Source organism: Undibacterium sp. MH2W, from assembly GCF_049340215.1.
Taxonomy (GTDB): Bacteria; Pseudomonadota; Gammaproteobacteria; order Burkholderiales; family Burkholderiaceae_D; genus Undibacterium.
Window position 1 is genome coordinate 57,672 of sequence record NZ_JBMPPA010000001.1, and the last position, 57,671, is coordinate 115,342.

54 protein-coding genes (2 of these 54 cut by a window edge) are annotated in these 57,671 nt (G+C 49.1%); 36 read left to right on the forward strand and 18 right to left on the reverse strand.

Going from position 1 to position 57,671, the window contains the following annotated elements; genetic code table 11:
• The 11 genes from secA to ACO0K2_RS00320 form a co-directional block, all read left to right on the forward strand.
• Positions 1 to 1,749, forward strand: partial view of a preprotein translocase subunit SecA gene (gene secA, locus ACO0K2_RS00270; RefSeq protein WP_423014560.1) — the 3' portion only. Its footprint begins 1,011 nt before the window's first position; 1,749 of the gene's 2,760 nt are visible here — the last part of the coding sequence; its start codon lies off the left edge, out of view; its stop codon occupies positions 1,747 to 1,749.
• 287 nt (positions 1,750 to 2,036) lie between these two features.
• Positions 2,037 to 2,306, forward strand: a complete 270-nt coding sequence (locus ACO0K2_RS00275; RefSeq protein ID WP_423014562.1) for a hypothetical protein — start codon at positions 2,037 to 2,039, stop codon at positions 2,304 to 2,306.
• A gap of 51 nt (positions 2,307 to 2,357) precedes the next feature.
• The gene (locus ACO0K2_RS00280) at positions 2,358 to 3,233 is read left to right on the forward strand and encodes a DUF692 domain-containing protein (protein ID WP_423014564.1); all 876 of its coding nucleotides are present in this window, start codon (positions 2,358 to 2,360) and stop codon (positions 3,231 to 3,233) included.
• Positions 3,230 to 4,015: a DNA-binding domain-containing protein gene (locus tag ACO0K2_RS00285; protein WP_423014566.1), complete on the forward strand. Its 786-nt coding sequence runs from the start codon at positions 3,230 to 3,232 to the stop codon at positions 4,013 to 4,015. The genes ACO0K2_RS00280 and ACO0K2_RS00285 overlap by 4 nt, the downstream gene beginning before the upstream one ends.
• Positions 4,016 to 4,169: 154 nt before the next feature.
• Positions 4,170 to 5,408, forward strand: coding sequence for a bifunctional glutamate N-acetyltransferase/amino-acid acetyltransferase ArgJ (gene argJ, locus ACO0K2_RS00290; protein ID WP_423014568.1), 1,239 nt, complete (start codon positions 4,170 to 4,172; stop codon positions 5,406 to 5,408).
• A 142-nt stretch (positions 5,409 to 5,550) separates the two neighbouring features.
• Positions 5,551 to 6,429, forward strand: coding sequence for an ATP-binding protein (locus ACO0K2_RS00295; protein ID WP_423016103.1), 879 nt, complete (start codon positions 5,551 to 5,553; stop codon positions 6,427 to 6,429).
• Between the two features lie 7 nt (positions 6,430 to 6,436).
• Positions 6,437 to 6,856, forward strand: coding sequence for an NUDIX domain-containing protein (locus ACO0K2_RS00300; RefSeq protein ID WP_423014570.1), 420 nt, complete (start codon positions 6,437 to 6,439; stop codon positions 6,854 to 6,856).
• Positions 6,857 to 7,337: 481 nt separating this feature from the next.
• Entirely contained in the window at positions 7,338 to 8,456 is a 1,119-nt protein-coding gene (gene alr, locus ACO0K2_RS00305; protein ID WP_423014572.1) for an alanine racemase, read from the forward strand.
• Entirely contained in the window at positions 8,431 to 9,816 is a 1,386-nt protein-coding gene (locus tag ACO0K2_RS00310) for a D-amino acid dehydrogenase (protein WP_423016105.1), read from the forward strand. The genes alr and ACO0K2_RS00310 overlap by 26 nt, the downstream gene beginning before the upstream one ends.
• Positions 9,813 to 10,388, forward strand: coding sequence for a hypothetical protein (locus tag ACO0K2_RS00315; protein ID WP_423014573.1), 576 nt, complete (start codon positions 9,813 to 9,815; stop codon positions 10,386 to 10,388). The genes ACO0K2_RS00310 and ACO0K2_RS00315 overlap by 4 nt, the downstream gene beginning before the upstream one ends.
• 52 nt (positions 10,389 to 10,440) lie before the next feature.
• A complete protein-coding gene (locus ACO0K2_RS00320) occupies positions 10,441 to 12,000 on the forward strand; it encodes a sigma-54-dependent transcriptional regulator (RefSeq protein ID WP_423014575.1) in 1,560 nt (519 codons plus the stop codon).
• 22 nt (positions 12,001 to 12,022) lie between these two features.
• On the opposite strand, the gene yacG is transcribed toward ACO0K2_RS00320, so the two are convergent.
• From yacG to ispB, 7 genes are all read right to left on the reverse strand, one after another.
• Positions 12,023 to 12,205: a DNA gyrase inhibitor YacG gene (gene yacG / locus ACO0K2_RS00325; RefSeq protein WP_423014577.1), complete on the reverse strand. Its 183-nt coding sequence runs from the start codon at positions 12,203 to 12,205 to the stop codon at positions 12,023 to 12,025.
• Positions 12,206 to 12,222: 17 nt separating this feature from the next.
• Positions 12,223 to 12,978 (reverse strand): cell division protein ZapD, encoded by a 756-nt coding sequence (gene zapD, locus ACO0K2_RS00330; RefSeq protein ID WP_423014579.1) that lies wholly within the window; start codon positions 12,976 to 12,978, stop codon positions 12,223 to 12,225.
• A gap of 145 nt (positions 12,979 to 13,123) precedes the next feature.
• The gene (gene coaE / locus ACO0K2_RS00335; protein ID WP_423014581.1) at positions 13,124 to 13,765 is read right to left on the reverse strand and encodes a dephospho-CoA kinase; all 642 of its coding nucleotides are present in this window, start codon (positions 13,763 to 13,765) and stop codon (positions 13,124 to 13,126) included.
• Positions 13,765 to 14,628 (reverse strand): prepilin peptidase, encoded by an 864-nt coding sequence (locus tag ACO0K2_RS00340; RefSeq protein ID WP_423014583.1) that lies wholly within the window; start codon positions 14,626 to 14,628, stop codon positions 13,765 to 13,767. The genes coaE and ACO0K2_RS00340 overlap by 1 nt, the downstream gene beginning before the upstream one ends.
• Entirely contained in the window at positions 14,628 to 15,854 is a 1,227-nt protein-coding gene (locus tag ACO0K2_RS00345; RefSeq protein WP_423014585.1) for a type II secretion system F family protein, read from the reverse strand. The genes ACO0K2_RS00340 and ACO0K2_RS00345 overlap by 1 nt, the downstream gene beginning before the upstream one ends.
• Before the next feature lie 15 nt (positions 15,855 to 15,869).
• Positions 15,870 to 17,597 carry a type IV-A pilus assembly ATPase PilB gene (pilB, locus tag ACO0K2_RS00350; protein WP_423014587.1) on the reverse strand — a complete coding sequence of 576 codons (1,728 nt, stop codon included), beginning with the start codon at positions 17,595 to 17,597 and terminating at the stop codon, positions 15,870 to 15,872.
• 312 nt (positions 17,598 to 17,909) lie between these two features.
• On the reverse strand, positions 17,910 to 18,890 hold the full coding sequence (gene ispB / locus ACO0K2_RS00355) for an octaprenyl diphosphate synthase (RefSeq protein ID WP_423014589.1): 981 nt from the start codon (positions 18,888 to 18,890) through the stop codon (positions 17,910 to 17,912).
• 287 nt (positions 18,891 to 19,177) lie between these two features.
• On the opposite strand from ispB, the gene rplU reads away from it, so the two are divergent.
• The 4 genes from rplU (at position 19,178) to proB (ending at position 22,560) form a co-directional block, all read left to right on the forward strand.
• Positions 19,178 to 19,489, forward strand: coding sequence for a 50S ribosomal protein L21 (gene rplU / locus ACO0K2_RS00360; protein ID WP_423016107.1), 312 nt, complete (start codon positions 19,178 to 19,180; stop codon positions 19,487 to 19,489).
• A 44-nt stretch (positions 19,490 to 19,533) separates the two neighbouring features.
• Positions 19,534 to 19,791: a 50S ribosomal protein L27 gene (rpmA, locus tag ACO0K2_RS00365; protein ID WP_423014591.1), complete on the forward strand. Its 258-nt coding sequence runs from the start codon at positions 19,534 to 19,536 to the stop codon at positions 19,789 to 19,791.
• 267 nt (positions 19,792 to 20,058) lie between these two features.
• Positions 20,059 to 21,171, forward strand: coding sequence for a GTPase ObgE (gene obgE, locus ACO0K2_RS00370; protein ID WP_423014593.1), 1,113 nt, complete (start codon positions 20,059 to 20,061; stop codon positions 21,169 to 21,171).
• A 270-nt stretch (positions 21,172 to 21,441) separates the two neighbouring features.
• The gene (proB, locus tag ACO0K2_RS00375) at positions 21,442 to 22,560 is read left to right on the forward strand and encodes a glutamate 5-kinase (RefSeq protein WP_423014595.1); all 1,119 of its coding nucleotides are present in this window, start codon (positions 21,442 to 21,444) and stop codon (positions 22,558 to 22,560) included.
• Between the two features lie 109 nt (positions 22,561 to 22,669).
• On the opposite strand, the gene ACO0K2_RS00380 is transcribed toward proB, so the two are convergent.
• Entirely contained in the window at positions 22,670 to 23,239 is a 570-nt protein-coding gene (locus ACO0K2_RS00380; protein ID WP_423014597.1) for a CNP1-like family protein, read from the reverse strand.
• Between the two features lie 3 nt (positions 23,240 to 23,242).
• Positions 23,243 to 23,818: an RNA pyrophosphohydrolase gene (locus tag ACO0K2_RS00385; RefSeq protein ID WP_423014599.1), complete on the reverse strand. Its 576-nt coding sequence runs from the start codon at positions 23,816 to 23,818 to the stop codon at positions 23,243 to 23,245.
• Positions 23,819 to 24,043: 225 nt separating this feature from the next.
• Here ACO0K2_RS00385 and ACO0K2_RS00390 point away from each other — a divergent pair, with 225 nt between their 5' ends.
• Together ACO0K2_RS00390 and ACO0K2_RS00395 are read left to right on the forward strand one after the other, a co-directional pair.
• The gene (locus ACO0K2_RS00390; RefSeq protein WP_423014601.1) at positions 24,044 to 25,783 is read left to right on the forward strand and encodes a proline--tRNA ligase; all 1,740 of its coding nucleotides are present in this window, start codon (positions 24,044 to 24,046) and stop codon (positions 25,781 to 25,783) included.
• A gap of 136 nt (positions 25,784 to 25,919) precedes the next feature.
• A complete protein-coding gene (locus ACO0K2_RS00395) occupies positions 25,920 to 26,519 on the forward strand; it encodes a lytic transglycosylase domain-containing protein (protein WP_423016109.1) in 600 nt (199 codons plus the stop codon).
• A gap of 123 nt (positions 26,520 to 26,642) precedes the next feature.
• Here the strand turns inward: ACO0K2_RS00395 and ACO0K2_RS00400 are convergent, their stop codons facing one another.
• Together ACO0K2_RS00400 and ffh are read right to left on the reverse strand one after the other, a co-directional pair.
• Positions 26,643 to 27,047: an SWIB/MDM2 domain-containing protein gene (locus ACO0K2_RS00400; RefSeq protein ID WP_423014603.1), complete on the reverse strand. Its 405-nt coding sequence runs from the start codon at positions 27,045 to 27,047 to the stop codon at positions 26,643 to 26,645.
• 248 nt (positions 27,048 to 27,295) lie between these two features.
• A complete protein-coding gene (ffh, locus tag ACO0K2_RS00405) occupies positions 27,296 to 28,663 on the reverse strand; it encodes a signal recognition particle protein (protein WP_423014605.1) in 1,368 nt (455 codons plus the stop codon).
• Between the two features lie 347 nt (positions 28,664 to 29,010).
• Between ffh and ACO0K2_RS00410 the strand changes: the two genes are divergently transcribed.
• From ACO0K2_RS00410 to ACO0K2_RS00425, 4 genes are all read left to right on the forward strand, one after another.
• Positions 29,011 to 29,982, forward strand: coding sequence for an ABC transporter substrate-binding protein (locus tag ACO0K2_RS00410; protein WP_423014607.1), 972 nt, complete (start codon positions 29,011 to 29,013; stop codon positions 29,980 to 29,982).
• Between the two features lie 67 nt (positions 29,983 to 30,049).
• Positions 30,050 to 30,868, forward strand: coding sequence for an ABC transporter permease (locus ACO0K2_RS00415; RefSeq protein WP_423014609.1), 819 nt, complete (start codon positions 30,050 to 30,052; stop codon positions 30,866 to 30,868).
• Positions 30,869 to 30,881: 13 nt separating this feature from the next.
• The gene (locus tag ACO0K2_RS00420; RefSeq protein WP_423016111.1) at positions 30,882 to 31,676 is read left to right on the forward strand and encodes an ABC transporter ATP-binding protein; all 795 of its coding nucleotides are present in this window, start codon (positions 30,882 to 30,884) and stop codon (positions 31,674 to 31,676) included.
• A gap of 489 nt (positions 31,677 to 32,165) precedes the next feature.
• Positions 32,166 to 32,609: a flagellar protein FlaG gene (locus ACO0K2_RS00425; RefSeq protein WP_423014611.1), complete on the forward strand. Its 444-nt coding sequence runs from the start codon at positions 32,166 to 32,168 to the stop codon at positions 32,607 to 32,609.
• Positions 32,610 to 32,656: 47 nt separating this feature from the next.
• On the opposite strand, the gene ACO0K2_RS00430 is transcribed toward ACO0K2_RS00425, so the two are convergent.
• From ACO0K2_RS00430 to ACO0K2_RS00440, 3 genes are read right to left on the reverse strand one after another with little or no spacing between them, the layout of a single operon-like run.
• The gene (locus ACO0K2_RS00430; RefSeq protein ID WP_423014613.1) at positions 32,657 to 34,147 is read right to left on the reverse strand and encodes a hypothetical protein; all 1,491 of its coding nucleotides are present in this window, start codon (positions 34,145 to 34,147) and stop codon (positions 32,657 to 32,659) included.
• On the reverse strand, positions 34,144 to 35,394 hold the full coding sequence (locus tag ACO0K2_RS00435) for an ATP-grasp domain-containing protein (protein ID WP_423014615.1): 1,251 nt from the start codon (positions 35,392 to 35,394) through the stop codon (positions 34,144 to 34,146). Before ACO0K2_RS00435 ends, ACO0K2_RS00430 begins: the two co-directional genes overlap by 4 nt.
• Before the next feature lie 31 nt (positions 35,395 to 35,425).
• Complete coding sequence (locus ACO0K2_RS00440; RefSeq protein ID WP_423014617.1) at positions 35,426 to 36,943, reverse strand: pyridoxal phosphate-dependent decarboxylase family protein; 1,518 nt, start codon at positions 36,941 to 36,943, stop codon at positions 35,426 to 35,428.
• A 261-nt stretch (positions 36,944 to 37,204) separates the two neighbouring features.
• Here ACO0K2_RS00440 and ACO0K2_RS00445 point away from each other — a divergent pair, with 261 nt between their 5' ends.
• The gene (locus ACO0K2_RS00445; RefSeq protein ID WP_423014619.1) at positions 37,205 to 37,552 is read left to right on the forward strand and encodes a GlpM family protein; all 348 of its coding nucleotides are present in this window, start codon (positions 37,205 to 37,207) and stop codon (positions 37,550 to 37,552) included.
• An 87-nt stretch (positions 37,553 to 37,639) separates the two neighbouring features.
• Here the strand turns inward: ACO0K2_RS00445 and ACO0K2_RS00450 are convergent, their stop codons facing one another.
• Positions 37,640 to 39,802: a S46 family peptidase gene (locus tag ACO0K2_RS00450; RefSeq protein WP_423014621.1), complete on the reverse strand. Its 2,163-nt coding sequence runs from the start codon at positions 39,800 to 39,802 to the stop codon at positions 37,640 to 37,642.
• Between the two features lie 318 nt (positions 39,803 to 40,120).
• Between ACO0K2_RS00450 and ACO0K2_RS00455 the strand changes: the two genes are divergently transcribed.
• The 9 genes from ACO0K2_RS00455 (at position 40,121) to ACO0K2_RS00495 (ending at position 51,336) form a co-directional block, all read left to right on the forward strand.
• Positions 40,121 to 40,930, forward strand: a complete 810-nt coding sequence (locus ACO0K2_RS00455; RefSeq protein WP_423016113.1) for a cytochrome C assembly family protein — start codon at positions 40,121 to 40,123, stop codon at positions 40,928 to 40,930.
• Positions 40,927 to 41,175 (forward strand): PP0621 family protein, encoded by a 249-nt coding sequence (locus ACO0K2_RS00460; protein ID WP_423014623.1) that lies wholly within the window; start codon positions 40,927 to 40,929, stop codon positions 41,173 to 41,175. Before ACO0K2_RS00455 ends, ACO0K2_RS00460 begins: the two co-directional genes overlap by 4 nt.
• A 21-nt stretch (positions 41,176 to 41,196) precedes the next feature.
• Positions 41,197 to 42,948 (forward strand): sensor histidine kinase, encoded by a 1,752-nt coding sequence (locus ACO0K2_RS00465; RefSeq protein WP_423014625.1) that lies wholly within the window; start codon positions 41,197 to 41,199, stop codon positions 42,946 to 42,948.
• Positions 42,945 to 44,453 carry a sigma-54-dependent transcriptional regulator gene (locus ACO0K2_RS00470; protein WP_423014627.1) on the forward strand — a complete coding sequence of 503 codons (1,509 nt, stop codon included), beginning with the start codon at positions 42,945 to 42,947 and terminating at the stop codon, positions 44,451 to 44,453. Before ACO0K2_RS00465 ends, ACO0K2_RS00470 begins: the two co-directional genes overlap by 4 nt.
• A 620-nt stretch (positions 44,454 to 45,073) precedes the next feature.
• Positions 45,074 to 47,992, forward strand: coding sequence for a ribonucleoside-diphosphate reductase subunit alpha (locus ACO0K2_RS00475; protein WP_423014629.1), 2,919 nt, complete (start codon positions 45,074 to 45,076; stop codon positions 47,990 to 47,992).
• Between the two features lie 124 nt (positions 47,993 to 48,116).
• The gene (locus ACO0K2_RS00480) at positions 48,117 to 49,280 is read left to right on the forward strand and encodes a ribonucleotide-diphosphate reductase subunit beta (protein WP_423014631.1); all 1,164 of its coding nucleotides are present in this window, start codon (positions 48,117 to 48,119) and stop codon (positions 49,278 to 49,280) included.
• A gap of 87 nt (positions 49,281 to 49,367) precedes the next feature.
• On the forward strand, positions 49,368 to 49,490 hold the full coding sequence (locus ACO0K2_RS00485; protein ID WP_423014633.1) for a hypothetical protein: 123 nt from the start codon (positions 49,368 to 49,370) through the stop codon (positions 49,488 to 49,490).
• Positions 49,491 to 49,712: 222 nt separating this feature from the next.
• The gene (locus ACO0K2_RS00490; protein WP_423014635.1) at positions 49,713 to 50,684 is read left to right on the forward strand and encodes a hypothetical protein; all 972 of its coding nucleotides are present in this window, start codon (positions 49,713 to 49,715) and stop codon (positions 50,682 to 50,684) included.
• Positions 50,685 to 50,775: 91 nt separating this feature from the next.
• Positions 50,776 to 51,336 carry a YggT family protein gene (locus tag ACO0K2_RS00495; protein ID WP_423014637.1) on the forward strand — a complete coding sequence of 187 codons (561 nt, stop codon included), beginning with the start codon at positions 50,776 to 50,778 and terminating at the stop codon, positions 51,334 to 51,336.
• On the opposite strand, the gene ACO0K2_RS00500 is transcribed toward ACO0K2_RS00495, so the two are convergent.
• A complete protein-coding gene (locus ACO0K2_RS00500; RefSeq protein ID WP_423014639.1) occupies positions 51,333 to 52,349 on the reverse strand; it encodes a LacI family DNA-binding transcriptional regulator in 1,017 nt (338 codons plus the stop codon). The genes ACO0K2_RS00495 and ACO0K2_RS00500 overlap by 4 nt on opposite strands.
• Positions 52,350 to 52,540: 191 nt before the next feature.
• Between ACO0K2_RS00500 and ACO0K2_RS00505 the strand changes: the two genes are divergently transcribed.
• Positions 52,541 to 53,812, forward strand: coding sequence for an amidohydrolase family protein (locus tag ACO0K2_RS00505; protein WP_423014641.1), 1,272 nt, complete (start codon positions 52,541 to 52,543; stop codon positions 53,810 to 53,812).
• Between the two features lie 85 nt (positions 53,813 to 53,897).
• On the opposite strand, the gene hemL is transcribed toward ACO0K2_RS00505, so the two are convergent.
• Both hemL and thiD read right to left on the reverse strand, forming a co-directional pair.
• Positions 53,898 to 55,178 (reverse strand): glutamate-1-semialdehyde 2,1-aminomutase, encoded by a 1,281-nt coding sequence (gene hemL / locus ACO0K2_RS00510; RefSeq protein ID WP_423014643.1) that lies wholly within the window; start codon positions 55,176 to 55,178, stop codon positions 53,898 to 53,900.
• A 102-nt stretch (positions 55,179 to 55,280) separates the two neighbouring features.
• Positions 55,281 to 56,096, reverse strand: a complete 816-nt coding sequence (gene thiD, locus ACO0K2_RS00515; protein WP_423014645.1) for a bifunctional hydroxymethylpyrimidine kinase/phosphomethylpyrimidine kinase — start codon at positions 56,094 to 56,096, stop codon at positions 55,281 to 55,283.
• Positions 56,097 to 56,260: 164 nt separating this feature from the next.
• On the opposite strand from thiD, the gene ACO0K2_RS00520 reads away from it, so the two are divergent.
• The 4 genes from ACO0K2_RS00520 to ACO0K2_RS00535 all read left to right on the forward strand — a co-directional run.
• Entirely contained in the window at positions 56,261 to 56,413 is a 153-nt protein-coding gene (locus ACO0K2_RS00520; RefSeq protein WP_423016115.1) for a rubredoxin, read from the forward strand.
• Positions 56,414 to 56,532: 119 nt separating this feature from the next.
• Entirely contained in the window at positions 56,533 to 56,934 is a 402-nt protein-coding gene (locus tag ACO0K2_RS00525) for a response regulator (protein WP_423014647.1), read from the forward strand.
• A 27-nt stretch (positions 56,935 to 56,961) separates the two neighbouring features.
• Entirely contained in the window at positions 56,962 to 57,327 is a 366-nt protein-coding gene (locus tag ACO0K2_RS00530) for a response regulator transcription factor (protein WP_423014649.1), read from the forward strand.
• Between the two features lie 79 nt (positions 57,328 to 57,406).
• Positions 57,407 to 57,671: the 5' portion of a chemotaxis protein CheW gene (locus ACO0K2_RS00535; protein WP_423014651.1), read on the forward strand. 320 nt of this gene lie beyond the right edge of the window; the window shows 265 of its 585 coding nt (coding positions 1-265); it begins with the start codon at positions 57,407 to 57,409; its stop codon lies off the right edge, out of view.

The following is a 57,671-nucleotide window of genomic DNA, read 5'->3' on the forward strand; positions in this document are numbered from 1 at the left end:
GTTGATGAATTTACTGGTCGTATGATGACAGGACGTCGTTGGTCCGATGGCTTGCATCAGGCGGTCGAGGCAAAAGAAGGTGTTCGTATTCAGAATGAAAACCAGACACTTGCATCGATTACTTTCCAGAACTACTTCCGTATGTACACCCGCTTGTCGGGGATGACAGGTACCGCCGATACAGAAGCGTACGAATTCCAAGAAATCTACGGTCTCGAAACCGTCGTGATCCCACCGAATCGTCCTTCTCAGCGTAAAGACCGTCAAGATCAGGTTTATAAATCGGCAGAAGAAAAATATGGCGCGATGTTGAAAGACATCCAAGATTGCTACGAGCGCGGACAGCCCGTGCTGGTTGGTACTACGTCCATTGAAAATTCTGAATTGCTGTCAGGCATCCTGACAAAAGCAAAATTACCGCACAATGTGCTTAATGCGAAACAGCATGCACGTGAAGCTGAAATTATTGCCCAAGCTGGCCGTCCACAAGCGATCACGATTGCGACGAACATGGCGGGTCGTGGTACCGACATCGTATTGGGTGGTAACGTTGCTAAGCAAGTCCAGTTGATTGAAGCGAACGATGCGTTAACGGAGATTGATAAAGCAACCCAAGCGCAGAAATTGCGTGACGAATGGGCTTCCTTGCATGAGCACGTTGTCAAAGCGGGTGGTTTGCACATCATCGGTACGGAACGTCATGAATCTCGTCGTGTTGATAACCAGTTGCGTGGTCGTTCTGGTCGTCAGGGTGATCCAGGATCAAGCCGTTTCTATCTGTCACTGGACGACCAATTACTGCGTATTTTTGCTGGTGATCGTGTTCGCGCCATCATGGACAGACTGAAAATGCCAGAGGGTGAGCCGATCGAAGCAGGTATCGTTTCTCGCTCCATTGAATCGGCGCAGCGCAAAGTTGAAGCGCGTAACTTCGATATCCGTAAGCAATTATTGGAATACGATGATGTGGCCAATGATCAGCGTAAGGTCATCTACCAACAACGTAACGAGTTGCTCGAAGCACATGACATGACAGAGTTAATGTCATCTCTTCGCCACGGTATGTTTGCTGATATCGTTCATGCACACGTACCACAAGAATCCGTTGAAGAGCAGTGGGACCTCCCTGGCTTAGAAAAAGTACTGGCAGCAGAGTGGAACATCGACTTGCCGTTGGTCAAAATGGCGGCTTCTGAGCCAACCTTGACGGGCGAAGATATTCTGGACCGTGTTCTGCAAGCTGTGAATCAGGCTTACGAAGCAAAAGTCGCGATCGTCGGTAAAGAGTCATTTGCGGGATTTGAACGTAGTGTCATGTTGCAAAGCATTGATACGCACTGGCGCGAACATTTGGCAGCATTGGATCATTTGCGTCAGGGCATCCATTTGCGCGGCTATGCACAGAAAAATCCGAAGCAAGAATACAAACGTGAAGCATTTGAGTTGTTTGCACAAATGCTTGATATGATCAAAAACGATGTGGTTCGTACTGTCGTTACCGTTCGTATTCAGTCACGCGAAGAAATTGAAGCTGTTGAAGAGCAAATGGCGCAGCCACAGGTGGAAAATGTGCATTTCCAGCACGCTGACTTTGACGCCGCCGCATCGCCAGAAGAAATCATGGCACCAGCAGCCTATACCGCTGCCGAACAGCCTGAACTGAGTTACGCATTGAAAGTGGGTCGTAACGATCCTTGTCCATGCGGAAGTGGAAAAAAATACAAGCAGTGTCACGGTAAGCTCGCTTAGTTTTATTGATCGCATTGACGCTCATGTAATCAACAAAGGGGATGAAGAAATTCATCCCCTTTTTCTTTGTCGACTGCAAAAAATGGACGACGTCCGATGCCATCAGGCAATCGTGGGTAGCAATAGGCAAAATTTTTTTTGAGTTAGATGTAAGTAAATGCGAAGTTGCGTCGACTGATGCTCAAGTTCTGTTGCGAAGCTGAGGGGTTGCCGGTAGCGCCTGAGTGAATCAGCACAGATCTTTCTTTGATTTACTGTTTACTTTCAATTTTTTTTGGAGACTCAAAATGAAAAAATCGATTCAATATGGCGCAATGATCGCAGCAGCAGCGGCAGCAATGGCAGTGTCTGGTATGACAATCGCAGCAACAAGCACAGTGAGTGCTGGTGATGTTGTGCATTGCTCTGGTATCAACAGCTGCAAAGGTACAAGTGATTGCAAAACAGCAGAAAACGCCTGCAAAGGTCAAAACGTCTGCAAAGGTCATGGATTCGTTGCAACGGGCGCAGCACAGTGCCTCGCTAAAGGCGGCAAGATCATTGATCTCGACAAATAATTGAGCCTACCTCCCTGTATGCGTCGCCATAGAGGGAGGGCTTTTCCTACCATGAGCACGCCACTTATGACCTCGATTTCATCGCATCGCATCGCCAGTCCCGGATTCGGTTTGGGATTACGTACAGATCATTATCACGCCATTCTGTCAGAAAAACCTGACCTCGATTGGTTTGAAATTTTATCTGAAAATTATATGGTCGCAGGTGGTAAGCCGCTAGCGATGCTTGATGCTATCCGCGCCGATTATCCCATGGTGATGCACGGTGTATCGATGTCGATTGGCAGCGCCAATGGGCCTGATCTCGCTTATTTGCAGGCATTAAAAAAGCTCATTGCCAGAGTTGAACCGCTGTGGATTTCTGATCATATTTGCTGGACAGGTGTGCATGGTAAAAATATGCACGATCTGTTTCCACTCCCTTACAACGAAGAGACGATTGCCATTGTGGTTAACAATATTCGTCGCGTCCAAGATGTGCTTGAACGACCACTGGTGTTAGAAAATGTGTCGAGCTACTTGTCGTATAGCAGCGATAGTATGACGGAATGGGAATTCGTCAAGACCATTGCCGAGGAGTCAGATAGTTTGATTTTGCTTGATGTGAATAATGTTTACGTCAGTAGCGTCAACCATGGATTTGATCCAATGGATTACATTCGTGGCATCCCCATCGACCGCGTACAACAGATTCATTTGGCGGGACATCATGATCATGGTGACTATATTATTGATACGCATGACAGAGAAGTCGCCGACCCTGTTTGGGATTTATATGCCAAGACGATCGCTCGATTTGGTTCTGTTGCGACCATGATTGAACGTGACGATCACATCCCTCCTTTAAACGACTTGCTCAGTGAGTTGCAGATTGCGCGAGATATTGCCGCACGCACCATGAAGGCTTCACAAAAGAGTGCGGCATGACATCGGCGTTAGCAGTCACTCAGATGTGTTTTCAGGACTATATTTTAGGCCATCGTGACGCCACCTCTGTGCTACCGATGGTGTCAGCAAACCCAGGTATCAGTTCAACCACGCGTCTTGAAATTTACCATCATGCCTACCGAGTGCGTTTGCGTGACGCATTAGCAGAAAGTTTTTCAAAAACCCACGCATATCTCGGGGATGATTTATTTTATGCGGCATGTCTTTCTTACATTGATGAACATCCATCGACCTTTCGTAATTTGCGATGGTTCGGTGATAGGTTCCCAGAATTTTTGAAGCACTATTTCGCGTCACACCAGCAAGTTGCCGAGTTAGCCCAATTTGAGTGGGTACTAGGGCTGGCATTTGATGCTATTGATCATCCTGTCCTGCGTTTAGAAGACATCGGTCGCGTCAGCGATTGGGAAACTGTTGGCTTCGAGGTAACAAGCTCTTTGCAACGTGTATCGCTTGAATGGAACAGCGTTGAGGTCTGGCTCGCACTGGATTCAGAACAAGCACCACCAGCGCCGGTCTCCACAGAGACACCCGTGCATTGGATTGTTTGGAGAAAAGAGCTACAGCCGCATTTTCGTTCACTATCGGTCGCGGAATCGCAAGCCTTGGAAGCGCTGAGCCAAGGTGAATCTTTTGCTAACGTCTGTGAGCGTGCTGCACAGGTGAATCCTGATGCTGCAGAGCAGATCGCGGGTTGGCTGCAAACGTGGGTCAATGAGTCCATGCTGTCTGCGATCGTGGAGACGCAGGTCAACACGTAACTCAAGGTCGTTGCAATGAAAGCACAGTGTGTGTTCGGAAGGAACACACTGCCGCCTCCTGCTCATTTCTTCAATAAATTTCATTTCACTGGTAATGGCGCGGCAATAAAAATGCCCTACAATGACGGCTTGATTTCAACGCAAGGAAGCTACTATGGCCGTCAATTCCCCTATCCCTGTCGCTGCTGACTTAAAACCAGTTGCCGGTATTCGTCTCGGACATGCCGAGGCAGGTATTCGTAAAGCGAATCGCAAAGATGTATTGGTCATGGAGTTAGCACCGACAGCGACGGTGTCGGGTGTGTTCACGACCAATCGATTTTGCGCCGCACCGGTTCAAGTCTGTAAAGCACATTTGGAAAGTCTCCAGATGTCGGCTGGACCAATCCGTGCATTGGTTGTGAATACGGGTAACGCCAATGCGGGTACAGGAGATGCCGGTTTAGCTGCTGCGAATGCCACTTGTGCTGCATTAGCAGAATTACTGGGATGTGAACCAGCACAAATTTTGCCTTTCTCAACAGGCGTGATTCTTGAGCCACTGCCAGTGGATCGTCTCGTTGCGGGTTTGCCTCAAGCGATTGCTAACCTGAAAGAAGATAACTGGTTCTTTGCTGCAGAATCCATTATGACCACCGATACACAGCCGAAGGCAGCTTCCGCAACTGTGCAAGTGGGTGCGCATACCGTGACAATGACCGGCATTAGTAAAGGTGCTGGCATGATCAAACCTAACATGGCAACCATGCTGGGTTATTTGGCAATGGATGCCAAAGTCGCGCAGCCCGTCCTCGATCACATGATCAAGCAAGCCGCAGACAAATCATTCAATTGCATTACGATTGATGGTGATACGTCAACGAACGATTCCTTCATGCTCATCGCCACCGGCGCTGGTACGCTGGAAGTCAACGATATTGATTCTCCTGAATATGCGATTTTGTCCAAGGCGGTGACCGATTTATCCCAAAAACTCGCGCACATGATTATTCGTGACGGTGAGGGAGCGACGAAGTTTATTTCTATCGCTGTTGAACAAGGTCGTGACTTGGAAGAGTGTCGCAAAATTGCATATTCCATCGCGCATTCACCGTTAGTCAAAACGGCGTTTTTTGCCTCTGACCCAAATTTAGGTCGCATTCTCGCCGCCATCGGTTATGCCGGTGTGACTGATCTGGATGTCAATAAACTCGATTTGTACCTCGATGACGTGTTAGTGGCGAAACGCGGCGGACGCAATCCAGATTACCGTGAAGAAGACGGTCAGCGCGTCATGAAGCAAAGTGAGATTACGATTCGCGTTCAATTGGGCCGCGGCGACGCAGAGACAACGGTATGGACATGCGACCTGTCGCATGATTACGTTTCGATCAATGCCGATTATCGCTCTTAATTAGTCGGAGTTTCCCACAACGTGCTCGCGGCGTTCAATCGCATTTCTGCGTTGGAGCCATTGTGGGAAAGTCCTTTTTAGCTTCGTTGAAACCGCCCCCGCTACATCTCCTTGGGCGGTTTTTTGATTGGTGATGAACTCGATGACCCAGCTTGATCAGTTTTTAGCGCGTGCTGAGCACGTACTTACCCGCTTAGAGGCGTTATTGCCCGGGACGATTACGGCACCAGATTGGCAATTAGGGAACGCCTTCCGTTGGCGAAAACGGGGTGGTCAGGGATATTTGCAAGTAGTGCGTCACGCATCCGTCATTCGCCTTGATGACTTACATCATATCGCTCCACAGAAAACACTGATTGAACAAAACACCTTGCAATTTGTGCGTGGGAAACCTGCTAATAATGTGTTGTTAACGGGTGCTAGAGGCACCGGTAAATCGTCATTGATTAAAGCCTGTCTTAATCAATTTAGCGATCAAGGTTTGCGTTTGATTGAGGTAGATAAAGCAGATCTGGCTGATTTGCCGGATATTGTTGATTTGGTGGCAGAACGCCCTGAACGGTTTGTGATTTTTTGCGACGATCTCTCGTTTGAAGAAGGCGAAGCGGGGTATAAAGCGTTGAAAGTCGCATTGGATGGCAGTATCGCGACGCAATCAGACAATGTCCTCATTTACGCGACCTCGAATCGTCGTCACTTGATGCCAGAAAAAATGTCCGACAACGCCAGCTATCAGCACGCTGACGATGGCGATTTGCATCCCGGTGAAACCGTGGAAGAAAAAATTTCTCTCTCTGAACGATTTGGTCTGTGGGTGTCGTTTTATCCCTTTAAGCAAGATGATTACCTTGAAATCGTTGGTCACTGGTTAAAGCGTTTTGACTGTAACGATGAGCAGATCGCGGCTGCGAGGGCCGACGCATTACGCTGGGCATTGCAACGCGGATCCCGCTCTGGTCGGGTGGCATGGCAATTTGCACGAGACTACGCGGGTAAATTAACGGACAACGATCATGTCTGAAGTGGCAATGAAAAAAGTTCAGCCCGTTGATGTGGCCGTCGGCATTTTGATGAAGCCCAATGGGGATGTTTTATTGGGGCAGCGTCCGGCAGGCAAACCCTACGAAGGCTATTGGGAATTTCCTGGCGGGAAAGTAGAGCCCGATGAGTCGATTTTTGACGCCCTTCGACGCGAGTTTCTTGAAGAGCTGGGGATACACATTCTCAGTGCGACACCGTGGTGTGGCGTTGAGCATGTATATCCTCACGCCCATGTGCGACTGCATTTCTATATTAGTCGTGAATGGGAGGGGGAGCCACAAAGCCTCGAAGGTCAGGCATTTGCTTGGCAAGGCGAGGTCGGTGTGACGCCGCTGTTGCCTGCCACTATCCCGCTGCTCGAATGGCTTGGCTTGCTCCAAAGCGATGTCAGTCGTATGCCAGCATAAATCTGCCTGCATTGGTGTGACCTCGTCATCCGTTTCACTTTTAGCACTCTTGTGCGATTGATCAATACCACCCTGATACCTTCTTTCGACGGTTGGCGTCAGGGCTGTGTCTCATCGGACTTTCGTGCCTGTCAACTCTACCGCTTTTGTGTATTGTTAACGCAACTCACTCCGTACTTCTACTTATTGCCTGATGCATTTCAGGCTGAGACTATCCTTACTCGTTTTAATTATTATATGTATTGAAAAAAATACGGTGTATCATTTTAAATACACCGTTCTATTTTCAATACGCTGTAGAGGGAATACTCGGTCGCAAAAGAACCTGCTTCACTTTTGACTGTATTGAAATCCATACAGTTTGTTGTCGGTGTTGGGTAATTTTTTTGTAAGTCTTTGAATTTGCTTGATAATTATTAGTGGCACGGGCATTGCTAAGAGAACGTTAACTTTTCTCTAAAGCGATGGAGTGCTAAAAACTATGCAACAACTAGCAGAAAGAACCGGCGCTGTCTTGCGGCTTGACTTGCAGGCAGTTCGACATAACTACCGATTACTTCAGAATCGCTTGGGTACTTCCCGATGCGGTGCTGCGGTGAAGGCGGACGCCTATGGACTCGGGGCGGAACAGGTAGCCAACGTACTCTACCAAGAAGGGTGTCGACATTTTTTCGTCGCTCATCTTGAAGAAGCGATCGCTTTGCGTCCTAGTTTGCCCTCTGACGCCCATCTGATCGTCATGCATGGTTCTCCGGTCGGCTGTGAGGCTGAATTCATCGCCCACGGCTGTATGCCGGTTTTAAATAGTCTGCAACAAATTCAAGACTGGAGCGCATTGGCCCAGCGTCAACAACAGCGCTTACCGGCCATCGTTCAGTTCGATACAGGTATGGCTCGCATGGGATTATCTGCACAAGAAGTAGAGGCACTGCAGAATGATCCATCTTTGTATGCGGGCATTGATGTGCAGTATGTGATGAGTCATTTGGCGTGCGCTGAAGACCAGCACAATCCAATGAATCGTCAGCAACTGGAACGCTTTCAGGCTTTACGTACTTTATTTCCAGGAAGTAAAGCAACGTTGGCGAATTCGTCGGGTATTTTTTTGGGGAGTGACTTTCATTTTGATCTGGCTCGTCCAGGCGCGGCGCTGTACGGCGTTGCCCCTGTGGCAGGACAAGAGAATCCTTTACGTGCCGTCGCCCATTTACAAGGGCGCCTTATCCAAACCCGCGACATTCCAGCAGGAACAGGCGTGGGATATGGCTCAACATGGCGCAGTAAGGAAGCAAGTCGCATAGCAACAGTTGCTGTTGGCTATGCTGATGGTTGGTTACGAAGTTTAAGTAACCGTGGAGTGGCGCACATTGCAGGCTTTGAAGCGCCAATGGTAGGGAATGTTTCTATGGACACAATTACGTTGGATGTAACGCATATTGCGCCAACGTACTTGCAACCGGGCACTTTCGTCGATCTCATATCGGCAACCAACACCGTGGATGACGTCGCTACGAGAGCGAACACGATTGGTTACGAAATATTGACCAGTCTGGGTACACGCTATTACCGCGAGTATTCGGACGAGTGTCCAGCAACGTAGTCTTTCCTTCACAAGACACCTACATTCATCACCAGCATACACAGACAAGCACATCAGGAGAATCAACATGAAAGTTATCGTACTCGGCGCAGGCGTTATCGGCACAGCATCCGCTTATTTCTTAGCAAAAGCAGGTCACGAAGTGACCGTCATTGAACGTCAGCCAGGTGCTGCATTAGAGACCAGCTATGGCAACGCCGGTGAAGTGTCACCCGGATACTCTGCACCATGGGCAGGACCAGGTGTACCGCTCAAAGCCATCAAATGGCTGATGATGAAACATAGTCCACTGGCAATTCGTCCGACATTTGACCTCAACACATGGCGCTGGGTCACGCAGATGCTGATGAATTGCACATCGGCACGCTACGAAACAAACAAAGGTCGCATGTTACGGATGGCTGAATACAGCCGTGATGTCTTGCAGCAATTACGCGCTGATACAGGGATTGCTTACGACGAACGCACCCAAGGCACGTTGCAACTCTTCCGTAACCAAGCACAATTAGATGGCGCGCAGGCTGATATCGACATTTTGAAACGCTACGACGTACCTTACGAAACCTTGGATAAAGCAGGGTGTTTGGTTGTTGAGCCTGCGTTGAAGAACGTACAAGAAAAATTTGTTGGCGCATTACGTTTGCCAGGCGACGAAACCGGTGACTGCTTCAAGTTCACGCAAAATCTGGCAAAACTGGCAGAAGGTCTTGGCGTCACGTTCAAATATGGCGTGAGCATCGAACGACTGGTGCGCGAGGGCGACACCATCACTTCCGTCATCACCTCGCAAGGCGAGATGAAGGCAGATCGTTACGTACTCGCTTTAGGCAGCTATTCGCCAATCGTTCTGCGTGAACTGGGCATCAACATCCCCGTTTACCCAATTAAAGGTTATTCAATAACCGTACCGATTACCGATGCACAACGGGCACCGGAATCAACCGTGATGGATGAAACTTACAAAGTGGCAATCACACGTCTCGGTGACCGCATTCGCGTAGGCGGCACCGCCGAAATCACAGGTTACAACCTGGATTTACGCAAAGATCGCCGTGATACCCTGGAATTTTCAGTCACTGACTTGTTCCCGGGTGGTGGTGACGTGAGTAAGGCCGAATTCTGGACAGGACTGCGTCCGATGACACCAGATGGTACCCCTGTGGTCGGCCCTACCCCTTATCGTAATTTATTCCTGAATACAGGACATGGCACCTTAGGTTGGACCATGGCTTGTGGATCAGGGCAATTCATTGCGGATCTTGTTTCAGGCAAGCGTCCGGCAATTTCCACTGAAGGTTTATATATGGATCGATATGGCAGCATTAATCGTCCAGTCATTGTCCCCAAGGAGTTGGCATGAGCCAGTTTGAACAGTTGCTATCCTCAACCCAGGTATTTGCAGATGCGAATCTGAATGCCCGTTTTTATGCCGCGATCGAGATTCTGGCGCAAACCATGATGGTGATGCCGCGTGCGGCGACCGTCACCAGTCTGGCTGCCGCGACGGGCAAAACGCCGCGTCTGATTCGCTCTATCTTAACAACACTGAGTAAGGATGGCCTGGTCGGACGCGACGCCAAAGAAAAAGATGCCTGGCATTGCCGTGACTGCAACGGCTTTATTACCTTAGCAGATGTGTATCGTTGCTTTGCCGATGCGGAAGAGCGGGCGTTGGCGAAAGCAGCGAAGCAGCAAGCGACAACGACTGCGGACAGCGACGATGAGGCGCAAGAGGCTGATGCAGTACCATCCCGTAGCTCGAGCCAACACAGCGTTGATTTGTTGATGATGCAAGTGAAGATGACTGTCAATCGCGCAGTCGTTCAGCAGTTACAGCAGTTTGATCTGAGCCGTTTGCGCGGTTTGGCGACGACGGCTGCTTTCCGCAGTCAATATGCGCGACCACGCGGCTATATCCCCGAGCCTTACTAGGATTGCATTTTCCAACGTCATCACCAGACTCCACGCCAGATAAAGTGACTTAATGCGTATTAATATTCAGTTTAAGGACCGCGTCGGTATCGCGCATGAAATTTTGGCTGTTCTGGCGAAACGTGGCTTAAATGTGGTTGCTGTTGAGGTTGATCCTCCGCATATCTACATTGATAGCCCCGAACTGTTGGAGTACATGTTACCTGCCTTGCAAGAAGATTGCCGTCAGGTCAAAGGCGTAGGCGATATTCAGGTTCTCGACGTGCTGCCCGGCATTCGCCGCCGCTTGCATCTCGATACCGTCATGGCAGCAATGGAAGATCCAGTGCTAGCTGTTGATGGGTGTGGCCGTATTCTGATTGCGAACGCGGCCGCAGCGGCCGTTGCGGGGACCAGTGAAGCCATTCTGTGCAGTATGACACTAAGTCAGATTCTCGATGATCCTGACATGGAGCGAGAACTGATTGATGCCAGTTTTCGCCTCCCAAGTCGTGAGGTGACCTTGAAAGGGGAACCTTTCTTTATGGAAGTCAGCCCCGTCTCAGAACCACTCCTTGTTGAACTCGCCCCCTCGGGACGCTCGGTCGGCGCTGTCATTAGTTTTCATACTCCGGCCCGCATCGGTGGTCGCTTACATGCCCTCCAAAATTCAGTAGGCAACGGATTTGATCTCATTATTGGCGAGTCGGAGCAAATTCGTTCTCTCAAAAGCAAAGCAGCACGTGTCGCCATCGTGGATGCACCCTTGCTAATTACCGGCGAAACAGGCACTGGTAAAGAACTGCTGGCGCAAGCATGTCATGGCATTAGCCCCCGAGCGAATGCGCCGTTTCTGGAATTGAATTGTGCAGCATTACCGGAGAGTTTGGCGGAAAGTGAACTCTTTGGATATATGTCTGGCGCATTCACAGGAGCGCAGCGCGGTGGCAAGCCAGGACTATTCGAAATGGCCGATGGTGGCACCGTGTTTCTCGACGAAATTGGCGAGATGTCCTTGTACTTGCAAGCAAAACTCCTGCGATTCTTAAATGATGGTAAGTTCCGCCGGATTGGTGGCGACAAGGAAATCAAAGTCAACGTCCGCATTATCAGTGCGACGCACCGTAATCTGAGAAAAATGGTGCAGGAAGGCTTATTCCGCGAAGATTTGTTTTATCGCTTGAATGTGCTGCACCTTGAAGTTCCCGCTCTGCGAGATCGTCCCGATGACATTTTGCCCCTAGCACGCCACTTCATCGAGCGTGCATGTACGCAATCACAAAAACCGGTGTGTCGCCTGAATTCGTCAGCATGCGCTGTTCTCGTGTCCAATCGCTGGCAGGGGAACGTACGACAATTACAGAACGTGATTTTCCGGGCGATTACCATGTCCGATCAGCGTGTTCTTGATGCGGCTGATCTCGACTGGGCAGAAGGAAGCATCAGTGCGGATGAAGTTAACCTCGACAACACGGAGAACTGGGAATTATCAGTCAATGCTTTCGAGCAATCTTTGCTGGAGAGGCTGTATCCCCAATATCCATCGAGCCGAAAGCTTGCTGCAAGGCTACAAACGTCCCACTCGATGATTGCGACAAAGTTACGTAAATACGGCATCCCCGGCAAACGATAATGCGCATCGCCGAGGCGTCGGCTTAATGCAGATTGTCGTCTTCGGGGTCTTCTGGAAGGTTCACGGCTGGGATGGTGTATTTTTCCTCAGCCCAAGCACCTAAATCGATTTGTTTGCAACGTTCAGAGCAAAATGGACGAAAACGGTTCTCAGTCGTCCATTCAACTTTGGTTTGACAGGTAGGGCAGTTGACAACAGTGGCCATATTCAGGTGTTCAGAAATCAGAAATTACAGAGGGTGAGATCAAACGGGATATCGTTTTCAAACGCTTTTGGCTTCATATCGCCATCCTGCGACATATACCGGATCCACAACATGTATTTGTTCGCTGAAATCTCCGGAATCGCGCCAAGCTCGCGGTGAATGCTAACACGCAATAATTGATACACCTTCCCTTGCAACATTTGTTGATAACTACCCGCTTGTGCGATCACTTTTGTTGTTGAGCCAGATTCACGTAGTAAGCGCAGAATGACATTAATGGCATCAAACAAGGGGGCAATCGGGGCAAACCACGCTGAAATGTCAGCAAACCGTTTCTCTGCCGAGTTTTTCTGCCAAGCATGGTAACTTGGTAAATCAAATTCACAGGCACCACCAGGAATAATCGTACGGCCGCGAATACTCATTAACCACTCGTTATCGCGGATATTTTGTCCGGTTTTGCCTGTGCAGGCAATCAGTGATGTACTGGCGCGATCAACGTCTTCCAGTACTTTGTCGAGCATTTCTGCCTGGACATTCGGATTGGATTTGAAACCAATGAGCGTGTGCTTCTGACGTTCCAGTTCTTGCAACAAATCAGATTTCAGGTCAGCACGACCAGCCACTTCCAACATTTCGAAAATGGTTGCTAGCGCAACATGATGTTGCAGCGGATCGGATTGATGCAGGAAAAATATAAATTTTTCATACAGGTCTTCCAACCGCAGAAGCGTGCGAATACGCTCGTTGAAAGGGTATTCGTAAACAATCAAAATAGTGTCCCTGTTTTAAAATTTGTGCCAATCTGAACTTCACATGATTCTGAACCATACGCCTGAAAATTACAAACATCATGTAAAGTTTTTTTTGTCTCTGACGTGTTACAAGCGGATTGTGAGGGAATTGCGCGGGTACGTTTCAAGAATGTGCCGCGATGCGGGCCTCATGCGCGAGTTGCAGATAGCGTAGGTGCAATGCGTCGACCTGTGTTCTCACGCGCTCTAAGTCAGTCTCGTTGTCGATAATATCATCTGCGGCAGCAAGGCGTTGGGCACGAGTCGCTTGTGCACGCATGATGGCCTCGACTTGCTCTCTGCGTAACTGATTTCTTTTCATGACCCGTGCGATCTGCGTCTCTTCGCTGCAGTCCACCACGGCAATCCGTTGCACGCGCTGGCGCCAGTTGCCTGATTCGACGAGCAAAGGGACTGCAAAAATAACATAAGGACTGTTGGCTGTTGCTGTCTGCTGTTCACATTCCTGACGGATGAGCGGATGCAGAATCTGCTCGAGTTGCTTTTTAGCGTTGCTATCAGTAAAAACCAACTCACGCATCCATGCTCGATTCATTGCACCGTTCTCTGCAATGGCAGCATCGCCAAATGTTTGACGTATTGCCGGTATTGCTTGTCCGGATGGTGCGGTGAGTGCATGCGCGATCGCATCGGTATCGATGATGACGATACCGTGTTCTTTGAATTGGTCAGTGACCGTTGTTTTACCGCTGCCGATTCCGCCAGTCAGACCAATTGCCAAAGAGGGTGAAGGGGAAGAAGACATCAGAGATAACCGAGATAACGTTGCGACAGTTCCGGACCCCACACCAAGGCGATCAAGCCCGCACCTGCGAGGTAAGGACCGAATGGCAATGGTGTGTCTTTGCCTAGCTTGGCCAGACCGATCATCGCTAATCCAACGACAGCACCAACGATGGACGACAAAAGAATGATTACCGGCAGCATACTCCAGCCCATCCAAGCCCCTAACGCTGCCAACAATTTAAAGTCCCCGTATCCCATGCCTTCTTTGCCAGTGATCAGTTTGAAGACCCAATATATCGACCATAACGCGAGATAGCCTGCCGCCGCGCCGATGACCGCTGAGGACAAGGAAGTAAATGTGCCATTGATATTGACCAACAAACCCAGCCACATGAGACTCAGTGTCAAATCATCCGGCAAGAGCTGTGTATCCGCATCGATCATGGTCAATGCGATCAGGATAAAGCCAAAAACCACCGCCGAGAGTCCAGCAACACCACTTCCAAAATGCCAAATGAACCCCGCAGTGAGAAGACCTGTCGCCAACTCAACTAAGGGGTAACGAATAGAAATCGCCGCCTGACAGCCGCGGCACTTCCCTCTGATTGCGAGGTAGCTCACGACGGGAATGTTCTCTAGTGCACCGATCTGATGTCCGCAATGCGGGCAGGCGGAACGCGGCACCATCAAGTTATACGGACTGGTGTGGGGTAACTCTTTCCCGGTCTCATGGGCAACAAAGTTTTCAACCTCATGTTGCATCATTTTCGGTAGCCGGTGAATGACCACATTTAAAAAACTACCAATCAACAACCCGAAAATGCCAAAGATGATCGTGCTGAGGCTATTTCCGGGGAGCTTAAAAAGAATTTCTTGTAGCATCAGACCACGGATCCTAATTTGAAAATTGGCAGATACATCGCCACAACGAGACCACCAATCACCACGCCCAGAATCACCATAATCAGCGGTTCCATCAAACTAGAGAGTGACGCGACTGCTTCGTCGACTTCTTCCTCATAAAAATCAGCCACCTTGCCCAACATGCTATCGAGGGCACCAGATTCTTCGCCGATGGCCACCATCTGCGTCACCATGTTCGGGAATAAATTGGTATTTTGCATCGCTACCGTGAGACTGGTCCCTGTGCTGACCTCGGTCTGAATCTTGATCGTGGCATCCAGATAGACGGCATTGCCTGAGGCACCACCAACGGAATCCAGCGACTCAACCAGTGGAACACCCGCTGCAAACATGGTGGAGAGTGTTCGGGTCCAACGGGCAATCGTCGCTTTACGGATAATCGCGCCAAAAATCGGCAACTGCAACAGAATCCGGTCCATGGCTCGTTGCATCTCTAGCGAACGGCGCCATGTCTGGAAGAAAAAATACAAAGCGCCGAAGATCGACCCAAAAATCAGATACCAATAACTGACCACAAAGTCCGAAATCGCCATCACGATCAGCGTTGGCGCTGGCAAATCGGCACCGAAGCTTGAGAATACCTGCTTAAACGCTGGAACCACAAAGATCATAATGACGGCAGTGACGACAAAAGCGACTGACAAAATGGCAATCGGATAGGTCAGTGCGGATTTGATTTTCTTTTTGATCGCGAGCGTTTTTTCCTTATAAATGGCAAGACGCGTGAGCAAGTCTTCCAGAATACCGGCCTGTTCGCCCGCACCCACCAAATTGCAGAACAGTGGATCAAAGTAGAGGGGGAATTTCCGGAAAGCCTGATTCAAGCTCGTCCCCGTTTCGACGTCGCCACGGATATCCTGTAGCAGCTTCGACACGGACGGGTTGGCATTGCCTTTGGCGACGATATCGAACGACTGTAACAGCGGAACGCCCGCTTTCATCATGGTTGCCAGTTGTCGCGTAAACAAAGTGATATCGGCATCGGTAATTTTTTTACCTGAGCTATAGCTCTTTTTCTTCAGTTTAGTGACCAGAATGCCTTGACGACGCAAGGTAGCGTTGACGATCGCTTCGCCACCTGCACGCAGTTCACCCTGCACTGTTTTGCCAAACTTATCTTTACCTTCCCAAGCATAAATCACTTCTTTTGCTGGTTTGATGGTCCTGGCCGAATTAGTTGCCATGTGACTGCTCTCCGATTATTCGTTGGTACATCCAAGTACTTCTTCTAGGCTGGTTAAGCCTTGCTTTACTTTCATCAGGCCGGACTGACGTAGATTTCTGACGCCATCGCGTTGTGCCTGTTCCTCAATTTCCATGGCACTACCACTCGCCAAAATGATGCGTTCGATCGCGTTGGTGATCGGCATGAGCTGATAAATACCGACACGACCTTTGTAGCCACTGCCACTGCAACGTTCGCAACCGACAGGTTCATATGGTTTCCAAGTACCGTCGAGTTCTTCTTCTTTAAAACCTGCCTGCAGCAGCACTTCATCGAGAATTTCTGTCGGACGCTTGCAAGTACACAAGCGACGAGCAAGGCGCTGCGCGGTAATTAAAATCACCGAAGAGGCGATATTAAACGGCAGGACACCCATGTTCATTAAGCGTGTCAATGTCGATGGCGCGTCGTTGGTATGCAAAGTGGAGAACACCATGTGACCCGTTTGCGCTGCTTTAATTGCAATATCAGCTGTTTCCAAGTCACGAATCTCACCCACCATAATCACGTCCGGATCCTGACGCAAGAAGGATTTCAGTGCAGCAGCAAAGGTGAGACCGGCTTTGTCATTGACGTTGACCTGATTGACGCCAGGTAAGTTAATCTCGGCTGGATCTTCCGCCGTAGAAATATTGATCCCAGGCTTATTAATGACATTGAGACAGGTGTAGAGCGATACGGTTTTACCGGAACCGGTCGGTCCCGTCACGAGCACCATGCCGTAAGGTCGTTGAATGGCGTTGAGCAGGATTTCTTTCTGATCAGGGTCATAGCCCAGCGCATCAATCCCCATTTGTGCCTGCGATCCATCAAGAATACGCATAACGATTTTTTCGCCGAACAAGGTCGGGAGCGTACTGACGCGGAAATCGATGGATTTTTTCGCGTTCAGATGCAACTTCATGCGACCATCTTGAGGAATACGCTTCTCTGAGATGTCCAGCTTAGAAATCACTTTAATCCGCGAGGACAGCTTGTCTTTGATCGCCAAAGGAGGCTGGGCGATCTCACGTAGTTCACCGTCAATCCGGAAACGGATACGATAGAATTTTTCAAATGGCTCAAAATGCAAGTCGGAGGCGCCCATGTTGATTGCATCAATCAGCATTTTTTGCAAAAATTTGACGATCGGGGCATCGTCGACTTCGTTGGCTTGTGCATCTGCCGCAGCCTGTCCGGCTTCATCTTCTTTGAATTCAAACTCAAAATCATCGCCAGCCAGATCGGAAAGGCTTTGTTCTGACGTCTTGCTGATTTTTTCGAGCAGTTTTGTCAGAACGTCATATTGCACCATCACCAACTCAATCGCCAGATTCGTTTGGAATTTGACTTGGTCAAAAGCAGAATTGTTGGTCGGATCTGCGACGGCGAGTGTGAGTTTGTTGCCTTTCTTCGCAATCGGGACCATGCGCTGCGTCTGCATGAGTTTTTGGTCGACGAGCTTTTCTGGCAGGATGCTCTCATCAATCGCCGATAGATCCAATAATGGATAGCCAAATGTTTCAGAACAAAAACTCGCGAGGTCGCGCGCATTGATCATTTGACTCTGCAGGAGGCTATCAATAAAAGTAAGCTTTTCTGCTTGGGCTTTTTTGGATAGGGTGTCAATTTGCGTCGCATTGAGCAAATTACCTTGCATCAGGGCGCGGGCTAGTCCAGAGGTCAAAACGGGTGTTGCAGAAGATGGTGGGGCTGCTGACATAGTGACTCTAAGTGAAGGTTGCCAAAACAATCGTTGCTTCGCGATAATGCAACTGATAGGGGCGTTTGTAAAGATTTCCAACTTTTTTTTACATGTTGACTCAGTTTACATAAAAAAAATGTTGTCTTTACTGCCTGATCCGCCTGTTTTTTTTTGCGTTCCACGAGTGGCGAAAGCATTCGTTCCTGCCATCAGGCAAGAGCCGCGCACGGAGTTCGTGCATGAGACAAGAATACCCGATCAGGGAAAATGCTGCTTCCGGCGCATGCAACGTGCAGCCGGAAGTAAATAGAGTAGATCGTAACGCGGATCTTAGTGATTGCGATGTACCGCAAAGTGGCTCAACGCCAGCAACGCGGTTTTATACGTGGATTCTGGCAGAGATTGGATCGCTGCCGAGGCGCGATCAGCAGCAAGTACGGCTTGTTGCGTTGTGTAATCAAGTGCACCAGACTGTGTGATCGCTGAGAGAATCGCGTCAAACTGCGACTCGTCGCCTTGTTCGATGCAGAGGCGAACTAATTCTTTTTCAGCGTCGGAGCCGTGTTTCATCAGGTAAATGAGCGGCAGCGTTGGTTTGCCTTCGCGCAAATCATCACCGACATTTTTGCCAATATCAACGGCATTACCGGAGTAATCGAGTACATCGTCGATCAGTTGGAATGCTGTACCAATACAGCGACCGTATTCGCCAGCCGCATTCACTTGCTCGTCATTGGCACCAGCGATTAAGGCGCCGATCTCAGCGGCCGCCTCAAACAATTTGGCTGTTTTGGAACGGATCACTTGTAAGTAACGCTCTTCCGTGACATCCGGATCATGCATATTCAGTAACTGCAAGACTTCGCCTTCAGCAATCACATTGGTTGCATCTGCCAAAATTTGCATTACGCGCATGCTGTTGATCGATACCATCATCTGGAATGCACGGGAGTACAGGAAGTCGCCCACCAATACAGAAGCCGCGTTACCAAACAACGCGTTGGCCGTTTGACGACCACGGCGCAGGGAGGATTCATCCACCACATCGTCATGGAGTAATGTTGCTGTGTGAATAAACTCAACAATTGCCGCTAATTCATGATGATGCTTGCCCTGATAGCCATACGCGTTAGCCACCAGCAATACTAAAACCGGACGAATACGCTTACCCCCAGCATTGATGATGTATTCAGCAATCTGGTTAACGAGGGCGACGTCAGAGTGAAGTTGTTGGCGAATAACTTGGTTAACCGCCGACATGTCTGTGGCAATCACGTCGGTAATGGGGTTTTGTTGTACGGTGGCAGACAAGGGGTAATCCTGCTATTTAATCCAAGACGCCGAGATTATACGATGTTGTGATCAAATTTGCTCTTCTTACGAGGGCTAAAAAGCAGGAGTTTTCATGCTTTAACTCAAGATGAGGTAATTTTTACACAAGAGCGTGGTAAGAGTGCGCATTTTCCTGCTGAAAAAATATGCAAATTGTTTTTGACGGTAGGCTTAAGTCTATGTATAATTTGGGGTTTTCCCGAATTCCTAAGCAAGTCATAGCGACGCGGGGAGAAAATCCTTTTATTTATTCGATGAGGTTTCACATGTACGCGGTCATAAAAACCGGCGGCAAACAATATAAAGTTGTCGCTGGTGAAAAACTTAAAGTAGAACAGATACCTGCAGACATTGGCTCCGAATTCACCATTGATCAAGTGCTCGCTATGGGTGCTGGAGAAACCATCAAGTTTGGTACTCCATTGGTTGCAGGTGCGTCGGTGCTGGTTAAGGTAGTAGATCACGGTCGTCACGACAAAGTGCGCATTTTCAAAATGCGTCGTCGTAAGCATTACCAGAAGCGTCAAGGCCACCGCCAAAACTTTACTGAACTGCAAATCGTATCTATCAACGGCTAATCGTAAGATTAACTGTTTATTACCAGTATCCAAGGAGCTATTAAATGGCACACAAAAAAGGCGGCGGCACCACGCGCAACGGCCGTGACTCAGAGTCAAAACGCTTAGGCGTTAAAGTTTACGGCGGCCAAGCAATCAATGCTGGCGGTATCATCATTCGTCAACGTGGTACACGTGTACACGCTGGTGAAAACGTTGGTATGGGCAAAGACCACACTTTATTCGCGTTGATCGACGGTAAAGTACAATTCGCAGTTAAAGGTGCTAACAAGCATCAATACGCGATTGTTGTTGCAGCGTAAGTTTTGAAGTAATTCAAAACCAGGCGCAAGCCACGACGACAAAAGGCTCTGCCATTGGTAGAGCCTTTTTAGTTTCGAGAGATCCTGTATAAATCGGTTGCTCTCCCATTTTGCACGCGAGCGCGTACAGACAATTAAAACTTTGCATTTGCTGTTGCCTGACTAAAATATCTTTTTCAGGTGGTGTTTGCACTTGTTGTTTTGATCAGACAATGGAATCCCCTTTCGGTTGCAACGATTTATACAAGCTTTTTTAGGTGCTTAAAAATGAAATTTATTGACGAAGCCAGAATTGAAGTCATCGCCGGTGATGGCGGTAATGGTGTTGCCTCATTCTGCCGGGAAAAATTCCGTCCGTTCGGTGGGCCTGATGGTGGTGATGGTGGTCGTGGCGGTAGTATCTGGGCTGTTGCGGATCGTAATATCAACACCTTGGTTGATTATCGCTACTCTAAGTTGCACAAAGCCAAAGACGGCGAAAATGGTCGCGGTGCGGATTGCTATGGCAAGGGGGCGGAAGACATTTTCCTGCGTATGCCTGTCGGGACTCTGATTGCTGACCGCAATACCGACGAAGTCATCGCTGACTTGACTGAGCATGGCCAACAAGTCGAACTCGTTAAAGGTGGTGAGGGCGGTTGGGGTAATATCCACTTTAAAACATCGACCAACCGTGCGCCACGTCAGCGTACAGAGGGTAAAGAAGGCGAACGCCGTGAGTTGCGCCTTGAATTGAAAGTATTGGCGGACGTTGGTCTGTTGGGCTTGCCGAATGCTGGTAAATCAACGTTTATTACCGCGGTGTCTAATGCTCGTCCTAAGATTGCGGACTATCCTTTCACGACCTTGCATCCTAACCTGGGTATGGTCCGCGTGAGCCACGAAAAGAGCTTCGTCATTGCTGATATTCCTGGTCTGATTGAAGGCGCTGCGGACGGCGTGGGCTTGGGTGTGCAATTCTTGAAGCATTTGCAACGTACGGGTTTGTTGTTGCACATTGTTGATTTGGCACCGTTTGATGACAATGTCGATCCAGTGAAGGATGCCAAAGCACTGATCAAAGAGTTACGAAAATACGACGAAAGTTTGTATGAAAAGCCACGGTGGTTGGTTCTCAATAAGCTTGACGTATTAAGCGAAGAAGAGCGTAAGAAAAAGGTCAAAGACTTTGTGAAGCGTTTCGGCTGGAAAGGTCCTGTATTTGAGATTTCTGCGTTGAACCGCGAAGGGTGTGAAGACCTCGTCATGGCGATCTACAAAGATATCGAAGAAAAACGGACACAGGAACAACGTTCCCAAGAGACGCAAATGAAAGAAGAAGCGCAGGGGATCTTGTCGATTGATCCAGATGATCCACGCTTCAAAGTGTGGGAAGAATAATCGATTTCTCTCTACGCCGACGCTTCGTGTCGGTTGAAATCGCAAAAAACCTGGTGACAACATCATCAGGTTTTTTTTCGTCTGTATGCTTGTCCGCTATTTCCTTTGAGGTCCGATCAGATGCATCCCAAAAATAGCATTAAAGAAATTATTCGATATATTCAGACATGAAAATATCAGATATCTAAATTAAATTTAGAATATTCATCGAGTATCAACATAAAGTATAATTTAAAGCTTTCCTGCCTCTCTCAAGGTTTCATTGTTACTATGCATTCTGTCATTCACCAAGCCAAGCGGCTGATAATCAAAGTAGGTTCGTCGCTGGTTACCAATGATGGTAAGGGCCTCGATAGCACCGCCATTCAAAAATGGGCAGCGCAAATTGCAGCCTTACGTGCGATGGGCAAAGAAGTGGTGTTGGTCAGCTCTGGGGCGATCGCTGAAGGTCGTCAACGTCTTGGCTTTGAAAAACGCCCAACCGGCATTCATGAATTGCAGGCCTGCGCAGCAGTCGGGCAGATGGGTTTGGCGCAGATTTACGAAACCAGTTTCCGTGCACATGGTCTCGGTACTGCGCAAATTTTGCTCACCCACGCGGATTTGGCTGATCGTGAGCGTTATCTCAACGCGCGCTCAACTTTATTCACCTTGCTGCGTTTTGGTATCGTCCCCATCATTAATGAAAACGACACCGTTGTGACGGACGAGATTAAGTTTGGTGATAACGACACCTTGGGCGCGCTGGTAGCGAACTTAATCGAAGCGGATGCCCTTATTATTTTGACCGATCAGCGTGGCTTGTATACTGCCGATCCACGTAAAAATCCCGATGCCCAATTTGTCCATGAGGCCAAAGCGGGCGACCTGGCATTGGAAGCCATGGCTGGCGGTGCAGGCTCCAGCGTTGGCAGTGGCGGCATGCTGACAAAGATCTTGGCAGCGAAACGCGGTGCCAAATCCGGAGCGCACACCGTGATCGCTTGGGGGCGTGAAGAGAATGTATTGGTGCGGCTTGCAGAAGGTGAGGCGATCGGTACCCAATTGATCTCTGACATGGCACCACTCGCGGCGCGTAAACAATGGATGGCCGATCATTTGCAAACGGTTGGTCAAATTACCCTAGATGCCGGTGCCGTTCAAAAACTGACCATGGAAGGTAAATCACTGCTACCGATAGGTGTTCTTGATGTTTCTGGAGAGTTCGGGCGTGGTGAATTGGTGACCTGTGTTGATGAGGCGGGGCGTGCTGTGGCGCGTGGCTTGTCGAATTACGGTAGTGCTGACGCTCGGAAAATCAAACGTAAGCCATCGGCTGAGATTGCGGCGATCTTAGGCTTTGTGGAAGAGCCAGAATTAATTCACCGAGATAATTTGGTGATTATTTAAAACGAGCAAGGTCATCGCCATTCTTGCTGATTGGACTGTAGCCAAAACGAAAAAAAGGGAGCAATGTGATTGCTCCCTTTTTCTATGGGCGACTACAGTGGCGCTTTTTTTAATGTGCGTAATCCTGTGAGGTCACTTTACCTTGCAGACGGTTGATCAGGTAAGGAACTTTGCCAGCGACCGTCGTACCATCACACAAGAATTCCGAGTAAAGGGTGAAATGCTGCTTGTTGACGCCGGTACTTGCTATTCTGTCCCATTCGTTACGGCGTGAGCGCGACCATGTGCCATCACTACGACCGAACGCATAGAGTTTATGCTCAAAGGTTTCGCAGCGGATTGCCTCGTAGCTGACGTTTTTAGCGCCGGTCGTACTGCTCGACACCAAGGTATAGCGCACCGTACCGTCACCCGCTGTACTCAAGGATGCCTTATCGATGGCGAAGGAGAGATTGCTACTTTTATAAAAAATAATCAAATCTTCGGGTTTTGGGGCAGGTGGAAGAACGACAGCCGCTTCCGACCATTCTTTATCCGCATCGTCCGCTGGCGCGCCAGTCTGGGTGGCTTGACCCGCTTGGCAAAGGGCCGAGCCAGTCAGCAAGGCTGCGCCAAGCCACAACGAGCGATGGCGCCATTGCTTAGCGGCGTTGAGAGAGAGTTGTGTTAAATAATGCATACCTTACTTGTGTTCTTCCTGTTCAATTTTGGGTTGTTCGGGGCTTTTTTCGACCGACTTACCCGAATGACGCGGCGAACGGTGGCGTGCATTGCCCGTGTTGTCATTGCGATGAATGTAGCGGGAGAGCTCCTGTAAGGCAAGCTGATAAACCCCACGCTTGAACTCAATGACCACATCTAATGGCACCCAGTATTCATGCCAGCGCCACGCATCAAATTCGGGATGATTACTGGCGCGTAGGTTGACATCGCAATCACGTCCTATCATCCGTAGCAAAAACCAGATTTGCTTCTGACCACGGTAATGCCCACGAATTTCACGTTTAATAAAATGATCTGGAACTTCATAACGGAGCCAGTCACGGGTGCGGCCAATAATTTTGACATGCTCCGGCAACAGACCTGTTTCTTCTTCCAGCTCTCGAAACATCGCCTGCTCAGGAGATTCGCCATATTTAATCCCGCCTTGTGGAAATTGCCACGAATGCTCGCGCACACGTTTCCCCCACCAGACCTGATTGTTGGCGTTTAGCAAAATTATGCCAACGTTTGGGCGAAAGCCTTCACGATCAAGCATAGTTAACCTCAACACTTTCTGTGGCTATATGGCGTGTCTATGCAATTGAAGTTGTTGTAAAACGCTGTTACGTCAAAAAGTGAGCCCAATTTTCAGCGGGCAGCAGCCAGTCTGGCGAACAAAACGCAGTTTCCTTCATCAAATATGCAAAGAGTGGGCGCATTAGCCAGCTAATCCTTTAAAATTGAGTTGATTATAACCTTCCATTTAAAAAGAATCACTGTCATGCGAGCTACTCGATTTTTTATTTCTACACTTAAAGAAGCCCCTGCCGATGCGGAAGTCGTCAGCCACAAACTGATGATGCGCGCTGGGATGATTAAACGTCTCGGTTCGGGTATCTACAATTACATGCCGATGGGCTTACGCGTGATCCGGAAAGTGGAAAATATTATCCGCGAAGAAATGAACCGCGCCGGCGCAATTGAAATGCTGATGCCTGTCGTTCAGCCTGCTGAACTATGGCAAGAGACAGGCCGCTGGGACAAAATGGGCCCAGAATTGATGCGCGTGAAAGACCGCCATGGCCGCGATTTTATTATTCAGCCAACATCCGAAGAAGCGATTACCGATGTTGTTCGCTCTGATATTCGCTCTTATCGCCAGTTGCCGGTCAATTTTTACCACATTCAGACTAAATTCCGCGATGAGCGTCGTCCTCGCTTTGGTTTGATGCGTGGTCGCGAGTTCACGATGAAGGATGCGTATTCCTTTGACCGTAATGTGGAAGGTCTGAAACAGTCGTATCAGATCATGTTTGATGCCTACACGCGGATTTTCCAGCGTTTTGGTTTGCAATTCCGTGCCGTGGCTGCGGATAACGGTGCCATTGGTGGTTCTGGCTCGCATGAGTTCCACGTCATCGCCGAGACCGGTGAAGATGCGTTGGTATATTGCCCAACCTCCGATTACGCCGCCAATATGGAGGCCGCTGAAGCACTGCCACTGAGCGCATCGCGTCCAGCAGCAACGGCTGCATTAACCAAAACAGCCACGCCAGGCAAAGCAAAATGTGAAGATGTTGCAGCGTTGCTGAACATCCCCCTGCAAAACACCGTTAAATCCATCGTTCTGACCGTCGAGGACGAAGAAAAAGGCGAAGCAGGTAAACAAGTCTGGCTGCTGCTCTTGCGTGGCGACCACGAGTTAAATGAGGTCAAAACCGCCAAGGTGCCTGGTTTAGCGAATCACCGTATGGCAACAGAAGCAGAAATCATCGAATGGTTTGGTACGAAACCAGGCTATCTCGGACCCATCAACACGAAAAAGCCCGTCCATATTGTTGCTGATCGTACCGTCGCGAATATGGCTGATTTTGTGGTGGGCGCGAATGAAGCTGATTTCCACTTTACTGGCGCAAACTGGGTGCGCGATATTCCTGAAGGACTCGTTGCCGATTTACGTAATGTGGTTGATGGTGATCCTTCACCCGACGGCAAAGGTGTGTTGGCGATTCAGCGCGGTATCGAAGTCGGCCATGTATTCCAGTTGGGAACCCGTTATTCACAAGACATGAAAGCCACTTTCTTGGATGAAAATGGCAAACCACAGCTCTTGCAGATGGGATGCTATGGCATTGGGGTCACACGTATTCTGGGTGCCGCGATCGAACAAAACTTCGATGACAAGGGCATTATCTGGCCAACATCCATCGCACCGTTCGAAGTTGTGATTTGTCCAATGGGGATGGATCGTAGCGAAGCGGTGAAAACAGAGACAGAAAAACTCTACCAAGACTTGTTAGCAGCAGGCGTTGATGTGATTCTGGATGACCGCGGTGAGCGTCCAGGCGCGATGTTCGCTGATTGGGAATTGATTGGTGTACCGCACCGTATCGTCATTGGTGATCGTGGTCTGAAAGATGGCAAGTTGGAGTATGTTGGCCGTCGCGATGCTGAAGCGACAATCGTTCCGGTCGAAGAGATGCTGGCGTTTGTAAAGGCAAAACTGGCACCCGCTGCCTAAGTTTCGCCTGATAGCGGTGCTACGTTGCCCTGCGTCGTGTAGAGCGACCAGTGAAGAGCAGGGTAGCGCCGCTGCCAGAAAACGCATTCCTCTTATTGAGAAACAAGCCAAAGTGAAGTTGATTCCTGTTCGTTTTATTTGCCTTTTGAGTAGCATCGTCCTGCTTTCGTTGGGCGGTGCACACCAGGCACTCGCTGGTAATCAAAAAGAAGAAGCAATGGCTGATTCGGTGCGTCTGGCGCTGTCCAAAGCCGTATCTGATCCCAGCCCACCCAAACCCAGTTTTAAGACCATTGACGAGCGCATTAAGTATCTAGACTGGCTCGGTGAGATGTCGACGAGGTTAAAACGCCGTATTCCCGATTATCAAACCCGTATCGAACTCCTCGAGACCGTATGGTATGAGTCCAAACGTGCCGGCCTTGATCCAGCGATGGTCATGGGGCTGATGCAGGTGGAATCCGCCTTCCGAAAATATGCGACATCGGTGGTAGGGGCGCGTGGTTACATGCAAGTCATGCCGTTCTGGTCGAGAACGGTTGGCGATGGGAATGCCAAGATGCTGTTTAAAATGCAAACCAATTTGCGCTATGGCTGTTCCATTTTGCGAATGTATATCGACATGGAGAAGGGCGATCTCTTCTTAGCCTTGGGTCGTTATAACGGTAGTCGCGGCAAACCTGAGTATCCTAACGCGGTATTGGCGAATTGGAAGAATTGGGAATATAAGAAGTAATCGTCCCTGTAGGAACAACATACAAAAATGCCCGCGCGATGCGGGCATTTTTGTTTGGGATGGGACACGACCTGCTTCCCTTTAAGTCTCCCAAAGCAACTTTAGTTCACTGGTACTGAAAAATCAGGACAGGTGACCAGAAATGAGTTTTGTCATTTCAAACATGGATACTTGCTTTTTGCCGCCGAAAACAGCTTTCAGTTTGTCATCCGCGTTGATGTTGCGTTTGTTTTCTGCGTCTTGCAGATTATGTTTCTTGATGTATTCCCATACTTTTTTAGTGACTTCAGTACGTGGAATTGCTGCTGCGCCGATGACCGCTGCCAAAGTTGGAGAGATTGTCATTGGTTTCATGAACGCGGCATTTGGCTTACGTGCTGCTGGTTTAGCGGCTGCTTTTGTTGCTGCTGGTTTCGCTGCTGCTGCTTTTTTAGGCGCTGCGGCTGCTTTAGCTGCTACAGGCTTTTTTGCCGCTGCTGCTGGTTTTGCTGCTGTTTTAGCTGCTGGTTTTTTTGGTGCTGTTGCCATAAATAGCCTCCTTCACAAATTTCGTGGACGGAGCTTTGATCATTGTTGAAAAGCTCCTGCATTGCGTCACTTTACGCATTGCTAATAGTGGTGGGCTTTTTACGGTGATGCAAGTGTTTTTTGTGGGTTTTTGACGAAAATAGGCGAGAAATGAAGCTTCGTTGGATTTAAGTGCAAAAAAAAGCCGCATCAGCGGGATTTTCCCTCTGATACGGCAATTTTTTGCGCGACATTTTACCCAGAGAAAATCAGCGTTTTCCGGGCATCATTCCCTTCATGCTGCGCAACATTTTCATCATGCCGCCGCCGCGCAGTTTCTTCATCATGCTTTGCATTTGTTCGAACTGGGCAAGCATGCGGTTGACTTCTTGGATCTGTACACCAGCACCCGCTGCGATACGACGTTTGCGTGATGCCTTGATTAATTCAGGCTTGGCGCGCTCCAGTGGTGTCATGGAATTGATCATCCCTTCCATCCGGCGTACTTGTTTTTCAGCCTGATCCATATTGGCACCCGCTGCAGCTTGTTGCATTTGCGCTGGTAACTTATCCATCAAGCCGGACAGTCCACCCATGTTTTTCATCTGCGAAATCTGCATTTTGAAATCATTGAGGTCAAACTTACCGCCATCTTTGAGTTTGACCGCCAAATTTTGGGCTGCTGCAACGTCCATGCCTTTTTGTGCAGACTCGACCAATGCCAAGATATCGCCCATACCAAGAACGCGGTTGGCCATACGGGTTGCATCAAAGGCTTCAAGACCATCGAGCTTTTCAGCGACACCGACAAATTTGATCGGTTTGCCAGTGACATGGCGAACAGACAGGGCTGCACCACCTCGTGAGTCACCATCGAGCTTGGTCAGTACAACGCCGGTTAATGGCAGCGCGTCATTAAAGGCTTTTGCTGTATTGACCGCATCTTGACCCAGCATTGCATCGACAACGAATAAGGTCTCGATGGGCTTGACGGCGGCATGCACAGCAGCGATTTCCTGCATCATGGCTTCGTCGATACCCAAACGACCCGCCGTATCGATGATCAGGACATCATGGTAGTGTTTTTTTGCAAAATCGAGGGCCGCTAAGGCGATGTCGACCGGTTTTTGATCTGCCGTCGATGGGAAAAAGTCGGCGCCAACTTGTTCTGTGACGGTCTGAAGCTGTGCGATCGCGGCTGGGCGATAGACGTCAGCGGAAACAGTTAATACTTTTTTCTTTTTTTGTTCGCGTAAAAACTTAGCAAGTTTACCAACGGTTGTGGTTTTACCCGCCCCCTGCAAACCTGCCATCAGAATAATCGCGGGTGGCTGACACGCAAAACTGAGTTGGGAGGCTTCTTCACCAAGATCAGCCCCCATCAATGCAGCGAGCTCTTTCTGCACCACACCGACCAGTGCCTGACCCGGCGTCAGAGAGGAAATGACTTCTTCTCCGAGGGCTTTTTCTTTGACACGGGCGATCAGATCACGGACAGCAGGCAGGGCAACGTCGGCTTCGAGGAGTGCCATACGCACTTCGCGCAACATTTCTGCGGTATTCGATTCAGTCAGACGAGCTTCGCCGCGCATGGTCTTGACGACTTTGGCGAGGCGTTGGGTTAGGTTATCAAGCATAGCGAAAAATAGATTTTCTTTTAAAAATAGACATGATTGCATCTGCCTAACGCCTACCCAACCGGGGCGCATTCGTTAAGCTGCAAATGAATTTGGCATTTTACCCGATCATGGCCTATTGCCGTCGCAAATCGCACCCCGGAGCGGGTATTTTGGTTACGCCATGTCTGGCACACGACGCATTTCAGCCGAAGTGTCAACTTTGCATAGAGTTCAGCTATCATAGGCAAGCAAACTGTTGGGGAATGAGTAAGAAGAACGTACTATAAGCTCACTCTGCGCCAGTCGCTTTTCTCGCCTTCAGCACGATCGCTGTGCGAAGTTTATTCAGAATACAGGAGACAACTATGTTCAAAAAAATCGTCCTCAGTGCGGTGATGCTCGCTGGCATGACAGCATTAGGCGCTCATGCGCAGGAAACTGTCCGTTTAGGCAACTTAAAGTTCGCCCATTATGGTGCGGTGTCCTACATCAAGGAAATCGCCCCCAAATGTGGCATTAAGGTGGATGAGCGCGTGTTTCCTAAGGGGCTCGATGCGATGCAGGCGGTCATTGCCGGAGAGTTGGATGTCGCTGCGGTTTCTTCTGAGGCTGTAATCTCTGCTCGTGCTAGTGGAACGCCGATTTACCTTGTCGCGGGTTTTGCAAAAGGGGGCGTTCGTTTGGTTGGTCGAAGTGATTTACCAGTCCAGACGGTCAAAGATTTAAAAGGCAAAAAAGTTGGCGTAACGCGTGGCGGGATTCAGGATATTTTGCTTGCTGCTGAATTGGCGCAAAACGGACTTACTTACTCAGATCAGCCAGGTAAGGATGTACAGATTATTTACTTGGGATTTCCTGATTTGAATCAGGCATTACTAGGTAAAAATATCGATGCCATGATGCAGTCTGAACCGTATTCATCGCAAGCGATCAGTAAGGGCTTCGGTAAAGAAATTATTAAACCTTACGACACAGCTATTGGGGAACCAGTCCGCACGATGGTAATGACAGAAAAATTCTACAAAGACCATCGCCCCGTTGCAGAAAAATTTATGCGCTGCTTTGTCGAGGCGACGAAAACATTTATCGACAATAAGGCTCTCGCTGAAAAATATGTGCGTGACAATATGTTCAAAGGCCAAGTGAGTCACGAAGATTTTGTGAATGCGATCGAGAATTCGCCTTACACCTACGATATCACTGCCGAACATATTCAGATCACGACGGATCTGATGCAGAAGTATGGCGTGGGTCGGATGGCGAAACCACCGGTAGCGAAAGAGTGGGTGAAGACAGATTTGTTGGATCAGGCAAAAAAGAGTCTCAATATTCCGTAAGGCAGAGCATGTAACGCATTGATCTCGTTGGCGTTGCATACCGGATGGACAATAACAGGAAGTGCTTATGACATTAAAGTGGCGTGAAATCGGTGCTGGGCTCGTGGTGCCTGTGATCTTGATTGCCATTTGGCAGGCAGTGACAGCGATGGAGTGGGTAAATCCCCAGGTATTACCATCGCCGCTCGCTGTGCTGAAAAAATGGCTGGAATATGCGTCACCCATGACGCCTTATGATCCTTCTGCCGAAAGTTGGCTCTCATGGGTGTTCTCAGGGGAGTTGTTGCGTGACACCATAGGGACGATGTACCGCGTCGTGATTGGCTTTCTTGTCGGCGCAGGTCTGGCATTACCTTTGGGTTTATTGATGGGATCCAGTGCGCGTATCTACACTTGGTTTAATCCATTGTTGCAAGTCTTGCGACCTATCCCACCGATTGCTTATATTCCTTTATCGATTTTATGGTTTGGCTTAGGCAATCCACCTGCCATTTTTTTGATTTCGATCGGTGCATTTTTCCCAGTGCTGATGAACACCATTGCTGGCGTTCATCACGTGGATAGTATCTATATCCGTGCCGCCCGTAATTTGGGGGCAAGTCAGACCACGATGTTTATTCGGGTTATTTTGCCCGCAGCGGTGCCGTACATTTTGTCGGGCGTCCGGATTGGTATCGGAACGGCTTTTATCGTCGTGATTGTGTCCGAAATGATTGCCGTTAATAACGGTCTGGGCTTCCGGATTCTGGAGGCGCGTGAGTATTTTTGGTCTGACAAGATTATTGCCGGCATGCTGAGCATTGGCGTACTCGGACTAGCGATTGATGTGGCAATGAATAAGCTCAATAAACATTTATTGCGCTGGCACCGTGGATTGGAAAATTAGAATGATGAGTACGATGTCTGCACAAATTCAGATCAGTGGTGTGAATAAACTTTTTGCCACTGCCGATAAGGAAATCGTTGCTTTACGTGATATCCATCTGACGATTCCAGAGGGGCAATTTGTTTGTCTGCTGGGACCATCGGGTTGTGGTAAATCGACACTCTTAAACGCGATCGCAGGATTCGCTCTTCCCACCAGCGGTTCAATTATTGCCAATGGCGACGAAGTCAAAGCACCTGGTCCTGATAGGGGCATGGTGTTTCAGGAATACGCGTTGTTTCCGTGGATGACTGTCGAGAAAAACATTGCTTTTGGTCTTGAAATCAAAGGCATGAATTCAACGGAGATTGAGCAACGCGTGAGTCATCTTTTACAGATGCTCGGACTTTCCGATTTCAGGCAACGCTACCCGAAAGATTTATCCGGTGGCATGCGTCAGCGGGTCGCGATTGCACGGGTATTGGCGCTGGACTCACCGATCATGCTCATGGACGAACCCTTTGGGGCGTTAGACGCTTTAACGCGGCGTAATTTACAGGATGAACTTCTGCGCATCTGGTCAGAACTGAAAAAAACAATCATTTTTGTGACGCACAGTATTGAAGAGGCCATTTATCTGGCCGATCGAGTGGTTGTGATGACGTACCGTCCCGGAACGATCAAAAAGGACCTCATGATTGATTTGCCGCGCTTGCGTGACCCATCGACGGCAGAATTTAATGCATTGAAGCGCGAGTTGAGTTTGTTAGTCATGGAGGAGCAACAGCGACATCACCACCATGAAATGATGTTGGGGGCCGTTGATTAACGATTTCTAACAAAAAAAGTGTTGTGAAAAAGCGGATGAGATCTGCATAGATAACTGTTTTTGTAGATACATGCCCCAGTATCTATTTCTGAGCACCGTTTTACAGTCGTATAAGGCTCATTTTTGCAGGTGAGATGGGGAGTATGTATGCATATCGACGCTTGTTATTTTGTGTTACAAGTGAGGGTTGTTGATGAAATAAGTAGCAACCACAAAGAACGCGATTTGAGTTACAGTTGAGAAATACCTATTCTCCATCCGCGTTGGGGTAAAGCATTGACATATCCTATCCTGACACCATCGCCGAGCTCGTTATCCAATATGTAAGAAATGACGGATGAAGAGCGGGAGATGAGTACTGGATCGTCTGTTATTTGAAATTTTGTGTCCGTATTGCACGCGACTTTGACGAAAATCATTCAAAAAAATTCGCCTATATCGGATTTCACGTCTAATATGAAGTAGTAGGAAAAGATTGAGGAGTTTGTGATGGACGTTGGCACGCTTGCTCTTTCCGGGCAAACAACGGTTTCTTTACCATTCGTGTCTGTACAAAACGGTACGGACGGGAGCTCGGTCGTCGGTACCGCTGCTGTGCCCGCGTCAATTGCTCAATCGCAGGGTGGTGTCGTGTCTGTGAATGCCCCCAATAATGGCTCCAATAACACCTCATATGCGAGTTCCACCAGCGCATCATCGCCGTCCGAATCGGCGTCTTTACAAAAATCCGCTGCTTCTTTGAATCAGAGTTCTCAGCCCCAGTTTGGTAGCCTTGAATTTTCTGTTGATCAAGAATCCAACAAAATGGTTTTGAAAGTTGTCGATCAAGAAACTAAACAAGTCTTGCTCCAAATCCCATCGAAAGAAGCCCTCATTCTTTCAGAAACAATTGGCAATGGTGGTAGCGGTAGTCTGATCCACGAGTCGGCTTAAGGCACACACTACACTACACGGCACCACGCGGCACTTCGCTCGCTGGTCTAGTCCCTGAAAGAATCGGCAATCTCGGCGATACAATCAAGTGCGGCAAGCGCATCGTTGATCATTTTTTCTGCGATCACGGGGTCCTGTGCATCGATCAACATTGGCGCACTAATGCAAAGACGTAAAGCGCTGACCGGCATACCTTCACGCTCTCCACATAATACTGGCTGACCTAATTGAAAACGTCGCTGCTTCGGTCTGCTCGTTGGCGGGTGTTGCAGTTGCTGATAAACAAGCAGCGAAGCCTTGCGTGCTAATGGTCGTCGTATGCCGTTCTCCAGACATTGATACACAATAAACGGGAAAATAGTTTGCTCGTTATCCCACGCAGGCGGACACCCCAAGCTACGACGGTCAAGGGGTGGATTGGGAACAGCTTCAAAATGGGAGTTCTGCTCTAGGTACGTGTCGACGGCTTCTTTAAAACGATGTAAAAAAGGCTGCAGTTGCGCTTCCTCCAAGGCCGAAAATAGCCGGAGTTCCGCCATAGCCGCTTCCCATCGGAGTAACAGTCCAAAATTAGCGCCGCGTTGAAGATGGCGTGTGGCAGAGTAACCTGACGGCCACTCGTTCGCGTAGGAATATGCGCCGACAGCGTGATCCAACATCCGTCCTTCGCAAGCGAGCGAAAATGCCTGGGGAATCAAAAGCGCACCTGAAAACGTCGGTCCACCTAAAAATTTCGAACCTGTGAGTGCAACACAAAAGCCTTGTGCCAGATAGGCGCGGATGGTTTGCGGTGAGAGACGGAATTGACACGCATCCACGAGGACGTGAATCTGCTCAGGCCATTGATCTCGCAACCGTTGAATGACGCTGATTCCCGGAAAAAGGAGTCCTGTTTTGCACACATCTGTGAGCACAAGCAATAATCGTTTATTTTCTTTTGCTGCACTTTCTACAGCGGTTGTCAGCGATGTTTCAATGTGATGTGCATCCAAAGGATGGCCTTGGCGATCGCGAGCGGCAAAGGTGTTCAGCGCACCTTGCCACTGTCCCAGATGCGCCGTCGTCGGTACGCCGCCAGTGCATGTGGAATCGGTACTGAAATGTTTTCCCGTTAGCGCGGCTGCCAGGCCACTTCCCGTTTCCGCTGGGTCGATCATGAGCGTGAGGTCTGGTTGCAACCACTGACCAACAAGCAAATGGATATCCGTACCAGAAGCAGCAAACAGTGCATCGACGTGAGCACCTTCGTTAATCCCGCATAAGGAAAGGAGCTCAGACCGCAAAGCGCTGAGTTGCTGTTCATAAACGGTATCAGGCGTCGCGTGCATGAGCAGTGCCGCGCATTTCTCACGTAATGCATTTGCTGCTGCCATACCGCGTTCTGAAATAACGGAGGCCGTTGAAGAACCGAGTGCCGCGAGTGTTGTATCGGGTTCGGTGCTGCATCCGTATTTATTGAGACCCGTGATCGGATCCGGCGTGATACGTGAGTCGCCGCCTGATACCAATAATGTCGTTGTTGAGGGCAATGGCATCATTGATGCTCACGTTCCTCTGTGGCGGCTTTCTGACGCGCGTTTTCCAACATTTGTCTAAACGCATCAAAGACTTTTTGCATGGCAGGTTTTTTATACGGGTACATATCGACTGGGTCCATAGCATGTACCACCATGGCATTATCGATTTCAAAAATCAATAAATCACCGTCTTGGGTTTCGGCACAATCAATGCCCAGATAGTCCATCCCCATCCGCTCATAGATCATTTGTAGCGCATCGGCGTGGCGCTGGGCGAATTGTTCATCAAAGTGCGCCATACATGCCGCTTCTTCTGCGCGCTTTGCTGCACTTTCATTCATCCCCGCATTGAGATAATGAATCATCCAGTGTGATGAAATTGCGTAATGGCAAATGTAGGGCTTACCCTCGATGAGTGCCACCCGATATTTACGGAATAAACCATCGCTATTTCGGTAATCGACAAACCGTGAGACATAAAACGCGTCTGCTCCAACACGTTCTAAATAGGGCATGAGGTCCTCAGGCGTATCGAATTTATCGAGATCTTTTCCTGCATGAGACCCTAATGGACGCACAATTAACGGAAATTGGTCACCAGGAAGTAAGGTTGAAACCGAGATCGTTCCACGACTCAGTTGTTCCAGCGTTGCACGGTTTGCACGTACTGTCAGGGGCATGACAATTCCCGCGCAATCACTGAGAGCAGCGCAAACACCGTCACGTGAGCAGCGCGCAAGATACTCCGGCAAGTTAATGACGGGGCGGGGCCACCGAGCGGTCCATAATGCAATTTCATGCAGGAGGGGGTGATTGGCTTCGGATTCTGCGACACCGACAAGCATCACGTCATGCTCAGGGACCATCTCTGGCCAGTCGCTATCAAGTGTCAGATACAGCATGTCTAGATGTACATCAGAGTCCTCAACGAGGAACTCGATGGGCGTGTTCGACATCAAGTCGCCAGGCCCCATAATGACCAACAACCGGATGCCCGGATTGGCCTGTTGTGCGGGTATGGAATACAAGGCTTGAATTTTGATGGCTTGCGCCTGCATCTCTAGCGCTAAATCATGATGACCGATGATTTGTAAATAGTTCGAGCAATCCATGAGCGCATGGGCATCGTCCGCATTTTCTTCGGCACGCTTTAGAAGTGCCTCTCCGATCGGCTTCATGTTTTCATTTGCAAACGCATGGCGCATGAGAGGAGCAACGCCAATATAAGGTGCAAACGCCTGTGATGCATAATGAAGACGATCGGACATACTTTTCCTTTTCGGTGATGGACCTATCTTGTTATTTCGCAGCTGAACAACGTGCCTGCCCGAATTGCAATACCGCATGAAGCATCGTATCAATGGCGCGTTGATCGGTGCGATGATTCACAATCGCAACGCGGATCGCGAGCTGTCCTTTGATCGTCGTTGTCGACGGGACGGCCAAGCCTGATTCATGTAAATCCGCGACGATGTCTCGGTTCAAATCATCCAAATTGATCGCACCAGTGTCGCTTATTTCGGCATCGCGATAGCGGAAGCACACCACATTCAGTGCGACCGGTGCAAGCAATTCTAACGACGGTTGTTGAATGACCTGTTGCTTGAGATACTTCGCGAGATGGCATGTCTGGGAGATGATCGTGCCTAGTTTTTCCGTACCATAGACTTGGAGTGTGAACCATGTTTTGAGTGCGCGAAAACCGCGTGACAAATCAGGACCAAAATCACAAGGCCACGGTGAGCCGCCTGCAACGCCGCGCGTTTCACGACGCAAATAGGCCACTGGCGCAGCAAAGGCATCCATGTGAAGAGTGCTATCACGAACCAGTAAGAAGCCAGCATCGTATTGCACTTGTCCCCATTTATGGAAATCAAATGCAATCGAATCTGCGCGCTCGATACCCTTCAGTAAAGGGGCAACGTGCGGCGACATCATTCCCAACGCGCCAAACGCGCCGTCAATATGGAACCAGCAAGACTCTTGTGCGGCAATATCGGCAATCTCATTGAGCGGGTCAATGGCACCAACATCCACACTGCCGGCAGTGCCTGCAATAAAGAAAGGTTGGAACCCCGCTTCGCGATCTGTTTGGATGGCCGCGCGCAATGCGTCGGTATCCATCTGGAATGCCTCGTTACTTGGAATCCGACGTAATGCTGCTGTACCAAATCCAGCCAGATCCATGGCCTGCGCAACGCAGCCATGTGCCTCAACGGACGTGTAGGCAGTGAGCTGTTTTTCTGCAGACCAAACACCCTCTTTACGGACAGTCTTACCTAATGCCACAGTCCGTGCCACCAGCACCGCCATGAGATTTGCCATGGAGGTACCCGTCACAAACACGCCGCTGGCGCTGTCAGGGAAGCAAAAGAGTTCACGCATCCAGCGTACGATTTGCCGCTCTACTTCGACGGGCATTTGATCGCGTCCGCCGGTATTGGCATTCAGACCGGCTGCCAGCATTTCTGCGAGCATACCAACAGGCGAACCGCCGCCTTGCACCCAGCCCATAAAACCGGGATGGCTGTTGCCAGGGCCGTACGGCAGAATATCCTGCATGAAGGTTTGGTGCGCACTGGCAAGGCTTTGTGGCTGTTGAGGGAGTGATACCTGAAACTTGGCACGTGACGACTGCGGTATGGGTTGCCAGACCGGACGGTCGCGCAGGTGTTCAAGGAAATCGAGCATGTCATCGAGCATCTGATGACTTTGTGCACGAAATGCGCCCCAGTCTTCAGGATCGAGACTCTGGTGGGCGTCTTGGGAGCGACCCAAGGAAGGATCCATCTGGGGATCGGTGAGTGGCTTATCCATCAATATGACATCTAAAAACAATGCCCGATTATCTCACTAGGGAAAGATTTTGAGCAAACTTTCCAAATTTTCATTAAAAAAAGGACGCTATTGCGTGGTGTTGTGTGCCTGGGAGCTGTCGATTCTCTGGGGATCGTGAGTATTGTCATCGCATCAGAAGGCAATCAGACTACATCGATATGATCAACAACGATCCATGAGTACTGACGCGGGCTCTGCTAGACTTGAGGTTTGATCTTGAGAAACCTGTGTGATTGTTTGATGATTTCCTTATTATTGAAGTGTTTTACCGGTGCCTTTGCTGTCTTGTTGATTGCTCTGGCGTCCACCTCCCGGTATTTCGTGTTAGCGGGCTTAGTACCGTTGTTTCCGACATTCGCATTGATCGCACACGTTGTGGTGGGAAGTAGTCGGTCGCCAGCAGAGCTACAGACAACAGCGTTATTTGGCCTATGTTCGTTGATTCCTTATGCAGGCTATCTTGCGACTGTGTATGTGTTGAGTACACGCACTTCCTTGGTGATGACCCTCTCTGTTGGCGTGATCACGTGGTTGTGCATGGCGGGGCTGATGTTATGGATGTGGTTTCGATTCTTTCCGCAACAATAATTCCCGTGCCGGACATCGAGGAAAGGAAGAATAAAAAAACGCCGGAGGATGATCCGGCGTTTTGAGTGACTGTAAGAAAGAAATGAATTACTCAGCGTGCATTTCTTTGATCAGACGGTCATACTTTTCAACATGCTTCATGTTCCACAGGATGTAGCGGATATCAACCTGGATCGAGCGGGTGTTCGCTTTGTTGAAATCCCAGTCGGAGATGATGGAATCGAGCGTGCCGTCAAATGCCAAACCAACCAGTTCACCTTTGGCATTCAACGCCGCAGAACCAGAGTTGCCGCCAGTAATATCGAGTGTTGCGAGATAAGCGACAGGTACGGTTCTCAGTTTGGCATCAACGAAGGTACCAAAATCTTTTGCTTTGATGGCAGCTAATTCGTTGGCTGGCGCATTGAATTCACCGCTACCTGTTGCTTTTGGTGGAATGCCGTTGACGGTCGTAAATGCGGACCATGCCAAACCGTCTGCTGTGCCGTGATCACGACCTGCTACATTACCGAATGTCACACGCAGCGTGCTGTTCGCGTCTGGATACACAGCTTGACCTTTGCTTTGCATGAACGCAATTTTTGCTTTCATGTAGTTGCCGTAGGCTTGCTGAATATTGCCTGCCAACTCTTCATCTTCTGCTTCGCGTTTCATCAAGCCATCGTACATGGCAACAGCCGCTTTAATGAAGCTATCGTTGCTTGCTTTGAAGTCAGCCGTGGAGCTGGTGAGCCAAGCGGTGCGTGTTGCTTTGTCGGCGAGTTTGCTACCTGCGTAGAGTTGATCCAACACGGCTTTCAAGTCAGCTTCGGACATGCCATCCTTGATACCAATGGCGGCGTCAAAATCGGCATTACGTTCGTTCTTTGGCTGCGCTGCATACTGTGACAAGTTATGCAGTACCAGCGCTTGATCAACGTTTTGCGCATAGCTACGTTCAACGGATTCGATGCTTGCTTTGATGCGTGGCAGATCGCGTGTCTGGAAGCCTGATTTGCGTTCTGCGTCTGGTTTGGTGCTTTCATTGGCCAAGCGGTACAACACACGGGCAACATTGAGTAAGCGTGGGAAAGAGCGGTCCAAATAGAAATCGGCCTTTTCCATCGCGTCACGTTTTGCGATGAGTTGCTCAACTTGCGCGATGTCAGCGGCGTATTCTTTTGCGCGGGCTGGATTACTGTTGACCCAGGTTTTCAGCTCTTCATGCTCTTTTGTCTTGCGTGCTAAGAAATCGCTTTGTGCGTAGCTATCGAGCATACCTTGGCGATTCTTGTAGTAATTATTGATGCCTGCGACTTGGCTAGCGTATTTCAATTTGGCATCCGGATCGTTTGCCGTCTCTTTCGCGATAATGGCTAACGATTCGCCAGAAGACTTCACAAAAGCAGGGTAGCTCCAGTCGAACGTATGCGCGACTTCTGACGGCAGACGGTGACGGTTTGTGCGACCAGGGTAACCCAGTGCCATGACGAAATCGCCTTCTTTTACGCCTTCTTGTGCCAATTTCAGATAAAACTTAGGAACGTAAGGGACGTTATCTTTGCTGTAATCGGCTGCTTTCCCATCTTTGCTGACATACGCACGGTAGAAGCCGTAATCACCTGTGTGACGTGGCCACATCCAGTTATCGGTGTCACCACCAAACTTACCAACGCCTTCTGGCGGTGCATGCACTAAGCGAACGTCACGAATTTCCATCTGTTTAATCAGATAAAACTCAAGACCACCGTAGTAAGGGTAGACATTGCAACGATGTCCAGCGTCTTTTTCGCATTCGGCAACTAAGGCTTTTGAGTTCTTCTCAATGGCATCGACTCGCTTCTTGCCAGTGAGTTTGGCGACGTTCTTGTCGATAATTTTGCTGCTAACATTGGTCACTTCTTTCGTGACAAAAACGCGAGAGCCTGGTGATGCAGGCAGTTCTTCATCGAGCGTTTTTGCATAAAAACCGTTTGCTAACAGGTTATTTTCTGGCTTGGAGTTGTAGGCCACGCTTCCGTAGACACAATGGTGATTCGTAATGACCAGACCTTGAGGTGAAACAAATGAGGCAGAGCACCCTCCCAAACTGACAATCGCACCCATCGGGAATTCAGTAAGTTTGGTGAGGTTTGCTGGATCAAGTTTGAGTCCGTCCGCTTTTAACTGCTTAGCCACCTGCGGTAACTGTTGCGGCATCCACATACCTTCATCGGCATAGGCGCTATGGCAAGTGCTTAAAACTGCCAGGGTGAGAAGTGTCTTTTTCATCTTTATTGTATAAATTGAAGTGGTTGGCAAGCTTGGATAATAGATTAACAATGAATTTTTGCAAGAAAATGGCTGCTTGTAGCGGCGATCTTCGGATAAGTCATCCTGTTTTGATTGCTAGCTTTAGTACCTACATCGTTTAAAAAGTTCAAAAAAACTCTTAAATTGATTAATTGCGCGTAATCTAAACTTCCATATCGCCCTAAATTTGAAACGTTGGAGGATCGATGGACTGAAACTCGCCTCATTTTTGATTGATCAAAGTCAAGACTTACAACCAAGTTCAAAAAAAAGGGCTACATAGTGTAAACTTGAATGATGCAAATCTATTTACCTTTTATCGCTTCCGCACTCTATCTTGCTGTGCTATTCGTCCCAACGCGGTTGCGGACTCTTGGCGCTATCCTGAGTGCACTCGCGTGGCTTGTTCACGGCGTCACCCTGTGGGGAAGTGTCTTCGCCAGCGACGCCTTGCGTGTCGGTTTTGCGGTCATGCTGTCGTCAGCGTTATGGGTGACAGTGTCGGTGTACTTGGTTGAAAATCGGAATTTCTCGCTAGAAGGCTTAAAGTTTCTGTTGTTGCCGCCGGTGGCGCTGGCGACGGTGTTGCCTGCGGCTTTTCCCGGTACCTTGATTTCGTTGGATGGGAAAACAACGATGTTCCCGTGGCATTTTGCGGTAGCGCTGCTCGCCTACGGAACGCTGACCATTGCGGCATTCCATGCCTTGATTATGACTTTGCAAGATAAACACTTGCACAGGTTGCGCGCCAAGCCCCTGAGTCCACGCTTAAACCAGATCGTCGATAATCTCCCGCCGCTGATGAAAATGGAGAAAATCCTCTTCAGATTAATTTCGTTGGGATTTATTCTGTTGACGTTGACTGTTTTGTCCGGTGTGGTTTTCTCAGAACAAGTGCTGGGTGTTGCCTTTAAGTGGGATCATAAAACGATCCTCTCATTATTTTCTTGGCTGTTATTTGCGGTACTGCTTGCGGGTAGGCACTGGCGTGGATGGCGTGGAAAAACGGTCTTGAGTTTTACGTTATCTGGCTTTTTGACTTTATTATTGGCTTACGTAGGAAGCCGGTTTGTGCTCGAAGTCTTGTTACACCGGAGCTTGGCATGAAATTATTGATGTGGTTGTTGTTATTTCTTCTCGTCATCCTCGCACTGCGTAAGAAAGCGAAGCCCTTATCGTCCACATCCAATGGGTCTCAGGATCGTGCTGGGACAACAGAGCGAAGTGATGGACAGCCTCCAGCAGAGACGATGGTGTGTTGTGCACACTGTCAACTTTACCTTCCAGGATCGGAAGCGATTGTGCGCGGCGGTCAGTCCTATTGCTCGGTCGCTCATGCTGATTTGCACTAATACCAACAGCGTCGTCTGACTATGTCAGTCGTTTTTGCTCATTTTTCAGATCCGACGCCTTCTTTTTGGCGTTCTCTGCAGACGCTCAATGTCTCGCGGGTGATCATCGCGCTGTGTCTGCTATTTTTGCTTAATCTACACAGCCTCAGAGATATCTGGATATTCACCCATGTGTTAGCGCGCGACATTTGCATGGTGTATCTCCTCACCAGTATCTGCTTTACCCTCCTAAAAATCGTTAGTAAGCAGCATTTTGCTTTGCAACTGCTGTCGCAAATTTCTTGGGATATTTTTATTATTTCCCTGATTTATGTTGGTTCAGGTGGAGGCAAAGGCGGCCTCAGCATCTTGTTTTTATTTCCGCTGGCGGGTGTGGCGATTCTGACGCCGCTGTTGTGGACCTTCTTTTTCTGCTCGATTGTGAGTCTCTTGTTGCTCATTGAGGGCGCATACCGCTCTTTTGAAATGAGTGATGGGAATGTGATTTCCCAGGCTGGGTTGTTTGGCGCATCGTATTTTGCGGTGGTCTATGTCGTCAACCGTCTGGCGAGTAATTTAATTAGCCAAGAAAAACTGGCGACGCAACGTGGTAATCAGCTGGCGATGCAGCAGGCGATCAATCGGTTGGTGATTGCTGATATGGGGGATGGTGTATTAGTCCTCGATCATACGGGATGCATGTTTGAAATTAACCCAGCCGCTGAACGGATGTTGGGCGGGAATCTGACGAAAGAGATGCTCGGGGTGAAGATCTCGCAGATCATTGCATTGCGTCCTCTGATCGAGACGTTGTCGGAAATGCGTCAACATCTATTGGACGGCACAACACGCGCTGGAGACAGTAGCACAAGCTTTGTTTCGATACCATGTTATGTTGACGATAATAAAAATAACCCGAAGTCGAACTTCGATAGCAGCGGCTTTGGTCCGCGAAGTGAACGTCAGCAATTCGTTACGCATTTAAAGTTGCGTGTCATGTTGGTGAAAGATGTGAATGTCATCGCCATCAACGAGCCAGCGGGTGATTACGTCATTATCTTTATGCAGGATGTGTCTGATATCGAGAATCAGGCGCAGCAACTCAAACTCGCCTCCATGGGACGACTGACTGCAAGTATCGCCCATGAGGTACGTAACCCCTTATCCTCTATTTCCTATGCAGCCTCATTGCTGAATGAAGATATTGCACATATTGAGGACAATAAAATTCAGGCTAAACGTCTTCTGAAAATTGTCGACGATAACGTGACGCGCTTAAATCAACTCATTGAAGATATCCTCAAATTATCACGTAAAGCGCGCAACGATGTTGAGCCTTACTCCTTAATTGGTGCGGTCACTTCGTGTGTACAGGATTTTGTTGAAACACAAACATTGCCTGTAGGATTGGTGGCAGTTCATCAGAATGTTGATTTTCAAGTCCGATTTGATCCCGGACATCTAGTGGAAATTATTACCAACCTGCTGTCAAATGCCGTGCGCTATGCGAGTGGCAATCCTGGCAGTATTCGCTTATATGCACTATCCAATAGCGCTGGACGCCAAGAATTGCATATCCAGGATGATGGTGCCCCCATCAGCTATGATGTGAGAGCCCATTTATTTGAGCCTTTTTACACAACGTCGAGAATGGGAACTGGTCTAGGGCTATATATGGCGCGTGAATTATGTTTGAATAATCGTGCATTGCTCGATTACGAATACCGTATCGATCAGGATAAAGAAGAGCCAAGTGGCCGGTTTGTAATCAATTTTTCTGAAGTGAATCCATGACAAATAATGTGGCGAACTCGACTTGCCCCCGGATTCTTGTCGTCGATGACGAGGCACATTTACGCGAGTTGCTTGAAATTACACTCATTAAGATGGGGCTTGACGTCGATAGTGCTGAGAATCTGGCACAAGCACGTGCCTACATGGCGAAAAAAGCCTATTCACTAGTGTTGACTGATATGCGCTTACCAGACGGGTCTGGTATGGAGTTGGTAGAAGAAGTCAATACGCATTACAAGTCCACGCCGATTGCGGTCATTACCGCTTTTGGTAGTGCTGACAATGCCGTCATCGCGCTCAAGGCGGGGGCGTTTGATTACGTCTCCAAGCCGGTGGCGTTAGATCAATTACGTAAATTAGTCCGTTCCGCGCTAGAAATGAACGAAGTCGCTGCGAAGGGCCAGCCAGCCATGGAGGCAGAGGCGGCTCAGTCGTCGGCACCGTCTTTCTTGATTGGGCGTTCGGAGCGGATGCAATTAGTCCGAGATCAAATCGCCCGGTTAGCGCGCAGTATGGCGCCAGTGATCATTACGGGTGAGTCGGGTAGCGGCAAAGAATTGGCCGCGCGTGAAATTCATCGGCGTAGTGCACGGGCAGGGCTACCATTTATCGCGGTCAACTGCGGTGCTATTCCCGAGGCTTTGATGGAAGCTGAGTTCTTTGGTTACCGTAAGGGCGCGTTTACCGGCGCTGCTGACGACCGAGAGGGATTTTTCCAGGCAGCCAATGGCGGTACACTGATGCTCGATGAGGTCGCCGATTTGCCGCTGGCGATGCAAGTCAAGTTGCTGCGAGCGATTCAGGAGCGAAGTATTCGTAAAGTCGGTGCAACAACAGAAGAGGCCGTTGATGTCAGGATCGTGAGCGCCACGCACCAGAATTTGGCGCAGTGCGTTGCTGAAGGACGTTTCAGGCAGGACTTATATTACCGGCTTAACGTCATTGAGCTTCGCTTGCCGCCCTTGCGTGAACGGTTGGAAGATATCCAAGACTTGTCGACTGCCTTGTTAAGGAAGTTATCCACCGACCCAATGACCATTTCCCAGACCGCATTGCAGGCGCTGTCATCGTATGCGTTTCCTGGTAATGTCCGAGAACTAGAGAATATTCTTGAGCGCGCGATTGCGTTTGCCAACGATAGTTGTATTGAGGTCGATGATTTGGTGCTGCAAGGCGCAGGTCACGTTCCTGTCTTGTCATCACCGCTCGCAACGCTGGACGACCGTCAGAGAGACGTCAAACCTGACGACGCCAGAGAACCCACTCTTTCTTCCGCTTCGGTACCTGCCGATGCCCCAGCTCCTACGACAGCAATCGCAGGGGATGTCTTTGCGTGCCCTGCGTTTCCGTTTTCATTGCCGCAATTTCTGGACGGCATTGAATCTGAAATGATCCGTCGTGCGTTGCAACAAACTGGCAATAACCGGACGCAGGCAGCAGAACTGCTGGGGGTGAGTTTCCGTCAGTTACGTTACCAAATCCAGAAACTCAAAATCCAAGAGTGACGGCGGCCACTCCCCGCAGCACAATCCGCCATTTTTTCAAAAGCATCCCGTGATCATGCCGCCATGATTCCGCGGTAGTGATGCTTTGTTGCTCAACTGCGACGAAGTAGAACAAGCATTACGCCGCTTTCAATGGTGGGTTGACGCGCTCTCGCCGATACTTACCCTGAGACATAACACAAATTCGCGCTGTTGACGGGATCACGATTGGATGAAAATGGATTCTCGTTAGTGCTTACTTACACTATTTACCAAGAGTTACTGTGGGTTCCTGAAAGTCAATTCCCCTGATGTTGATTTTCGTAAAAAATAAATTTTTTTTAGATCGAAATAGCGGTTGCATCTGCTGAGGTGGGGTACTAGAATTAGGGCTAATCAAAATTTGTGCACTATATGTAGTGGTTTTTTCTTGTTTTACCTTTCTTGCTTCTTTTCCCATTTCACACCTGCAATTGATTTACAAAATAAGAAATAGCATCACTTTTAGCGGTTTTTAGCGAAGTTTAGCTATTTGTAGTAATGCGCAACACCTGATCGTAACCGTGCGCGGCGAAGGATTGTTTGACTGATTGTTTGACAGATTCGCGGCGTATCAAGATATAACTGACACTGGAGGCTCAATGCACTCTTCAACTGAAACATCAACGACATCCATGATTGAATCTGGCGTGCTCAGCAGCACAGCAGGCTCCCCGACGGGTACAAGCACAGTTAACTACGGCGATTTCCGCGTTATTCGTCGTAACGGCGCTGTCGTTGGATTCGAACCTTCTAAGATCGCTATCGCAATGACCAAGGCGTTCTTGGCCGTCAATGGCGGTCAAGGTGCAGCTTCTGCACGTATCCGTGAGTTGGTTGAGCAATTGACGGCGACAGTGGTCGCTGCTTTGTTGCGTCACCAGCCAACAGGCGGTACCTTCCACATTGAAGATATTCAGGATCAGGTTGAATTAGCGTTGATGCGTTCGGGTGAACACGATGTGGCTCGTGCTTATGTGCTCTATCGTGCTAAGCATCAAGAAGAGCGTCGTTTGCAGCGCGAAGCGCAACAAGCCTCCCAAGCACAATTACCGAAGATCCATGTCGTGATCGACGGCGAGCGCGTTGTGTTGGAAATCGACAAAGTGCGCGCCCTGATTACTGCCGCATGTGTTGGTTTGGATAAATTAGCGGATGCAGAAGCCATCCTGACGGAAACACTGAAAAACTTGTACGACGGCGTTCCAGTTGAAGAACTGCACAAGTCTGCTATTTTGGCAGCCCGCGCATTGATGGAAAAAGACCCTGCATACAGCTTGGTCACTGCGCGTTTGTTGTTACATACAATCCGTAAAGAAGTATTCGGTAAAGAAGTGGCGCAACAAGATGCGTCGGCCGAGTACGTTACTTATTTCCCACAGTTCATCCAAAAAGGGATCGCTGCAGAATTGCTCGATGCACGCCTCGGCGAATTTGATCTCGAGCGTTTGGCGAAGGCTTTGGTGTCTGACCGTGATTTGCAATTTAGCTACATCGGTTTGCAAACGCTGTACGACCGTTACTTCTTGCACGTTCGTGGTACCCGTATCGAAATGCCGCAAGCGTTCTATATGCGTGTGGCGATGGGTCTGGCACTGGAAGAAAAAGATCGCAATGCCCGCGCTATCGAGTTCTACAACTTGTTGTCGAGCTTTGACTTCATGAGCTCCACACCGACCTTGTTCAATTCTGGTACACAACGCTCCCAGTTGTCTTCCTGCTATTTGACAACAGTTGCCGATGATCTGGCTGGTATCTACGATGCACTGAAAGAAAATGCATTGCTGGCGAAATACGCGGGTGGTTTGGGTAATGACTGGACACCAGTGCGTTCCTTGGGCGCACATATCAAAGGCACCAACGGCAAATCACAAGGTGTTGTCCCTTTCCTGAAAGTCGTTAACGACACCGCCGTCGCTGTCAACCAAGGTGGTAAACGCAAAGGCGCCGTCTGTGCTTATCTGGAAACATGGCACATGGACATCGAAGAGTTCCTCGATTTGCGTAAGAACACCGGTGATGATCGCCGCCGTACGCATGACATGAACACGGCGAACTGGATTCCTGACCTGTTCATGAAGCGTGTCATGGAAAAAGGCGACTGGACATTGTTCTCGCCATCCGACGTGCCAGATCTCCATGATAAATTTGGTAAAGCTTTCGAACAGGCCTACTTGGCTTATGAAGCAAAGGCTGCTTCTGGCGAGTTGGAACTGTCTAAGAAAGTACCAGCGCTCGATCTGTGGCGCAAAATGTTGTCCATGTTGTTTGAAACTGGCCACCCATGGATCACATTCAAAGATCCTTGCAACATCCGTTCCCCACAACAGCACGTTGGCGTTGTTCACTCATCTAACTTGTGTACTGAGATCACACTCAACACCAACGAATCTGAGATCGCTGTGTGTAACTTGGGCTCTGTGAACATGCCAGCGCACATGAAAGACGGCAAGCTTGATCACGCTAAGTTGCAAAAAACCATCCGTACTGCGATGCGTATGCTTGATAACGTCATCGACATTAACTACTATGCAGTACAGAAAGCGCGTGACTCCAACTTGCGTCATCGTCCTGTTGGGATGGGGATCATGGGATTCCAAGATTGCTTGCACATGATGCGCGTCCCTTACGCATCGATGGCAGCGGTCGAGTTTGCTGATACGTCGATGGAAGCAGTGTGCTACTACGCGTATTTGGCGTCCACAGAGTTGGCAGAAGAACGCGGCACCTATAGTTCATACAAAGGTTCGTTGTGGGATCGTGGCATCTTGCCGCAAGATTCACTCAAAATGTTGGCGGAAGAGCGCGGCGGTTATCTGGAAGCTGATTTCTCCGAAACAATGGACTGGACAGTGGTCCGTGAACGCATCAAACAACACGGTATGCGTAACTCGAATTGCGTAGCGATTGCACCAACTGCAACGATTTCTAACATCATTGGCGTGTCCGCTTGTATCGAACCAACGTATCAGAACTTGTATGTGAAATCGAACCTGTCGGGAGAATTCACAGAAATTAACGAACATCTGGTTCGTGATCTGAAATTGCGTGGATTGTGGGATGAAGTCATGATCGCCGATCTGAAATATTTCGACGGCAGCTTGGCGCGTATTGATCGTATCCCTGAAGACCTGCGTGAGTTGTATGCAACCGCTTTCGAGATTAGCCCTTCTTGGTTGGTAGAAGCAGCGTCACGCCGTCAGAAATGGATCGATCAGGCTCAGTCGCTCAACATCTACATGGCAGGTGCTTCTGGTAAAAAACTTGACGAGACCTACAAGCTGGCGTGGTTGCGTGGTTTGAAAACAACTTACTACCTGCGTACGATTGGTGCGACACACACTGAAAAATCAACGTCCAAAACAGGCGCACTGAATGCCGTGGCCGTTGATGGTGGAAGTACTGGTTTTAACGCAGCGTCGGCGGCCCCCGCAGTTGCTGCTGCACCTGAGGCAGAAGGCGCAGCATGTTACTTGCGTCCTGGCGACCCAGGTTTCGAAGAATGTGAAGCTTGCCAATAAGCGTTGAAGAATGCGTGCAGGGTGGTACAAACGTGTATCACCCATCGATGCACTTTCAAGTATTTTTTCGTCTGAGTACCGTTCAAGGCCTTAAACGAAAACTAATTTTGTAAGGAATACATAAATGTTATCTTGGGATGATGAAGTTGCGCCAGTCGCACCAGCATTGAAAGCAGCGCCACAAGCGCAGCCAAGTGCGATGCAACAAGAAGCATTGCTTACGCCAGCAGTTGCTGCGCGTGCTGAAGTGACGAGTGATGAAGATATCGCACGTCGCGTTAATGCGGCAGATAAACGTATTATTAATGGTCAGACTGACGTGAATCAGTTGGTACCATTCAAATATAAATGGGCGTGGGACAAATATCTGGCAGGCTGTGCCAATCACTGGATGCCACAAGAGATCAATATGCAGCGCGATATTGAGTTGTGGAAAAATCCAAATGGCTTGACAGAAGATGAGCGTCGCTTGGTCAAGCGCAATCTGGGATTCTTTGTGACGGCAGACTCACTGGCTGCTAACAATATCGTTCTCGGTACCTATCGCCATATCACTGCACCTGAATGCCGCCAGTACTTATTGCGCCAAGCGTTTGAAGAAGCGATCCATACCCATGCTTATCAGTACATCGTTGAATCGCTTGGTCTGGATGAAGGTGAAATCTTTAACGCTTATAATGAAGTTGAATCGATTCGCGATAAAGATCAGTTCTTGATTCCATTCATTGATGTCCTGACGAATCCAGATTTTAAAACGGGCACAACGGAAGCAGATCAGACTTTATTGCGTTCGTTGATCGTGTTTGCATGCTTGATGGAAGGCCTATTTTTCTACGTTGGCTTTACACAAATTCTGGCCTTAGGTCGTCAAAATAAAATGATGGGCGCGGCTGAACAATATCAATACATCTTGCGTGATGAATCGATGCACTGCAATTTCGGGATCGATTTAATCAATACGATTAAGATGGAAAATCCGCATTTGTGGACTGCAGCGTTTCGCGATGAAATTAAATCGTTGTTTTTGCGTGCGGTGGAGTTGGAATATCGCTACGCAGAGGATACAATGCCGCGTGGAGTGCTCGGATTAAATGCGCCTATGTTTAAAGGTTATTTACGCTTCATCGCAAATCGCCGCGCACAGCAAATTGGTCTTGATGCTTTGTTCCCGCAGGAAGAAAATCCTTTCCCGTGGATGAGCGAGATGATCGACCTGAAAAAAGAACGCAACTTTTTTGAGACGCGCGTGATTGAGTATCAAACCGGCGGAGCCCTGAGTTGGGAGTAATAAGCTGAAATCAGCGCCCCGGATTCCTGAAAAGGAATGGTCACGGTTTGCACGAGATGTAAAACTCGAGAGGCCTCACCAAACTGAATGGACAGTCTTAGATTAAATTACTTTGAACTGTTAGTGCCGCAATGCCCAGTGATGCTGGGTCTTGCGGCTTTTGGTCGTTCTCTGCGGGTTCTACAAAAAGATACCGACGCCGGCATGTAATGCGGGCGTTTTTTTTGGTTTACCACTTTCATTCAACGGATGAAGAGTAAATCATATGGCTGAAGTGCTGCATTTACAGAGGCAATGCAGCAGTTCAGCCGGTGCCGGATTCATTAGCGCAAACAGAGGTCGTGTTTGTGCCGATGAATAATCCGCTTGAAAGGATAGAGCGGATTTTAATTTTTACCTGATTTTTTCCATCTCGATCGAAGGAGAAACAAAATGGCAACAGCACCACAACCGTCACCAGACGAAGCAGCAAAGAAGCCAGCTAAAAAAGCAGCTGCAAAGAAAGTAGCAAAACCAGCAGCGAAGCCAGCAGCCAAAGCGACAAAGGCAGCAGCAAAGCCAGCAGCCAAAGCAACAAAGGCAGCCGCTAAGCCAGCAGCGAAAGCAACAAAGGCAGCCGCTAAGCCAGCAGCGAAAGCAACAAAAGCAGCCGCTAAGCCAGCAGCAAAAGTAACAAAAGCAGCAGCTAAGCCAGCAGCCAAAGTAACAAAGGCAGCAGCTAAGCCAGCAGCAAAAGTAGCGAAAGCAACAAAGGCAGCAGCGAAGCCAGTAGCAAAAGCAGCGAAGGCAACAAAAGCAGCAGCGAAGCCAGCAGCAAAGGCAACAAAAGCAGCGGCAAAGCCAGCAGCAAAAGTAACAAAGGCAGCAGCGAAACCAGCAGCAAAAGTAGCGAAGGCAACAAAAGCAGCAGCGAAGCCAGCAGCAAAGGCAACGAAGGCAGCAGCAAAGCCAGCAGCAAAGGCGACAAAAGCAGCAGCGAAGCCAGCAGCAAAGGCAACAAAAGCAGCAGCGAAGCCAGCAGCGAAGGCAACAAAGGCAGTAGCGAAGCCAGCAGCAAAGGCAACAAAAGCAGCCGCAAAGCCAGCAGCTAAGGCAACAAAAGCAGCCGCAAAGCCAGTAGCGAAGGCAGCTAAAGCAGCTAAAGCAACGAAGGCAGCAGCGAAGCCAGCAGCGAAGGCAACAAAAGCAGCAGCTAAGCCAGCAGCGAAAGCAGCAGCTAAGCCAGCCGCTAAGCCAGCAGCGAAAAAAGCCGCAGCGAAGCCAGCAGCTAAGCCAGCAGCAAAAAAAGCAGCAGCTAAACCAGCAGCAAAAAAAGTCGCAGCGAAAGCAGCAACACCTGATGCAAAATCAGTCGTGAGCGCTAATGCAGCATGGCCTTTCCCAACTGGTAATCGCCCAGCATAATCGCTGATATGCTTTGACGCCTGATTGAATTCAGGCACAATACCCACTGCGTGATTCGTCACCCGGTGGGTATTTTTTTTAAGGACAACTTGTGCTGCGCGATATTCTATCTTTTGTCATTGATACGGTGACTGGCCTACTGGCTGGTTTTCTATTGCTGCGGTTTTGGATGCAAGTCCAGCGCGTGCGGCCACCGATTGGATTGGCCCAAGCGATTTTTCAATTGACGGATTGGATCGTGCATCCTATCCGTCGTATCGTGCCTGGATTTCGGGGATATGATTGGGCGAGCTTGATTGCAGTCTTCCTTGCTGCATTTGTCGCCATAGCGATCGACTTTTGGTTGTTAGCCCGTTTTCCGGTTGTCGTGATTTCTATTCTTGCCGTATTTCGTGTGATCCAATGGATCGTCTACGGACTCATGGCGCTGCTGTTTCTGGAAGCGATCTTTAGTTGGGTCAATCCCCACGCGCCTTTTGCTCCATTTATCCGTGCGTTAAATGGCCCAATACTCGCACCATTACGCAAATTCGTGCCTCCGTTTGGTGGGCTGGATTTTTCACCAATGGTGGCACTTATTTTGTTGCAAGTGATTAATCGCGTCCTCGTCGCATTGCAGGATCAACTGCTGATACGAGCCACTTTTTTTTAATCGCCAGTGCCACTTTCCGGTGCCGCAGTGGATTGCCGTACAATCAACTGCGAACTAAGCATTTCTCTTCGCATCGGTGCTTCTGGGCGTGCAATACGATCAACCAGAATTTGTGCCGTCAACTGACCAATCGCATGCTTTGGCTGCGAGATCGTGGTCAACGGTGGTGTGCTAAATGACGCAAGGGCAATATCATCATAACCGATGACCGATAGCTGCTGCGGAATCTTCACATTGGCTTGGTTAGCTGCGCAAATGCCACCGATTGCCATCAGATCATTACTGGCAAAAATCGCCGTCGGTCGGTCTGCTTTCGACAGAAGTTCCTGAAAAGCGTTAAATCCACCCTGACTCGTAAAGTCGCTGTGGATGAGGTAATCTGGATTGAAACTGATACCCGCCTCTTGCAGAGCGCGCAGATAGCCTGTCACACGGCCACCGCTGGGTAGCAATGTTTTTGGACCTGCCACACAGGCAATTTTTTTATGTCCCAAACTGATCAGGTAACGTGTCGCATCATAGCTTCCTTGAACGTGGTCAGCTTCAATGAGATCTGCCGTGACTCCCGCCACTTCGCGGTCCACCAGCACTTTAGGAATACCTTCGTTTGCCAATAATTCCGTTAAGTCTTCATCTGTCCCGGAGGAGACGAGAATCAACCCATCAATTCTCTTCTCCATTAACACCCTAATATAGGCGGCCTGCTTTTTAGGGTCATCATAGGAGTTGCAGAGAATAATGTTATAGCCGAGTTTAAATGATGCATCCTCGATTCCCTGGATGACTTCGGCGAAATACGGGTTGGAGTTATTGGGGATCATCATACCCAGAGTATGGGTACGATCATTTTTCAAGCTACGCGCCACTGCGCTTGGAATATAGCGTAGTTCCTCAATGACGGACAAAACACGTTCTCGTGCGTCTTCACTAACAACGCGCGTATTATTGATCACATGTGAAACGGTCGTGGTCGAGACCCGAGCTTTTTCTGCGACTTGCTTCATTGTTGCCATAAAAATCCTGCCTTTCTGTGGCTAGATTATGCCGTAGGAACGATGAAGCGGTTAAAATTTTTGCATACCACGACGGATTGATCGTTGATCAATAACGTCACTGCTAGCGCGCTTTGCGGACGAGTAAGCGGCGCAGCATCGGGCTTGGTTCGTAGGTGAGCGTACTTTACTCTTAAAACAGGAATACTGACATGAATGACCTTCTGATACGTAATGCAAACTTGGCGGACGGCAGAACCGGTGTCGACATCCTCGTTCGGCAAGGTCGGATTGCACATATCGATAGACAGATCGTGGCAACGGATTTGCCAGAGATTGATGCACAAGGAAATTTGCTGACATCCCCCTTTGTCGATGCCCATTTTCATATGGATGCCGTCCTTAGTTACGGGTTGCCAAGGGTGAATCAGTCTGGAACCCTTTTGGAGGGCATTGCGCTGTGGGGGGAGTTAAAGCCTAGCTTAACGCAAGAAGCATTAATTTCACGTGCGATGCAATACTGCGAGTGGGCCGTTGCGAAAGGCCTGTTGGCGATTCGTTCTCATGTCGATATCTGTGATGATCGTTTATTAGCGGTTGAGGCGTTGGTCGAAGTGAAGCGGCGGGTTGCACCTTATCTTGATTTGCAATTGGTGGCGTTTCCTCAGGACGGTTTGCTGCGCAGCAAAAACGCATTCAATAATTTGAAAAAAGCGATTGCGATGGGCGTTGATGTGGTGGGTGGTATTCCGCACTTTGAGCGAACGATGGCGGATGGTGCTGAATCGATCCGTATTCTCTGCGAATTTGCAGCAGAAAAAGGCCTGCGGGTGGATATGCATTGTGATGAGTCGGATGATCCCTTGTCGCGGCATATTGAGACGCTCGCGTTTCATTCACAACGCTTAGGGATGCAAGGTCGTGTGACAGGGTCTCATTTGACCTCTATGCATTCCATGGACAACTATTATGTCAGTAAGTTGCTGCCGCTGATACGCGAGGCGGGTGTCGCCGCCATTGCCAATCCACTGATTAATATTACCTTACAAGGTCGCCACGATACGTATCCGAAGCGACGAGGGATGACACGCGTGCCAGAAATGATCGCGGCGGGGATTGATGTCGCTTTTGGCCATGATTGTGTGATGGATCCTTGGTATAGCCTTGGTTCTGGTGACATGCTTGAGGTCGCCCATATGGGATTGCATGTGGCACAGATGACGGGCCAAGCAGCGATGCGGCAGTGCTTTGATGCGGTGACAAGTACGCCTGCGCGTATTCTTGGTCTAGAGAACTATGGTTTAGCGCCTGGATGTCATGCAGATTTTGTGATTCTTGATGCGCGAGATCCAATCGAGGCCTTGCGCTTGCGCCCCGTGAGGCGTTACGTCATACGGCGTGGTGCTGTCATCAGCGAAACACCGCAGCCAGTGGCAACGCTCTCGTTACCTGGACGTCAATGTCAGGTGAACTTCCGCCATTAGACGCAGAGGCGAAAAAAAACTGCCAGTGAACTTATTTCACTGGCAGTCCGTTGACGTTCGTTCTACGTCATTGCACGACGGATTCTCAGAGCTGTGCAAACGCCTGTTTTGCAGCGGCGATCGTTGCGTCGATGACGGCGTCGTCATGTTGAATTGACACAAATCCTGCTTCAAATGCCGATGGCGCTAAATAAACGCCCGCATCAAGCATCAAATGGAAGAAACGATTGAATTTTTCTTTATCGGTCGCCATCATCGCTGAATACGAGGTCGGCACTTCTTCTGCAAAATAGATACCAAACATGCCGCCAACCGCATCGGCACAGAAGGACACACCTGCTTCTTTGGCTGCCGCGGTCAGACCATCAACGAGTTTGCGTGTCTGTGCAGTTAATTTTTCATAGAAGCCTTCTTCTTGAACGAGTTTTAGCGTCGTCATCCCCGCAGCCACGGCGACTGGATTGCCAGAAAGCGTTCCCGCTTGGTAGACGCCGCCCAACGGTGCCATGTGACCCATCAAATCGGCTCGGCCGCCGAAGGCAGCGACTGGCAAACCGCCGCCAATCACTTTACCCATACATACCAGATCAGCTTGAATTTGGTACAACGCTTGTGCGCCGTGCAAGCCAACGCGGAAGCCGCACATGACTTCATCAAAAATTAATACACTGCCATGTTCAGTGCAGAGGCGACGCATTGTTTCTAAGAATACAGACGTCGCACGAATCAGGTTCATATTGCCTGCTACCGGCTCAACAATCACGCAGGCGATTTGATCACCAATTGATTTGAAGACTTCTTCGAGCTGTTCACAGTTGTTGTAGTCGAGAACGAGCGTGTGTTTGCTGAAATCTTCCGGGACACCAGCTGACGTTGGGTTGCCAAATGTCAGCAAGCCGCTTCCTGCTTTTACCAGCAAAGAATCGGCGTGGCCGTGATAGCAGCCCTCGAATTTGATAATTTTGTCACGCTTGGTTGCACCGCGTGCTAAACGTAGCGCGCTCATCGTGGCTTCGGTTCCGCTGGACACCAGACGTACTTGCTCAACACCCGGAACCAGCTTGCAGATCTCTTCCGCCATCAGAATTTCACCCTCTGTTGGCGCGCCAAAACTCAGTCCACGCGCTGCAGCAGTTTGAACGGCACTGACGACTTCAGGATGTGCATGACCAACAATCGCAGGTCCCCAAGAGCAGATGTAGTCGATATAGCGGCGATCGTCCGCATCCCAAAAATAAGGGCCGCTGGCGCGAGTAATAAAACGGGGAGTGCCGCCTACTGAACGGAACGCACGTACAGGAGAATTAACGCCACCTGGTGTCGTTTGTTGCGCGCGGTGAAAAAGGGTTTCGTTATGCGTAGTCATAATGTGCGATCAGAGTAAGTGGTAAATGACGAAGGGAGCGTCTGAAGCCAAGCCGATGACGTCTGTCGCCTGCACGCCGACAGGGCGGACATCGAATATGGTTTAGGTTTCTTCTCTCGCCCAAAAAAAACGATCAGGAATAAGTTTCCCCATCCCAAATTGCTGCGCGTGGGCAATTGTTGCCTGCGCGAATTCTTGTGCCTCAAGAACAGATTCTGGCACTTCTAGACCATTTGCCATCAAGGCTGCGATGGCAGCGGAAAGCGTTGATCCGCCTCCTGCAAATGACCCCGGAATACGCGGCCACACATCTCTTCTCACGACACCGGATTCATTAAATAGCGTGTTAGCAACCTCGCCATTGCCACACGGCGTGCCCGTTACGAGAACATATTCACACCCCGAGTCAATTAAGGTCATTGCGTCGGCGGTGAGATCTTCTGTATCGAGATTGTCTTTCCATGTTTCCGCTAATCGCGACAATTCGACGGCAGAAATGAGCAACAGCGTTGCTTGCGGAATCAGTAACTCGCGAATGGCCAACGTTAAGTCTTCGGCATCGCTGGTTTGTTCTGTGACAGCGCTATGAAACGGATCGAGGATCAGGGGCATCTCTGGGTAATCAGAGACAATTTCTGCTATCGTGGTAGCGTTGTCTACACTGCCGACTTGCCCGATTTTAATCGTGACAACCGCCATGTCTTCGAGGATGGTTCTTGCTTGCTCATCGACCAAATCTGCCTCAAGTGGATGTACGCTGTCGACTTGTGCTGTATCGCCGGTGAGGATGGCAGTAACGATGGGTAATCCATGGCAACCCATGGCGGCGAAAGAGGCGAGATCAGCAAACAGACCGGTGGCAGTAACAGGGTCTGATGCACCAAAACTGAGAATGAGCGGAGAAATTTGGTTTTGCACGTTGGGTAGATTAATATAGCCAGCTTTAATAGATTTGTATCAGTTCAAATGATGAGATGAGGGCGTTTTCTTAAATTTCATTCATTGGTTCTCATATTTTACTTGATTGAAGGGTTTTAGTCGTGAGTGATAACACCGGTAGCCAAGAGCAGTTTACAACATGGATGTGTTTAATTTGTGGATGGGTCTATGATGAAGAACAAGGTTTGCCTGATGAGGGAATCCCGCCAGGAACCCGTTGGCAAGACGTTCCGATGAATTGGACCTGCCCAGAGTGTGGCGCACGCAAAGAAGACTTTGAAATGGTTGCGATTTAACCGCGTATTTTCATTTTTTTAGTTGTATTAAATGTTTATTCACGGAAAATAAGCACCAGTGCAAGACTTTTTTGCTACAGTGCTGAATCGAGACAATTCTGTTGAAAAGAGATGATTTTATGTCAATAGTGACGGGCAACGACAACCTGAAAATCATGGTGATCGACGACAGTAGTACGATTCGTCGGTCTGCTGAGATATTTCTCGGGCAAGCCGGTTATAAAATTGTATTGGCCGAGGATGGTTTCGATGCCTTGGCGAAGATTAATGATTCTCATCCGGATTTGATTTTCTGCGACATCCTGATGCCACGTTTGGACGGCTATCAAACGTGTGCATTGATTAAAAAAAGTGCGAAATTTCGCGATACCCCTGTCATTATGCTCTCTTCTAAAGATGGCCTCTTCGATAGAGCACGCGGCGCGATGGTAGGGTCAGACGAGTATCTGACCAAACCTTTTACAAAAGATAGTCTGCTGAAAACTGTGCGGAATTACACTTCTGACGCACACAGTAAATAATTCAGCTTTATGTGAGATAGGAAAAAAATGGCTATTCAGAAAATTTTAGTAGTAGATGACTCTCCAACAGAGCGTTATTTCCTGACTGATGTGTTAGTAAAAAACGGGTTTTCTGTGTCTACTGCAGAAAGCGGAGAAGAAGCCTTAACCAAAATTAAGGCAGACAAGCCTCAGTTGATTCTGATGGACGTTGTCATGCCGGGACAAAATGGTTTTCAAATTACACGTGCGATTGCGAAAGATCCGGAAACGCAAGACGTTCCTGTGATTATTTGCACAAGTAAAAACCAAGAAACAGACAAAATTTGGGGCTTGCGCCAAGGTGCACGTGATTATCTGGTGAAACCAATTGATCCACAAGAATTGCTGGCAAAAATCGCTGCACTTGGTTAAGGCGATGGCTCTGCAATGATGCAGAGAGCTGGCAGATGTGTTTTTGCGCGATAAATTTTAGAAATCCCCGGATAACTTCATGACCCAGAATTTGAGTGACACTGTGACGGCGAATCAGGAAGTCAGCAAACCTGACAGCGGTGTGCGACGCACCCGTTTGCGTGAGTTTCAGGCACAGTTGGTTGAGCGTATGCAGGCAGCTCAACGTGGTGATTTTGCGCAGGTGAATCAACTCGGAATCATGGCAGGGCAGGTCCGTTATTTGCTTGAATTGCGCGAGGCGGGTGAAATTGTGAGTGCCACATCACTCACTTCCGTACCCTTGACGAAAGACTGGTATGTCG

Coding starts and splice junctions, on each gene's coding strand:
- ACO0K2_RS00275 (WP_423014562.1), top strand. CDS start 2,037: ATGAAAAAATCGATTCAATATGGCGCAATGATCGCAGCAGCAGCGGCA.
- ACO0K2_RS00280 (WP_423014564.1), top strand. CDS start 2,358: ATGAGCACGCCACTTATGACCTCGATTTCATCGCATCGCATCGCCAGT.
- ACO0K2_RS00285 (WP_423014566.1), top strand. CDS start 3,230: ATGACATCGGCGTTAGCAGTCACTCAGATGTGTTTTCAGGACTATATT.
- argJ (WP_423014568.1), top strand. CDS start 4,170: ATGGCCGTCAATTCCCCTATCCCTGTCGCTGCTGACTTAAAACCAGTT.
- ACO0K2_RS00295 (WP_423016103.1), top strand. CDS start 5,551: ATGACCCAGCTTGATCAGTTTTTAGCGCGTGCTGAGCACGTACTTACC.
- ACO0K2_RS00300 (WP_423014570.1), top strand. CDS start 6,437: ATGAAAAAAGTTCAGCCCGTTGATGTGGCCGTCGGCATTTTGATGAAG.
- alr (WP_423014572.1), top strand. CDS start 7,338: ATGCAACAACTAGCAGAAAGAACCGGCGCTGTCTTGCGGCTTGACTTG.
- ACO0K2_RS00315 (WP_423014573.1), top strand. CDS start 9,813: ATGAGCCAGTTTGAACAGTTGCTATCCTCAACCCAGGTATTTGCAGAT.
- ACO0K2_RS00320 (WP_423014575.1), top strand. CDS start 10,441: ATGCGTATTAATATTCAGTTTAAGGACCGCGTCGGTATCGCGCATGAA.
- yacG (WP_423014577.1), bottom strand. CDS start 12,205: ATGGCCACTGTTGTCAACTGCCCTACCTGTCAAACCAAAGTTGAATGG.
- coaE (WP_423014581.1), bottom strand. CDS start 13,765: ATGTCTTCTTCCCCTTCACCCTCTTTGGCAATTGGTCTGACTGGCGGA.
- ACO0K2_RS00340 (WP_423014583.1), bottom strand. CDS start 14,628: ATGCTACAAGAAATTCTTTTTAAGCTCCCCGGAAATAGCCTCAGCACG.
- ACO0K2_RS00345 (WP_423014585.1), bottom strand. CDS start 15,854: ATGGCAACTAATTCGGCCAGGACCATCAAACCAGCAAAAGAAGTGATT.
- pilB (WP_423014587.1), bottom strand. CDS start 17,597: ATGTCAGCAGCCCCACCATCTTCTGCAACACCCGTTTTGACCTCTGGA.
- rplU (WP_423016107.1), top strand. CDS start 19,178: ATGTACGCGGTCATAAAAACCGGCGGCAAACAATATAAAGTTGTCGCT.
- rpmA (WP_423014591.1), top strand. CDS start 19,534: ATGGCACACAAAAAAGGCGGCGGCACCACGCGCAACGGCCGTGACTCA.
- obgE (WP_423014593.1), top strand. CDS start 20,059: ATGAAATTTATTGACGAAGCCAGAATTGAAGTCATCGCCGGTGATGGC.
- proB (WP_423014595.1), top strand. CDS start 21,442: ATGCATTCTGTCATTCACCAAGCCAAGCGGCTGATAATCAAAGTAGGT.
- ACO0K2_RS00380 (WP_423014597.1), bottom strand. CDS start 23,239: ATGCATTATTTAACACAACTCTCTCTCAACGCCGCTAAGCAATGGCGC.
- ACO0K2_RS00385 (WP_423014599.1), bottom strand. CDS start 23,818: ATGCTTGATCGTGAAGGCTTTCGCCCAAACGTTGGCATAATTTTGCTA.
- ACO0K2_RS00390 (WP_423014601.1), top strand. CDS start 24,044: ATGCGAGCTACTCGATTTTTTATTTCTACACTTAAAGAAGCCCCTGCC.
- ACO0K2_RS00400 (WP_423014603.1), bottom strand. CDS start 27,047: ATGGCAACAGCACCAAAAAAACCAGCAGCTAAAACAGCAGCAAAACCA.
- ffh (WP_423014605.1), bottom strand. CDS start 28,663: ATGCTTGATAACCTAACCCAACGCCTCGCCAAAGTCGTCAAGACCATG.
- ACO0K2_RS00410 (WP_423014607.1), top strand. CDS start 29,011: ATGTTCAAAAAAATCGTCCTCAGTGCGGTGATGCTCGCTGGCATGACA.
- ACO0K2_RS00415 (WP_423014609.1), top strand. CDS start 30,050: ATGACATTAAAGTGGCGTGAAATCGGTGCTGGGCTCGTGGTGCCTGTG.
- ACO0K2_RS00420 (WP_423016111.1), top strand. CDS start 30,882: ATGTCTGCACAAATTCAGATCAGTGGTGTGAATAAACTTTTTGCCACT.
- ACO0K2_RS00425 (WP_423014611.1), top strand. CDS start 32,166: ATGGACGTTGGCACGCTTGCTCTTTCCGGGCAAACAACGGTTTCTTTA.
- ACO0K2_RS00430 (WP_423014613.1), bottom strand. CDS start 34,147: ATGATGCCATTGCCCTCAACAACGACATTATTGGTATCAGGCGGCGAC.
- ACO0K2_RS00435 (WP_423014615.1), bottom strand. CDS start 35,394: ATGTCCGATCGTCTTCATTATGCATCACAGGCGTTTGCACCTTATATT.
- ACO0K2_RS00440 (WP_423014617.1), bottom strand. CDS start 36,943: ATGGATAAGCCACTCACCGATCCCCAGATGGATCCTTCCTTGGGTCGC.
- ACO0K2_RS00445 (WP_423014619.1), top strand. CDS start 37,205: ATGATTTCCTTATTATTGAAGTGTTTTACCGGTGCCTTTGCTGTCTTG.
- ACO0K2_RS00450 (WP_423014621.1), bottom strand. CDS start 39,802: ATGAAAAAGACACTTCTCACCCTGGCAGTTTTAAGCACTTGCCATAGC.
- ACO0K2_RS00455 (WP_423016113.1), top strand. CDS start 40,121: ATGCAAATCTATTTACCTTTTATCGCTTCCGCACTCTATCTTGCTGTG.
- ACO0K2_RS00460 (WP_423014623.1), top strand. CDS start 40,927: ATGAAATTATTGATGTGGTTGTTGTTATTTCTTCTCGTCATCCTCGCA.
- ACO0K2_RS00465 (WP_423014625.1), top strand. CDS start 41,197: ATGTCAGTCGTTTTTGCTCATTTTTCAGATCCGACGCCTTCTTTTTGG.
- ACO0K2_RS00470 (WP_423014627.1), top strand. CDS start 42,945: ATGACAAATAATGTGGCGAACTCGACTTGCCCCCGGATTCTTGTCGTC.
- ACO0K2_RS00475 (WP_423014629.1), top strand. CDS start 45,074: ATGCACTCTTCAACTGAAACATCAACGACATCCATGATTGAATCTGGC.
- ACO0K2_RS00480 (WP_423014631.1), top strand. CDS start 48,117: ATGTTATCTTGGGATGATGAAGTTGCGCCAGTCGCACCAGCATTGAAA.
- ACO0K2_RS00485 (WP_423014633.1), top strand. CDS start 49,368: ATGGACAGTCTTAGATTAAATTACTTTGAACTGTTAGTGCCGCAATGC.
- ACO0K2_RS00490 (WP_423014635.1), top strand. CDS start 49,713: ATGGCAACAGCACCACAACCGTCACCAGACGAAGCAGCAAAGAAGCCA.
- ACO0K2_RS00500 (WP_423014639.1), bottom strand. CDS start 52,349: ATGGCAACAATGAAGCAAGTCGCAGAAAAAGCTCGGGTCTCGACCACG.
- ACO0K2_RS00505 (WP_423014641.1), top strand. CDS start 52,541: ATGAATGACCTTCTGATACGTAATGCAAACTTGGCGGACGGCAGAACC.
- hemL (WP_423014643.1), bottom strand. CDS start 55,178: ATGACTACGCATAACGAAACCCTTTTTCACCGCGCGCAACAAACGACA.
- ACO0K2_RS00520 (WP_423016115.1), top strand. CDS start 56,261: ATGTGTTTAATTTGTGGATGGGTCTATGATGAAGAACAAGGTTTGCCT.
- ACO0K2_RS00525 (WP_423014647.1), top strand. CDS start 56,533: ATGTCAATAGTGACGGGCAACGACAACCTGAAAATCATGGTGATCGAC.
- ACO0K2_RS00530 (WP_423014649.1), top strand. CDS start 56,962: ATGGCTATTCAGAAAATTTTAGTAGTAGATGACTCTCCAACAGAGCGT.